This window comes from Streptomyces sp. NPDC057428 (assembly GCF_042803195.1).
GTDB lineage: Bacteria > Actinomycetota > Actinomycetes > Streptomycetales > Streptomycetaceae > Streptomyces.
In genome coordinates this window covers 1-57,671 of record NZ_JBHVCT010000037.1, presented here as the reverse complement: position 1 = coordinate 57,671, position 57,671 = coordinate 1, and the positions used below count along the sequence as shown (strand labels likewise).

The 57,671-nt window shown below is 69.3% G+C and carries 42 protein-coding genes and 1 tRNA gene (1 of these 43 running past the window's edge); 21 read left to right on the top strand and 22 right to left on the bottom strand.

Annotated features, from left to right (window positions below; all coding sequences use genetic code 11):
• The 4 genes from ACFU5K_RS16900 to ACFU5K_RS16885 form a co-directional block, all read right to left on the bottom strand.
• Positions 1-869, bottom strand: partial view of an OFA family MFS transporter gene (locus ACFU5K_RS16900; protein ID WP_384061855.1) — the 5' portion only. It extends 526 nt beyond the left edge of the window; only the first 869 of its 1,395 coding nucleotides appear in the window; it begins with the start codon at positions 867-869; its stop codon lies beyond the left edge, outside the window.
• A 123-nt stretch (positions 870-992) separates the two neighbouring features.
• Positions 993-3,149, bottom strand: a complete 2,157-nt coding sequence (locus tag ACFU5K_RS16895; protein ID WP_384061853.1) for an acetate--CoA ligase family protein — start codon at positions 3,147-3,149, stop codon at positions 993-995.
• A 2-nt stretch (positions 3,150-3,151) separates the two neighbouring features.
• Complete coding sequence (frc, locus tag ACFU5K_RS16890) at positions 3,152-4,390, bottom strand: formyl-CoA transferase (RefSeq protein ID WP_384061851.1); 1,239 nt, start codon at positions 4,388-4,390, stop codon at positions 3,152-3,154.
• A gap of 13 nt (positions 4,391-4,403) precedes the next feature.
• Positions 4,404-6,095 carry a thiamine pyrophosphate-binding protein gene (locus ACFU5K_RS16885; RefSeq protein ID WP_384061848.1) on the bottom strand — a complete coding sequence of 564 codons (1,692 nt, stop codon included), beginning with the start codon at positions 6,093-6,095 and terminating at the stop codon, positions 4,404-4,406.
• 165 nt (positions 6,096-6,260) lie between these two features.
• On the opposite strand from ACFU5K_RS16885, the gene sucC reads away from it, so the two are divergent.
• The 3 genes from sucC (at position 6,261) to ACFU5K_RS16870 (ending at position 9,947) form a co-directional block, all read left to right on the top strand.
• The gene (sucC, locus tag ACFU5K_RS16880; protein ID WP_384061846.1) at positions 6,261-7,397 is read left to right on the top strand and encodes an ADP-forming succinate--CoA ligase subunit beta; all 1,137 of its coding nucleotides are present in this window, start codon (positions 6,261-6,263) and stop codon (positions 7,395-7,397) included.
• A 2-nt stretch (positions 7,398-7,399) separates the two neighbouring features.
• On the top strand, positions 7,400-8,299 hold the full coding sequence (gene sucD / locus ACFU5K_RS16875) for a succinate--CoA ligase subunit alpha (RefSeq protein WP_384061843.1): 900 nt from the start codon (positions 7,400-7,402) through the stop codon (positions 8,297-8,299).
• 94 nt (positions 8,300-8,393) lie between these two features.
• Entirely contained in the window at positions 8,394-9,947 is a 1,554-nt protein-coding gene (locus tag ACFU5K_RS16870; RefSeq protein WP_384061840.1) for an aldehyde dehydrogenase family protein, read from the top strand.
• A 10-nt stretch (positions 9,948-9,957) separates the two neighbouring features.
• On the opposite strand, the gene ACFU5K_RS16865 is transcribed toward ACFU5K_RS16870, so the two are convergent.
• Positions 9,958-11,292 (bottom strand): DUF2254 domain-containing protein, encoded by a 1,335-nt coding sequence (locus ACFU5K_RS16865; protein WP_384061837.1) that lies wholly within the window; start codon positions 11,290-11,292, stop codon positions 9,958-9,960.
• A 192-nt stretch (positions 11,293-11,484) separates the two neighbouring features.
• On the opposite strand from ACFU5K_RS16865, the gene ACFU5K_RS16860 reads away from it, so the two are divergent.
• The 7 genes from ACFU5K_RS16860 to ACFU5K_RS16830 all read left to right on the top strand — a co-directional run bounded on the left by ACFU5K_RS16860 (position 11,485) and on the right by ACFU5K_RS16830 (position 18,689).
• Positions 11,485-11,572 (top strand) — tRNA-Leu (locus ACFU5K_RS16860).
• Positions 11,573-11,783: 211 nt separating this feature from the next.
• A complete protein-coding gene (locus ACFU5K_RS16855) occupies positions 11,784-12,800 on the top strand; it encodes a LacI family DNA-binding transcriptional regulator (protein ID WP_384061834.1) in 1,017 nt (338 codons plus the stop codon).
• The gene (locus ACFU5K_RS16850) at positions 12,797-14,335 is read left to right on the top strand and encodes a sugar ABC transporter ATP-binding protein (RefSeq protein WP_384061831.1); all 1,539 of its coding nucleotides are present in this window, start codon (positions 12,797-12,799) and stop codon (positions 14,333-14,335) included. Before ACFU5K_RS16855 ends, ACFU5K_RS16850 begins: the two co-directional genes overlap by 4 nt.
• Complete coding sequence (locus ACFU5K_RS16845) at positions 14,325-16,289, top strand: substrate-binding domain-containing protein (RefSeq protein ID WP_384061828.1); 1,965 nt, start codon at positions 14,325-14,327, stop codon at positions 16,287-16,289. Before ACFU5K_RS16850 ends, ACFU5K_RS16845 begins: the two co-directional genes overlap by 11 nt.
• Before the next feature lie 20 nt (positions 16,290-16,309).
• Positions 16,310-17,239, top strand: a complete 930-nt coding sequence (locus ACFU5K_RS16840; protein WP_384061826.1) for a ribokinase — start codon at positions 16,310-16,312, stop codon at positions 17,237-17,239.
• Positions 17,236-17,625, top strand: a complete 390-nt coding sequence (rbsD, locus tag ACFU5K_RS16835) for a D-ribose pyranase (protein WP_384061823.1) — start codon at positions 17,236-17,238, stop codon at positions 17,623-17,625. Before ACFU5K_RS16840 ends, rbsD begins: the two co-directional genes overlap by 4 nt.
• Positions 17,626-18,260: 635 nt before the next feature.
• Complete coding sequence (locus tag ACFU5K_RS16830) at positions 18,261-18,689, top strand: VOC family protein (protein ID WP_384061820.1); 429 nt, start codon at positions 18,261-18,263, stop codon at positions 18,687-18,689.
• Here the strand turns inward: ACFU5K_RS16830 and ACFU5K_RS16825 are convergent.
• On the bottom strand, positions 18,671-19,465 hold the full coding sequence (locus tag ACFU5K_RS16825; RefSeq protein ID WP_384061860.1) for an N-formylglutamate amidohydrolase: 795 nt from the start codon (positions 19,463-19,465) through the stop codon (positions 18,671-18,673). The genes ACFU5K_RS16830 and ACFU5K_RS16825 overlap by 19 nt on opposite strands.
• A gap of 213 nt (positions 19,466-19,678) precedes the next feature.
• Positions 19,679-20,050 carry a DoxX family protein gene (locus tag ACFU5K_RS16820; protein ID WP_384061817.1) on the bottom strand — a complete coding sequence of 124 codons (372 nt, stop codon included), beginning with the start codon at positions 20,048-20,050 and terminating at the stop codon, positions 19,679-19,681.
• A gap of 846 nt (positions 20,051-20,896) precedes the next feature.
• On the opposite strand from ACFU5K_RS16820, the gene ACFU5K_RS16815 reads away from it, so the two are divergent.
• Positions 20,897-21,763, top strand: a complete 867-nt coding sequence (locus ACFU5K_RS16815; protein ID WP_384061815.1) for a phosphatase PAP2 family protein — start codon at positions 20,897-20,899, stop codon at positions 21,761-21,763.
• Positions 21,764-21,917: 154 nt separating this feature from the next.
• Here the strand turns inward: ACFU5K_RS16815 and ACFU5K_RS16810 are convergent, their stop codons facing one another.
• Complete coding sequence (locus ACFU5K_RS16810; protein ID WP_384061812.1) at positions 21,918-22,796, bottom strand: septum formation family protein; 879 nt, start codon at positions 22,794-22,796, stop codon at positions 21,918-21,920.
• 339 nt (positions 22,797-23,135) lie between these two features.
• Here ACFU5K_RS16810 and ACFU5K_RS16805 point away from each other — a divergent pair, with 339 nt between their 5' ends.
• Complete coding sequence (locus ACFU5K_RS16805; protein ID WP_384061809.1) at positions 23,136-23,648, top strand: DUF1772 domain-containing protein; 513 nt, start codon at positions 23,136-23,138, stop codon at positions 23,646-23,648.
• A gap of 46 nt (positions 23,649-23,694) precedes the next feature.
• On the opposite strand, the gene ACFU5K_RS16800 is transcribed toward ACFU5K_RS16805, so the two are convergent.
• Positions 23,695-24,171 (bottom strand): hypothetical protein, encoded by a 477-nt coding sequence (locus tag ACFU5K_RS16800; RefSeq protein ID WP_384061806.1) that lies wholly within the window; start codon positions 24,169-24,171, stop codon positions 23,695-23,697.
• A 379-nt stretch (positions 24,172-24,550) separates the two neighbouring features.
• On the opposite strand from ACFU5K_RS16800, the gene ACFU5K_RS16795 reads away from it, so the two are divergent.
• Positions 24,551-26,080, top strand: a complete 1,530-nt coding sequence (locus ACFU5K_RS16795; protein ID WP_384061803.1) for a hypothetical protein — start codon at positions 24,551-24,553, stop codon at positions 26,078-26,080.
• A 396-nt stretch (positions 26,081-26,476) separates the two neighbouring features.
• Entirely contained in the window at positions 26,477-27,496 is a 1,020-nt protein-coding gene (locus tag ACFU5K_RS16790) for an alpha/beta fold hydrolase (protein WP_384061800.1), read from the top strand.
• A gap of 143 nt (positions 27,497-27,639) precedes the next feature.
• On the opposite strand, the gene ACFU5K_RS16785 is transcribed toward ACFU5K_RS16790, so the two are convergent.
• On the bottom strand, positions 27,640-28,914 hold the full coding sequence (locus ACFU5K_RS16785; protein WP_384061797.1) for an MFS transporter: 1,275 nt from the start codon (positions 28,912-28,914) through the stop codon (positions 27,640-27,642).
• Between the two features lie 47 nt (positions 28,915-28,961).
• On the opposite strand from ACFU5K_RS16785, the gene ACFU5K_RS16780 reads away from it, so the two are divergent.
• Positions 28,962-30,281, top strand: a complete 1,320-nt coding sequence (locus ACFU5K_RS16780) for a GntR family transcriptional regulator (protein ID WP_384061793.1) — start codon at positions 28,962-28,964, stop codon at positions 30,279-30,281.
• Positions 30,282-30,382: 101 nt separating this feature from the next.
• On the opposite strand, the gene ACFU5K_RS16775 is transcribed toward ACFU5K_RS16780, so the two are convergent.
• The 7 genes from ACFU5K_RS16775 to ACFU5K_RS16745 all read right to left on the bottom strand — a co-directional run bounded on the left by ACFU5K_RS16775 (position 30,383) and on the right by ACFU5K_RS16745 (position 37,837).
• Positions 30,383-30,907: a YceI family protein gene (locus tag ACFU5K_RS16775; RefSeq protein WP_384061791.1), complete on the bottom strand. Its 525-nt coding sequence runs from the start codon at positions 30,905-30,907 to the stop codon at positions 30,383-30,385.
• A 191-nt stretch (positions 30,908-31,098) separates the two neighbouring features.
• On the bottom strand, positions 31,099-33,234 hold the full coding sequence (locus ACFU5K_RS16770; RefSeq protein WP_384061789.1) for a UvrD-helicase domain-containing protein: 2,136 nt from the start codon (positions 33,232-33,234) through the stop codon (positions 31,099-31,101).
• Positions 33,235-33,279: 45 nt separating this feature from the next.
• Entirely contained in the window at positions 33,280-34,869 is a 1,590-nt protein-coding gene (locus ACFU5K_RS16765; RefSeq protein ID WP_384061786.1) for a serine/threonine-protein kinase, read from the bottom strand.
• A 184-nt stretch (positions 34,870-35,053) separates the two neighbouring features.
• Positions 35,054-35,521: an ATP-binding protein gene (locus ACFU5K_RS16760; RefSeq protein ID WP_384061783.1), complete on the bottom strand. Its 468-nt coding sequence runs from the start codon at positions 35,519-35,521 to the stop codon at positions 35,054-35,056.
• A gap of 183 nt (positions 35,522-35,704) precedes the next feature.
• A complete protein-coding gene (locus tag ACFU5K_RS16755) occupies positions 35,705-36,115 on the bottom strand; it encodes a VOC family protein (protein ID WP_384061780.1) in 411 nt (136 codons plus the stop codon).
• Positions 36,116-36,205: 90 nt separating this feature from the next.
• The gene (locus ACFU5K_RS16750; protein ID WP_384061777.1) at positions 36,206-36,598 is read right to left on the bottom strand and encodes a helix-turn-helix domain-containing protein; all 393 of its coding nucleotides are present in this window, start codon (positions 36,596-36,598) and stop codon (positions 36,206-36,208) included.
• Between the two features lie 132 nt (positions 36,599-36,730).
• The gene (locus ACFU5K_RS16745) at positions 36,731-37,837 is read right to left on the bottom strand and encodes a MarR family transcriptional regulator (protein ID WP_384061774.1); all 1,107 of its coding nucleotides are present in this window, start codon (positions 37,835-37,837) and stop codon (positions 36,731-36,733) included.
• A 515-nt stretch (positions 37,838-38,352) separates the two neighbouring features.
• On the opposite strand from ACFU5K_RS16745, the gene ACFU5K_RS16740 reads away from it, so the two are divergent.
• Entirely contained in the window at positions 38,353-41,901 is a 3,549-nt protein-coding gene (locus tag ACFU5K_RS16740; RefSeq protein ID WP_384061772.1) for an AAA family ATPase, read from the top strand.
• Between the two features lie 13 nt (positions 41,902-41,914).
• Here ACFU5K_RS16740 and ACFU5K_RS16735 read toward each other — a convergent pair whose 3' ends face one another.
• Complete coding sequence (locus ACFU5K_RS16735; RefSeq protein WP_384061770.1) at positions 41,915-42,214, bottom strand: NIPSNAP family protein; 300 nt, start codon at positions 42,212-42,214, stop codon at positions 41,915-41,917.
• A 208-nt stretch (positions 42,215-42,422) separates the two neighbouring features.
• On the opposite strand from ACFU5K_RS16735, the gene ACFU5K_RS16730 reads away from it, so the two are divergent.
• The 3 genes from ACFU5K_RS16730 (at position 42,423) to ACFU5K_RS16720 (ending at position 45,847) form a co-directional block, all read left to right on the top strand.
• On the top strand, positions 42,423-44,561 hold the full coding sequence (locus ACFU5K_RS16730) for an AIPR family protein (RefSeq protein ID WP_384061768.1): 2,139 nt from the start codon (positions 42,423-42,425) through the stop codon (positions 44,559-44,561).
• Between the two features lie 201 nt (positions 44,562-44,762).
• Positions 44,763-45,647: a DUF5753 domain-containing protein gene (locus ACFU5K_RS16725; RefSeq protein ID WP_384061858.1), complete on the top strand. Its 885-nt coding sequence runs from the start codon at positions 44,763-44,765 to the stop codon at positions 45,645-45,647.
• Positions 45,644-45,847: a DUF397 domain-containing protein gene (locus tag ACFU5K_RS16720; protein WP_384061765.1), complete on the top strand. Its 204-nt coding sequence runs from the start codon at positions 45,644-45,646 to the stop codon at positions 45,845-45,847. The genes ACFU5K_RS16725 and ACFU5K_RS16720 overlap by 4 nt, the downstream gene beginning before the upstream one ends.
• 64 nt (positions 45,848-45,911) lie before the next feature.
• Here ACFU5K_RS16720 and ACFU5K_RS16715 read toward each other — a convergent pair whose 3' ends face one another.
• The 4 genes from ACFU5K_RS16715 to ACFU5K_RS16700 form a co-directional block, all read right to left on the bottom strand.
• Entirely contained in the window at positions 45,912-49,091 is a 3,180-nt protein-coding gene (locus ACFU5K_RS16715; protein WP_384061762.1) for a type I restriction endonuclease subunit R, read from the bottom strand.
• A complete protein-coding gene (locus tag ACFU5K_RS16710; RefSeq protein WP_384061760.1) occupies positions 49,088-50,371 on the bottom strand; it encodes a restriction endonuclease subunit S in 1,284 nt (427 codons plus the stop codon). The genes ACFU5K_RS16715 and ACFU5K_RS16710 overlap by 4 nt, the downstream gene beginning before the upstream one ends.
• Positions 50,368-52,485, bottom strand: coding sequence for an N-6 DNA methylase (locus tag ACFU5K_RS16705; RefSeq protein WP_384061757.1), 2,118 nt, complete (start codon positions 52,483-52,485; stop codon positions 50,368-50,370). The genes ACFU5K_RS16710 and ACFU5K_RS16705 overlap by 4 nt, the downstream gene beginning before the upstream one ends.
• A 93-nt stretch (positions 52,486-52,578) precedes the next feature.
• Positions 52,579-54,753, bottom strand: a complete 2,175-nt coding sequence (locus ACFU5K_RS16700; RefSeq protein WP_384061754.1) for an N-6 DNA methylase — start codon at positions 54,751-54,753, stop codon at positions 52,579-52,581.
• 176 nt (positions 54,754-54,929) lie between these two features.
• On the opposite strand from ACFU5K_RS16700, the gene ACFU5K_RS16695 reads away from it, so the two are divergent.
• Both ACFU5K_RS16695 and ACFU5K_RS16690 read left to right on the top strand, forming a co-directional pair.
• Positions 54,930-56,156: a DNA sulfur modification protein DndB gene (locus ACFU5K_RS16695; protein WP_384061752.1), complete on the top strand. Its 1,227-nt coding sequence runs from the start codon at positions 54,930-54,932 to the stop codon at positions 56,154-56,156.
• Between the two features lie 81 nt (positions 56,157-56,237).
• On the top strand, positions 56,238-56,864 hold the full coding sequence (locus tag ACFU5K_RS16690) for a hypothetical protein (RefSeq protein WP_384061750.1): 627 nt from the start codon (positions 56,238-56,240) through the stop codon (positions 56,862-56,864).
• Positions 56,865-57,671 lie beyond the last annotated feature (807 nt).

The window sequence follows — 57,671 nt, the reverse complement described above, 5'->3', positions numbered from 1 at the left end:
TGGCCGATGTCGACCTGGAAGGCGATGCCGAAGATGTTCACGCCGGAGGTACAGGCGAGACAGACCCACATCAGTGCCACGCGGCCGGTCCTCCACGCCTCGCCCGGGGAGTACTGCTTGATGGCCGGCGGGTTCTTCTCCAGCGAACGGCGGGCCCGCGGGTCCTCGGGCGGGTTGAGCGGGTCGATCTCTGAGGGCCACCAGTTGTTCGGCGGGTCCCGGAAGAAGAAGCCGGCGCACGCCACCATCACGGCGAGGAAGACACCCACCGAGACCAGGACCCACCTGAAGTTGGTGATGTCCATGAAGCCGGTGAAGATGAAGACGAACGGCACCGAGCCGTAGGCGAACCCGCCGTTGACGAAACCCGTCTTGCCGCCCCTGCGCTCCGGGTACCACTTGCCGACCATGTTGACGCAGGTGGCGTACACCATGCCCGCGCCCATGCCGGAGAACACGCTGAAGCCGATGTACGCGAAGATCACGTGCGGCGCGTACGCCAGCGACAGGTACCCGAGGAGCGTGCCCACCGCCCCGAGCATCATCGCCCAGCGGGCCGGCAGCCTGCCGGTCTCCCGCAGCCTGCCCGCGGGCATCGCGACCGCGGCCTGGAAGAACACCCAGACGGTCATCATCCAGTAGATGTGACCGCTGTCCCAGTTGTGCGCGTGGTGCAGTGTGTCCTCCGCCGACGCGAAGGCGTACTCGGCCGAGCTGATGCCCATCATGCCGACCCACGGCAGGATGACCATCCACTTGCGCTTGCGGCCCATGATGTCGATGTCGCTCTCGCCGAGCCGGTACGTCCGGCCGTTGGCGTCCGTCACCTCCCTGAAGGGGACGGATGTGGAGAGGTTTGCAGTAGTCATTGTCGATCGAACCCCTTGCGTGGAAGAAGTCTGGCCAGCGCCCCCTGCCCGTTCCCACTTCGCGCCGGGGTCCGCGGCCCAGCCGTGCGCCGCAGACCCCGTGGTTCGAGCCGTGTCATCAGGTCATCGGCCACCGCCCAGGAGTCCGGCGGCCCTGGCCCACCTGTACTTCGCGCCCAGCACGGCGACGGGCCGCTCCGTGGTGTACGGATAGGCGACGACACCCCGCTCGAACAGGTACGCGCAGGCCTCCTCGACCTCGGTGTCACCGGCCAGCGAGGCCACCACGGGCTTCTCGATGCCACGCGCCCGGAACTCCGCCACCACCCGGGCCGTCAGCTCCGCGAAGACCATCGGCGGAGTGACGATCGTGTGCCAGTAGCCGAGGACCAGCGCGTGGATCCGCGGATCCTCCATCCCCAGCCGGATCGTCGCCTCGTAGGTCGAGGGCGGCTCACCGCCCGTGATGTCGATCGGGTTGCCGGCCGCGCCGAACGGCGGGATGAACGCCTTGAACGCCGTGTCGAGATCCGGCGGGATCTCCATCAGGGACAGCCCGTTGTCCACGATCGCGTCCGAGAGGAGCACCCCCGATCCGCCCGCCCCCGTGATGATCACGACGTTGTCGCCCTTGGGCGCCGGGAGCACGGGCAGCGCACGCGCGTACTCCAGCATGTCGTTCAGGCCCGGCGCCCGGATGACGCCCGCCTGCCGCAGGATGTCGTCGTACACGGCGTCGTCCCCGGCCAGCGCGCCGGTGTGGGATCCCGCCGCTTTGGCACCCGCGCTCGTACGCCCCGCCTTGAGGACCACGACCGGCTTCTTCGGCACGGTCGCCCGCGCCGCCTCCACGAACGCGCGCCCGTCCTTGAGGTCCTCCAGGTGCATCGCGATGCACTCGGTGTTGGGGTCCTCCCCGAACCAGGTCAGCAGGTCGTCCTCGTCGATGTCCGACTTGTTGCCGAGCCCGACGATCGCCGACACACCCGTCTTCGTCGACCGCGCGAAGCCCAGGATGGCCATGCCGATACCACCGGACTGGGAGGTCAGCGCCACCGACCCCTTGACGTCGTACGGGGTGCAGAAGGTGGCGCAGAGGTCCTGCCAGGTCGAGTAGTAGCCGTAGATGTTCGGTCCGAGCAGCCGTACCCCGTACTGCTCACCGATCGCCACGATCTCGTCCTGCAGCCCCTGTTCGCCGGTCTCGGCGAATCCGGACGGAATCAGCACCGCGTTCGGGATCCCCTTGCGGCCCACCTCCTGGAGCGCCGATGCAACGAACTTGGCGGGGATCGCGAAGACCGCCACATCCACCTCACCGGGAACGTCGGTGACACTCTTGTACGCCTTGCGGCCCAGAATGTCATCGGCCTTGGGGTTCACCGGGTGGATCTCGCCCGCGAAACCTCCGTCGATGAGGTTCCGCATCACCGAATTGCCTATCTTGCCCTGTTCGTTGGAGGCGCCGATGACCGCGACCGAACGAGGCTCCATCAGCCGGCGCATAGAGACTAGGATCTCCTCCCGGCTGTAGCGGCGACGCGGCTTCACCTCCTCTGTCGTCAGCAGGATCCGGATGTCGGCGGCGACCGCACCGTCCGGCGAGGCGATGACCGGGTTGAGGTCCACCTCCGCGATCTCGGGGAAGTCCGTCACCAGTTGGGACACCCGCCGGATCTGCTCGGCCAGCGCCCACCGGTCCACGGCCGGCGCGCCGCGCACACCCTTGAGGATCTCCGCGGCACCGATCGAGTCGAGCATTGACCGCGCCTCGTCCGCGGTCACCGGTGCCAGCCGGAACGTGATGTCCTTGAGTACCTCCACCAGGACCCCGCCGAGCCCGAACGCCACCACCTTGCCGAAGGTGGGATCGGTGACCGCACCGACGATGACCTCCTGCCCGGGCGGCACCAGCTGCTGTACCTGCACGCCGTCGATCCGGGCATCGGCCGAGTACGCCCGGGCGTTCTTCACGATCCGGCAGAAGGCCTCGCGCACCTCCCGCGAACCCGACACCCCCACCACGACGCCGCCCGCATCCGTCTTGTGCAGGATGTCCGGGGAGACGATCTTGAGGACGACGGGGCCGCCGAGCCGATCGGCCAGTGCCACCGCCTCGTCGACGTCGGTGGCCAGCCCCTCGCCCGGCACGGTGATCCCGTACGCGTCGGCGACGACCTTCCCCTCCGGAGCGGTGAGCGCGCTGCGCCCCTCGCTCCGGACACGGTCGAGCAGCGCCCTGACGCGCTCATGCTCCTGTGTCTCGACTGTTCCGGTCATGCTCAGATGACTCCGTTCGTCTTCAGCAGCCGCAGTTCCTCGTCGCCCAGACCGAGTTCGCCGACGTACACCTCCGCGTTGTGCTCGCCGAGGAGCGGGGAGGTCACGATGTCGACGGGGGAGTCGGACAGCTTCAGCGGGCTGCCGACCGTGGTGAAGGTCCCGCGCTCGGGGTGTTCGACCTGGACGACCATCTCGTTGGCCGCGAGGGACTCGTCCTCGACGATCTCCTTGGTCGAGAGGATCGGACCGCAGGGGATGTTGTGCGCGTTCAGCTGCTCCAGGACGTCCCACTTGGGGAGCGCGGACGACCACTCCTCGATGAGCTGGAACATCTTGCCGAGCTTCGGCAGCCGCGACTCGGGCGTCGCCCACTCGGGGTCCTCGGCCAGCTCCGGCCGTCCGATCAGCGCGGACAGGGGTTTCCACCCGACCGGCTGGACGATGACGTACACGTAGTCGTTGGGACCGCCTGGCGCGCACTTCACCGCCCAGCCCGGCTGACCGCCGCCGCTCGCGTTGCCGCTGCGCGGCACCTCGTCGGCTCCGGCTGTGTCCTGCGCGTTCGGGTACTCCGCGAGCGGACCGTGCGCCAGTCGCTGCTGGTCGCGCAGCTTGACCCGGCAGAGGTTGAGCACGGCGTGCTGCATCGCCACGTTCACCCGCTGACCGCGTCCGGTGCTCTCGCGCTGGAACAGGGCGGCGAGGATGCCGGCCACCGCGTGGATCCCCGTGCCCGAGTCGCCGATCTGCGCGCCGGTCGCGAGCGGCGGGCCGTCCTCGAAGCCGGTGGTGGACATCGACCCGCCCATGGCCTGTGCCACGACCTCGTACGCCTTGAAGTTGGTGTACGGGCCCTCGCCGAAGCCCTTGATGGAGGCGTAGACGATCCGTGGGTTGATCTCCTGGATGCGTTCCCAGGTGAACCCCATGCGGTCCACCGCACCCGGTCCGAAGTTCTCCACCATGACGTCGCTGCGGCGGATCAGCTCGGTGAGGATCTCCTTGCCGCGTTCGCTCTTGGTGTTCAGGGTGATGCTCCGCTTGTTGCAGTTGAGCATCGTGAAGTAGAGGGAGTCGACGTCCGGCAGATCGCGCAACTGCTTGCGGGTGATGTCCCCGCTCGGCGCCTCCAGCTTGACGACGTCCGCACCGAGCCAGCCGAGCAGCTGGGTGGCGGAGGGACCGGACTGTACGTGTGTCATGTCGAGGACGCGTACGCCCTCAAGAGCTTTGGTCATGCCGACGGCTCCTCTACTTGTACATGGTCTGGTTCATCGTTCCGGGGGCGTACGCGTCCGGGTCGACCCAGACGTTGATCAGTGAGGGCAGCCCGGACTCACGGGCCCGCTGCAGCGCGGGGGCGATGTCCGCCGGGTCGCGCACCTCTTCGCCGTAACCGCCGAGCATCTGGGCGAACTTGTCGTAGTGGACGTCGCCCAGGGTGTTGCCGATCCGCTCGCGCTCGTCCCCGTACTTGGCCTTCTGGCCGTAACGGATCTGGTTCATCGAGGAGTTGTTGCCGACGATGCCGACGAAGGGGAGGTTGTAGCGGACCAGCGTCTCGAAGTCCCAGCCGGTCAGGGAGAACGCGCCGTCGCCGAAGAGGGCCACGACCTCCTTGTCCGGCCTGGCCTGCTTGGCGGCCAGTACGAACGGCACCCCGACGCCGAGCGTGCCGAGCGGCCCCGGGTCCATCCAGTGGCCGGGGGTACGGGGCTGGACGACCTGGCCGGAGAAGGTGACGATGTCGCCGCCGTCCCCGATGTAGATGGAGTCCTCGGTGAGGAAGTCGTTGATCTCGCTCACCAGCCGGTACGGGTGGATGGGGGAGGCGTCCGACTTCAGCTGCGGCAGACGCTTCTCGATCGCGGTCTGCTCGGCGGCCCGCAGCTCGTCCAGCCATGCCTTGCGCGAGGCCGCACCGCCGTTGATCCGGCCGCTGGCGGCCTCCGTCGCCGCCTTCAGCACGAGCGAGGCGTCGCCGACGATGCCGAGGTCGACGTCGCGGTTCTTGCCCACGGTGCGGTAGTCCAGGTCGATCTGGACGACGGTGGCGGACGGTGAGAGCCGCTTGCCGTAGCCCATCCGGAAGTCGAACGGTGTCCCCACGATGACGATGAGGTCGGCGTTGGAGAACGCGTAGCGCCGCGAGAGCTGGAAGTGGTGAGGGTCGCCCGGCGGCAGGGTGCCGCGGCCCGCGCCGTTCATGTACGCGGGGATGTTGAGAGTACGGACGAGTTCGGTGGCCGAGTCCGTCGCCCGTGTCGTCCAGACCTGGCTGCCGAGCAGGATCGCCGGCTTCTCGGCGTGGACGAGCAGATCGGCGAGCTTCTCGATGTCGGCCGGGTCACCCGCGGCCCGGGTGGACGCGCGGTAGCGGCCCTCCTCGGGTACGCGCGCCTTGCTCACCGGCACCTTCGCGTCGAGCACGTCGCGCGGGATCTCCAGGAACGATGGCCCCGGCGCGCCGTGGTAGCACTCCCGGAAGGCCATCGACACCATGTCCGCCGCTCGCGCGGTGTCCGGCACGGTGGCCGCGAACTTCGTGATGGGCGTCATCATGTCGACGTGCGGCAGATCCTGCAGCGAGCCCATCTTGTGCTGCGTGTGTGCGCCCTGACCACCGATCAGCAGCATCGGGGACTCGGCACGGTAGGCGTTGGCGACACCGGTGACGGCGTCGGTGGTTCCGGGGCCCGCGGTGACGACGGCACACCCCGGCTTGCCGGTGATGCGGGCGTATCCGTCGGCGGCGTGGGCGGCGACCTGCTCGTGGCGTACGTCGACAACCTCGATGCCCTCGTCGACACAGCCGTCGTAGATGTCGATGATGTGGCCGCCGCAGAGGGTGTAGATGCGTTCCACCCCCTCCGCCTTGAGTGCCTTGGCGACCAAGTGCCCACCGGAGATGAGGTTCTGGCTGTCCTGGCTGTCCTCGGGCATGGCGATGTCCTGTCCCTTCGTAGGGGATGGCGGAGCCGTTCCGCCGCTCTCGCGGTACATTGCATACAGTCGACGAATACTGTATGAAGATTGTTATCCCGCATCCGGTGGGTGGTGTCCAGGGGGCGTGCGGCACTTTCACAATCGGCACGATCGGGAGTGGCTATGGATCTGTACGAGCACCAGGCAAGGCAACTCTTCGCGGACCACGGCATCGCCGTGCCGGAGGCCGAGGTCGTGGACCAGGCGCGCGCGGCCCACGGCGCTGCCGAACGGCTCGGTGGCCGAGTCGTCGTCAAGGCGCAGGTGAAGACCGGCGGCCGGGGCAAGGCCGGCGGGGTGAAGATGGCGGCGGACCCGGGGGCCGCCGTCGTCACCGCCCGGCAGATACTCGGCATGGACATCAAAGGTCACCTCGTACGAGAGGTGATGCTCGCCCAGCCCGTGGACATCGAGGCGGAGTTCTACGTGAGCTTCGTGCTGGACCGGGCCGCCGGGACCTTCCTCGCCATCGCCTCCGCGGAGGGCGGCATGGACATCGAGGAGGTCGCCTCCACCCGCCCTGAGGCCGTGGCCCGGATCCAGGTCGACCCGGCGGAGGGCGTGACGGCGGCCAAGGCGGCACACATCGCCGAAGCGGCCTCACTGCCACCGGAGACCGGCCCCGTGATCCAGGCGCTGTGGCAGGTCCTCACCCAGGAGGACGCCCTGCTCGTCGAGGTCAACCCCCTTGTGCGGACGACGGACGGCCGGATACTCGCACTCGACGGCAAGGTCACCCTCGACGACAACGCGGCCTTCCGGCAGTCCCGTTGGGGCACCGACTCCGCGGACCCGCACGGTGACCCGCTGGAGGCGGCGGCTGCCGCCAAGGGGCTCAACTACGTCAAGCTCGACGGCGAGGTCGGCATCATCGGCAACGGCGCGGGGCTCGTCATGTCCACCCTCGACGTCGTCGCCGGCTGCGGTGCCCGCCCCGCCAACTTCCTCGACATCGGGGGAGGCGCCTCGGCCCGCGTCATGGCCGACGGGCTCACGGTCATCCTCTCCGACCCGTCCGTGAAGTCCGTCTTCGTCAACGTCTTCGGCGGCATCACCGCCTGTGACGCCGTCGCCGACGGCATCGTCCAGGCGCTGGACTCCGTCCACCTCACCAAACCCCTGGTGGTCCGGCTCGACGGCAACAGCGCGGCGCGGGGCCGCGCGATCCTGGACGAACGTGCGCACCCGATGGTCCAGCAGGTCACCACCATGGACGGCGCCGCGGACCGGGCGGCCCGACTGGCCCTGGGAGGGCACTGATCATGGCAATCTTCCTCAGCAAGGAGAGCAAGGTCCTCGTCCAGGGCATGACCGGTGCCGAGGGCATGAAGCACACGCGCAGGATGCTCGCCGCGGGCACCCAGATCGTCGGTGGCGTCAACCCGCGCAAGGCGGGCCGGACCGTTGACCTCGACGACCGTACCGTTGCGGTCTTCGGCTCCGTACGCGAGGGCATGGAGGCCACCGGCGCCGACGTCACGGTCGTCTTCGTCCCGCCGCCCTTCGCCAGGGCCGCCGTCGTCGAAGCGGCGGACGCCGGAATCGGCCTGGCCGTCGTCATCACCGAGGGCATCCCCGTCCACGACGCGGTGGCCTTCCACGCCTACGCGAAAGAGCGCGGCACCCGCATCCTCGGACCCAACTGTCCCGGGGTGATCAGCCCGGGACAGTCCAACGCGGGCATCATCCCGGCGGACATCGCGACGAAGCCCGGCCGTATCGGACTCGTCTCCAAGTCCGGCACGCTCACCTACCAGTTGATGCACGAACTCCGCGACACGGGGTTCTCCACGGCGGTGGGGATCGGCGGGGACCCCGTGATCGGCACGACGCACATCGACTGCCTGGCGGCGTTCGAACAGGACCCGGACACGGAACTGATCGTCCTCATCGGCGAGATCGGCGGCGACGCGGAGGAGCGGGCCGCGGCCTACATCGCCCAGCACGTCACCAAACCGGTGGTCGGCTACATCGCGGGCTTCACGGCCCCGGAAGGCAAGACGATGGGGCACGCGGGAGCGATCGTCTCGGGCTCGTCGGGCACGGCGGAGGCCAAGAAGAAGGCGCTTGAGGCCGCGGGGGTCGCGGTGGGATCCACCCCCACGGAAACAGCACGCCTGGCGGAGGACCGCCTCCGGGCCACGAACCGGCGGGGAGCCTGAGTACCGCGTCCGCGCGGGCGCCCGGCAGTACGGGCGCCCGCGCCGTCCGCCCCCGTCCCGTCGCCCGTCACCCGCACCTCAGAGCGGAGAGACCATGACACCCTCAGCGACCACCACCCTCACCCTCAAGCCGGGAACGGCCTGGCAGGACGCCTGGCGCCGCTGCCTGACCGCAGCCCCCGAAGCCTTCCAGCACGACCGCGTCAGCAACCTCTGGGGCGCTGCCTGGCACGCCGACGGGCGTACGCTGACCGCGACCAGCCCCGTCGACGGCACCCCGATCGCCGGGCCGCCCCGTCTCGACGCCCCGGCCGCACAGCGAGCGGTACGGGCGGCACTCGACGCCCACCGCGCCTGGCGCCACGTCCCGCTCGCCGAACGCCGCGCCCGCGTGGCGGCCACACTCGACGCCCTGACCGAGCACCGCGAGCTCCTCTCCCTGCTCCTGGTGTGGGAGATCGGCAAGCCGTGGCGACTGGCGCAGGCCGATGTGGACCGTGCCATCGACGGTGTCCGCTGGTACGTCGACCACAGTGACCGTCTCCTGGCCGGCCGGACGCCGCTCGCCGGTCCCGTATCGAACATCGCGAGCTGGAACTACCCGATGTCCGTGCTGGTCCACGCGATGCTCGTACAGGCCCTCGCCGGTAATGCGGTGATCGCCAAGACCCCCACGGACGGCGGGGTCGCCTGTCTGACCCTGGCCTGCGCGCTCGCCGCCCGCGAGGGCGTCCCGCTGACCCTGCTCAGCGGCAGCGGGAGCGAACTCTCCGAGCCCCTGGTCCGGTCGCCCGAGATCGGCTGCGTCTCGTTCGTCGGCGGCCGGGACACCGGTGCCCGCATCGCCACCGCCGTCACGGACCTCGGCAAGCGGCACATTCTCGAACAGGAGGGGCTCAACACCTGGGGGATCTGGAACTACAGCGACTGGGACGCCCTGACCGCGGTCATTCCGAAGCTCTTCGACTACGGTAAGCAACGCTGCACCGCCTACCCCCGGTTCGTCGTCCAGCGGACCCACTTCGCGGACTTCCTCGCCGCGTACCTCCCCGCCGTACGGTCCCTGCGCACAGGACATCCCCTGGCCGTGGAACACCCCTCCGACCCGCTCCCCACCCTGGACTTCGGCCCCCTGATCAACGCGACCAAGGCCAAGGAACTGCACGACCAGGTCACCGAGGCGATCGACCGCGGTGCGGTGCCCCTCCATCAGGGATCGGCCGCCGACGCCCTGTTCCTCCCGGGCCAGGACACCAGCGCCTACCTCCACCCGGTCACGCTGCTCAACCCTCCGCCCTCCTCCCCGCTCCACCACGCCGAGCCCTTCGGGCCCGTCGACACCATCGTCCTGGTCGACACCGAGGCAGAACTCCTCGCGGCCATGAACGCGTCGAACGGTGCACTGGTCGCCACGCTGTCCACCGACGACCCGGCGACGTACGAGCGGCTCGCCCCCCACATCCGGGCGTTCAAGACCGGTCACGGCACGCCCCGTTCGCGGGGTGACCGGGAGGAGCTCTTCGGGGGCTTCGGGGCTTCCTGGCGCGGCGCGTTCGTGGGCGGTGAGCTGCTCGTGCGTGCCGTGACCGACGGTCCGGGGGAGGAGAGGCCGCCGGGCAACTTCCCGGACTACCACCTCATGCCGTAGCCCGGGCGCTTCAGCGGATGCCCTGCCGGTCGGGGCGCAGCGCGAAAGCCCGGTCGGCGGCCTCCGGCACCGTGCGCTCCACGGCCTCCACCAGGAGCGCGCGGTGCCTGCGGAGTGCGGCCTTCCGCTCCTCCGGTGCGAGCAGCAGCAGATCGTCGAAGGCCGCCAGCAACCGCCGCGTGACCTGCGGGTACCCGGCCGCGCACCAGCGGATCTCCTCGAAGGCGAGATCCACGAGATCGGTCCACCCCGGCACGTCCTGGACGAGCCGCACCTCGCCCCGCCGGTCCAGGTGGAGCAGCGGGCCCAGTGGGAGGTCCACGGCCGCCGAGAGGAACTGCACGATCCGGTCCAGGCACTGGACGGCGGTCGTCGGATCGTTGACCGCCGACGACAGGGCGCGCAGCGCGATGTCCGACAACTGCCGGAGGCCGAAGGCCGGGTCCTGGTAAAGGGCCCGGTCGACACCGACGAACAGGGTGCGCCCCAGGGCCCGCGCGGGCGGCGCGGGCCCGCCGTGCACGGACAGGACCGGAGTGCCGGGCACCACGAAATCCCCGGTACGGGGCAGCACCCGCAGCACGGTCCCGTGCCGCTGCGCGGTCCGCACGAGCCGGGCGACCTGGACTTCGCGGAGTACGCCGGCCCGTCCCCGGTACACCACCTGTGCGCCGGCCGGCCCGATCGGCGGCTCTCCGACGGGCCCGCCGGAGTGTCTCGCCAGCGCGCGGAGCGACTCGCGGGCGATGTGGTCCAGGACCGGACCGACCTGCATCAGCCGCAGGGTCGCGGAGACGTAGGCCACGAACAGGATCAGGCTCAGACCCACCAGACCCAGGGTCAGCAGGCTCTGGAGGAGGGGCACCGACGTGACCCGCCGTGGGTCGGGGTCGGTCCCGCCCTCGTACGAGGTCAGGACGAGCAGCGAGAAGGCGAAGGTCGCCAGGAACACCGTCAGTGTGAGCTTGCTGATCCTGCTCCGCACGAAGATCCGCACCAGGCGAGGGGTCATCTGCCCGCTCGCCATCTGCACGGCCACCAGCGAGATGCTGAAGACGACGCCGATGAAGGTCATCATCGCCGCGCTGACGGTGGTCACGATGGTCCGCGCGTCCACGGCGAAGGAGAGCAGGTCCCCCAGCTCCTCGTACGCCCTCTCCTGCTTCAGATGCGCGACGATCGCGTTGTCCAGTTCGGCCAGACCCCACCACAGGCCGAACGCCGCGACCAGCCCCGCCGTCGGCGCGAACCAGAAGCTGTCCCGTAGCCGCTCGCGCAGGGAGGTCAGTGCACGCGGCGGCCGGTGGACGTGATCGCTCCTGCCGCTTCTGCTCTTGCCGTTCATGCTCGCGAAGGTAGCCCGCGGCGACGTTGTGCACACGACGCGCCACGGAGTGTGCGCACGGGTGGCGTCGCGCTCGTCCGGCCGCCCCTCACACCGCACTGACCACCTAAAACGCAGGTGAGAGGCGCCCCGAACCCCTGGTATTGTTTCCTTTGTCGCCACGGGGAACACCCCGTGAACGGCAGACACCTTGTCCGGGTGGCGGAATGGCAGACGCGCTAGCTTGAGGTGCTAGTGCCCTTTATCGGGCGTGGGGGTTCAAGTCCCCCCTCGGACACCAGTGAGGACCCCAGTTGATCTGGGGTCCTTTCGCGTTCCCGGGGGAGTGGGGGCCGGAGCGCGGTTCTCCCCGAATGTCGTTTGGGTCACATCTGAGCTTCAGGTACTTGTTTTCGGTCATGTAATCGATTCCAATCAACTTTGTAATCGATTCCACGGCTTGGTTCCGTTGGTCTCGAGGCTCACGGAAACCACAAGGAGGTGGTCCGGAAATGGCGAGCATCAAGGATGTCGCGGCGCAGGCGGGAGTGTCTGTCGCCACGGTCTCCCGCGTCCTCAACAGCCATCCCTCCGTCAGCCCGGACGCCCGCAGACGCGTCCTCGCAGCCGTCGACGCGCTCGGCTACCGGCCCAATGCCGTGGCCCGCTCGCTGCGGACCGATCAGACACGCACGCTCGGCCTCGTCATCAGTGACGTACTCAACCCGTACTTCACCGCCCTGGCCCGCTCCGTGGAGGAGGAGGCCCGCGCGCTCGGGTACAGCGTGATCATCGGCAACGCCGACGAGCGGCCCGCACAGCAGGACCACCACGTCCGCACGCTCCTGGACCGCAGGATCGACGGACTCCTGGTCTCGCCGGCGGACGGTGAGTCCCCGCTGCTGCTGGACGTCGCGCGCACCGGTACCCCGATGGTCTTCGTGGACCGCTGGATGCCGGGGGTGGAGGTTCCGGTCGTCCGTGCGGACGGTCACCTCGCCATCCAGGACCTGGTGGCCCATCTCCACGCGCTCGGCCACCGCAGGCTCGCCATCATCGCGGGTCCCGCGGCCACGACCACGGGCAACGAACGTGTCGAGGCGTTCCGGGAGGCCATGCGCGCCCACGGACTCGCTCTGCCCGACGCCTACATCGGACAGGGCGACTTCCAGGCCGACAGCGGCCGGCGCGCCACCGAGCAGTTCCTGTCGCTGCCCGAACCGCCCGAGATCGTCTTCGCCGCCGACAACCTCATGGCGCTCGGCGCCCTGGATGCCATCCGCGCCCGCGGTCTGCGCGTCCCGGAGGACATCGGGATCGCGGCCTTCGACGACATCCCGTGGTTCGTCCACACCGGTCCGCCGATCACCGCGATCGCCCAGCCGACGGGCGACCTCGGCCGCGCCGCCGTCCGCGCGCTCGTCGACATCGTCGAGGGCCGCCCCCCGCAGTCCGTCACCCTGCCCGCCCGCCTCGTCGTACGCAGCTCCTGCGGCGAGCGCACCCCGAGTCCCGGGAGCAACGAGTGAGTGAATCGGTCGAGTTGCTGCGCATCGAAGGCGTACGCAAGACCTTCCCCGGTGTAGTCGCCCTGGACCGTGTCGATTTCGACCTCCGGAGCGGCGAAGTACACGTCCTGCTCGGTGAGAACGGCGCCGGCAAGAGCACCCTCATCAAGATGCTCTCCGGCGCCTACCGCCCGGACAGCGGCCGGATCTTCGCCGGCGGTAAAGAGGTGCGCATCCACGGCGCCCAGGACGCCGAGAAGCTCGGAATCGCCACGATCTACCAGGAGTTCAACCTGGTTCCCGATCTCACGGTCGCCGAGAACATCTTCCTGGGCCGCCAGCCGCGCCGCCTCGGCATGATCGACCGCGCGCGTATGGAGGCCGACGCCGAGGTGCTCCTGCGCCGCGTGGGCCTGCACGTGTCCCCTCGGGTCAAGGTCCGTGAACTGGGCATCGCCCGGCTCCAGATGGTCGAGATCGCCAAGGCGCTCAGCCTGGACGCGCGCGTCCTGATCATGGACGAGCCGACCGCCGTGCTGACCTCCGAGGAGGTCGACAAGCTCTTCAAGATCGTGCGGCAGCTGCGGGCGGACGGCGTCGGCGTCGTCTTCATCACCCACCACCTGGACGAGATCGCCGCCCTCGGTGACCGTGTCACCGTCCTGCGCGACGGCCGCAGCATCGACCAGGTGCCCGCATCCACACCCGAGGCGGAACTCGTCCAGCTGATGGTCGGCCGCAGCATCGACCAGCAGTACCCGCGCGAACGGCCCGAAACGGGCGAGGCCCTGCTCTCCGTCCGGGGGCTCACCCGCAACGGCGTGTTCCACGACATCACCTTCGACGTCCGGGCCGGTGAGGTCGTCGGCCTCGCCGGACTGGTCGGAGCAGGCCGCACCGAGGTCGCGCGCGCCGTGTTCGGCGCCGACACCTACGACTCCGGCACGGTCGACGTTGCCGGAGAGCGGCTCGGCAAGCACGACGTGACCGCGGCCATGGGAGCCGGTATCGGGCTCGTCCCCGAGGACCGCAAGGGCCAGGGACTCGTGCTCGACGCCTCGGTGCAGGAGAACCTCGGTCTGGTCACCCTGCGCTCGGCGACCCGTTCCGGACTCGTCGACATCAAGGGACAGCGTGCCGCCGCCGCCCGGATCGCCGAACAGCTCGGTGTACGGATGGCCGGTCTCGGCCAGCACGTCCGCACCCTGTCCGGCGGCAACCAGCAGAAGGTCGTCATCGGGAAATGGCTCCTGGCCGACACCCGGGTCCTGATCCTCGACGAGCCCACCCGGGGCATCGACGTCGGGGCCAAGGTCGAGATCTACCAGCTCGTCAACGAGCTCACGGCCTCCGGACACGCCGTCCTGATGATCTCCAGCGACCTCCCCGAGGTCCTCGGAATGAGCGACCGGGTCATCGTCATGGCCCAGGGACGCATCGCAGGTGAACTCCCTGCCCAAGAAGCCACCCAGGACGCTGTGATGGCACTCGCCGTCAGCGCCGCCCCCACAACCGCACCCACCGAGAAGGCAGAGGAGAGCCCCCGTGGCCACTGACACGCATCCGAGCACCAAGGGCGCCGGCGGCGCCGGGAGCACCCTCCGCCGCCTCCTGCTCGAGAACGGCGCCCTCAGCGCCCTGATCGTCCTCGTGGTGGCGCTGTCGCTGCTGTCCGGCGACTTCCTCACCACCCAGAACCTGCTGAACGTCGGTGTGCAGGCCGCCGTGACCGCGATCCTCGCGTTCGGCGTCACCTTCGTCATCGTCTCCGCCGGCATCGACCTCTCCGTCGGATCGGTCGCCGCACTGTCCGCGACCGTGCTCGCCTGGTCGGCCACATCGGCAGGCGTTCCCGTCTGGCTCGCGGTCATATTCGCCATCGCCACCGGTCTGGTCTGCGGGCTCATCAGCGGCGCCCTCGTCGCGTACGGCAAACTGCCCTCGTTCATCGCGACGCTGGCCATGCTCTCGGTCGCCCGCGGTCTCTCCCTGGTCATCTCCCAGGGCAGCCCCATCGCCTTCCCCAGCTCCATCTCACACCTGGGCGACACCCTCGGCGGGTGGCTGCCCGTCCCGGTCCTCGTGATGATCGCGGCAGGCCTGATCACCGCACTCATCCTGGGCCGCACCTACATCGGCCGCTCCATGTACGCGATCGGCGGCAACGAGGAGGCGGCACGCCTCTCCGGACTGCGGGTCAAGAAGCAGAAGCTGGCGATCTACGCCCTGGCCGGCCTCTTCGCCGCCGTCGCGGGTATCGTCCTCGCCTCCCGTCTGACCTCCGCGCAGCCCCAGGCGGCGCAGGGTTACGAACTCGACGCGATCGCGGCGGTCGTCATCGGCGGCGCCAGCCTCGCCGGCGGCGTCGGCAAGGCGTCCGGCACCCTCATCGGTGCGCTGATCCTCGCCGTCCTGCGCAACGGCCTCAACCTCCTCTCGGTGTCCGCCTTCTGGCAGCAGGTCGTCATCGGTGTCGTCATCGCCCTCGCGGTGCTGCTGGACACCCTGCGCCGCAAGGCCGGCTCAGGTGCCCCGTCCGCCGCCGGTTCGTCCGCCGCGGCCGGGTCGCCGGGGTCGAAACGCAAGAAGTCGATGGAGCTGGGCATCGCGGTGGTCGTCGTGGCCGTCGTCGTCGCGGGGGTGTCGTTCTTCCACTCCGGTTCCTCCGGAGACACCAAGAAGATCGGCGTCTCGCTCTCCACCCTGAACAACCCCTTCTTCGTCCAGATGAAGCAGGGCGCGCAGCAGGAGGCCAAGAAGGTCGGCGTCGACCTGACCGTCACCGACGCCCAGAACGACGCCTCGCAGCAGGCCAACCAGCTGGAGAACTTCACCAGCTCCGGCCTGGACTCCATCATCGTCAACCCGGTGGACTCCGACGCGGTGGGTCCCAGCGTCCGCACCGCCAACAAGGACGGCATCCCGGTGGTCGCCGCCGACCGCGGTGTCAACAATGCCAAGACCGCGGCGCTCGTCGCCTCCGACAACGTGGCGGGCGGCAAGCTCGCGGCGAAGACGCTCGCCGAGCGGCTCGGCGGCAAGGGCAGCATCGTCGTCCTGCAGGGCACGGCCGGCACCTCCGCCAGCCGTGAGCGCGGCGCCGGCTTCGCCGCGGGCATCAAGGCCTACCCGGGCATCAAGATCGTGGCCAAGCAGCCCGCGGACTTCGACCGCACCAAGGGGCTGGACGTCATGACCAACGTGCTCCAGGCCCACCCCGGGATCAAGGGAGTCTTCGCCGAGAACGACGAGATGGCACTCGGTGCGGCCAAGGCGCTCGGCAGCAAGGCCGGGAAGTCCGTCTCGGTCGTCGGCTTCGACGGGACCCCGGACGGCCTCAAGGCGGTCAACACGGGCACCCTGTACGCCTCCGTGGCCCAGCAGCCCAAGGAACTCGGGAAGATCGCCGTGCAGAACGCGGTCCGCGCGGCCGACGGCAAGAAGCTCGACAGCACGGTGATGGTGCCGGTCAAGGTCGTCACCCGGCAGAACGTCGCCGACTTCTCCTGATCAAGGAAGGCACGATCCAGATGTACGTCAACGAGGACCCCGCACCCTCCCGGTACGACCTCCTGGTCGTCGGCTCGGCCAACGCCGACCTGGTCGTCGGCGTCGACCGCCGGCCAGGCCCGGGGGAGACGGTGCTCGGCTCCGACCTCGTCGTCCACCCCGGCGGCAAGGGCGCCAACCAGGCGGTGGCCGCCGCCCGCCTCGGGGCCGGTACGGCTCTGCTGGCCCGGGTGGGCGATGACGCCCACGGGCGGCTGCTGCTCGCTTCGCAGCAGGAGGCGGGCGTCGACACCGGCGGGGTCTTCGTCGGCGGCGCGCCCACCGGGGTCGCCCTCATCACCGTCGACCCCTCGGGCGACAACAGCATCGTCGTCTCGCCAGGGGCCAACGCCCGGCTGACACCCGAGGACATCAGGGCGTCGGGCGCCCTGTTCGCGGCGGCCCGTGTCGTCTCCGTACAGCTGGAGATCCCGCTGGACACGGTCGCCGAGACGGCCCGCGCCCTGGGGCCGGACACGCGCCTGGTGCTCAACCCGTCCCCGCCCGCGCCCCTGCCCGACGAGGTGCTCGCCGCCTGCGATCCGCTGGTGGTCAACGAGCACGAGGCGCGGTTCATCCTCGGGGAGGGCGCCGGCGACAGCCCGGAGTCCTGGGCACGAGGTCTCACCGCACTCGGCCCGCGCTCCGTCGTCATCACGCTGGGCGCGGGGGGCGCGCTGGTCTCCGACACCCGCACCGGTGACGCCGTACGCGTACCGAGTCCGAAGGTCGCAGCGGTGGACACCACCGGTGCGGGCGACGCCTTCACGGCGGCCCTGGCCTGGCGCCTGGGGCTGGGCGAGGAACTCACCCGGGCCGCCGCCTTCGCCGTGCGGGTCGGCGCGGCGGCCGTCACCAAGGAGGGCGCACAGGCGTCCTTCCCCACCTCGGAAGAAGTATCGGCACTGTGAAGAAGACAGGCATCCTCAACCGCCATCTCGCGGGAGCCGTGGCCGAACTCGGCCACGGCGACAGCGTCCTGATCTGCGACGTGGGCATGCCCATCCCGGCCGGTCCCCGCGTCGTCGACCTGGCTTTCATAGCGGGCGTCCCGACGTTCGCCGAGGTCCTGGACGGACTGCTGGCGGAACTGGTCGTGGACAGCGCGACCGCGGCCCAGGAGACGGCCGAGGCCAATCCGGAGGCGGCCGGCCTCCTGGCCGCCCGGCTCCCCAGAGTCACCCACGTCTCGCACGAGCGGCTGAAGGAACTCACCCGATCCGCCCGGCTGGTGGTACGGACGGGGGAGGCGAGCCCCTACGCCAACGTGCTGCTGAAGTGCGGCGTCTTCTTCTGACCGCCTGACCGCCTGACCGCCTGACCGCCTGACCGCACGCCCGCCGCGGGGCGCATCCGCTCATCCGCGGCGGACGGGCGCGGGCTCGCGCGCGTCGTGGCCCGTCCTCGGCAGGCCGGCTCCGGACCGGACTGCACCGCCTGCCGTGTGGTGCGCATCGCCCTACGGCTTCAGCACCTCCCGGAAGGTGTACACACCCGACGGCTCCATCTGTACCAATGCCATCGGTTTGCGGTGGGGATTGCCGACCGGGCGAAGGAGATGGGACCGCTCAGTCCCGACACCGAGGCGTGTCCACTGAGCTGGAGCAGCATCTGCAGCGTGGCGCCCGTGTTGACCTGGCCCTTGCCGTCCGGGCCCGCCGCGTTCCGTATCGCGATGCCCAGGGTCCAGACCGCGTCGCGCCCCATGATCACCTGCCCGTCCTGGAGCACCTGCATACCATCTCCGGCCGCGGCCCCCGCTAGGATCGGGGCCGTGACTGCCGGGTCGGCCATGGGCCACGTACGAGTGAAGCGCCCGGCCCCTGCGTGAGCGCGTGGCGGGCCCGCGCCCCGCCGTCCCGCCGTGCATTCCAGGCGCCGTCCACGGCGCCCCTGTCCCAGTGGAATCCATGACACGGAGACGTATCCGACATGACCCCCGCACCGCACCAACACGCGCCCGATCAGGGCGCCACCGTCGTCCAGCTGAACCACACGGCCGTGTACGCCACGGACCGCAGCCTGTCGGCCGAGTTCATCGCCGCCGTGCTGGGCCTTGAGGTCGGCGCGCCGATCGGCCCCTTCCTGCCGGTCGACCTCGGGAACGGCGTGACCCTCGACTACTACGAACTGAAGGACGCTCCGGTGCAGTCGCAGCACTACGCGTTCCTCGTGCCCGACGCACAGTTCGACGGCATGATCACGCGACTGGAAGTACTCGGAGTCACCCATTACGCCGATCCCGGGCACACCGAACCCGGGCGGATAAACCGCCTCTTCGGCGGGCGCGGGGCATACTTCGAGGACCCGGACGGGCACAACATGGAGATCATGACCAGGCCTTACGCCCGGCCCCGCTGACCCCTCCCCGGGACATCCAGCGCGTCCACCAGTTCCGTCAGAGACGTGGCCAGTGCCGCGAGCCCGGGTCCCGCGGGGCCGCCGGGCTCGGACATGTACAGGTCGCGGCGGATCTCGATCATCAGTGCGTCGACCCGGCGGTCCGTCCCGTAGTGCCTCAGGGGCACGTACGTACCGGGGAACGGACTGTTGAGCCCCGTACCGCCGAATCCCGCGAACGCCGCCTCCGCCCGGGCCAGGAGCTCGGGCGGAGTGTGGAAGCGGTCGGTGCCCAGACAGACGGGTGGGCGAGGCCCGGTGCCGTGCAGTTCGTAGGGGAGCGGGGTCGTCGGGTACGAGTGGACGTCGATGACGACCGCGCGTCCCGTGGCGGCGAGACGTCCGTCCACGGCGGCCGTCATGGCCTGCGCGTACGGGTGGAAGAAGCGGTCGAGCAGCGGTTGCGTGCTCGTGCCCGGAGGGCGCAGGCGCTCGCGGTGGCTGGTGTGCGTGTACACCGCGCCCATGCCGACGGCCAGCATCTCCTCCCGTTCGTCCGGGAAGCGCTCGGGGTCGACGACCAGTCGCGAGAGATCGTTGACGAAGCGCCACGGGGGCACCGCGCAGGACGCGACCGCCAGGGCGGCCAGCTCGGCGGTGTGGGAGTCGGTGATGTGGTCCAGCTCCGCCTCCAGCGCCTCGTCGTCCAGCGAGATGCCCTCGCGTACGTCCGCAGGGACGGCCCGGGAGGAGTGCGGGACGTGCAGGAGCACCGGCGAGTCGGGTGCACCCGCCATCAGCTGGAACGACTGGGGCTCCGAGTTCAAGGAGCGGCCCTTCGGCAGGGGATGGGTGGGGAATTCGGCTCACTCCCCAGTGTGCCTTCGAGAGCGACCACGAAACACAGTGAGGGCGCGCTCAGCTCCTGACGGGCCCCCGGTCAGGAGGAGTGGCGCGCCGTCGCACTTCCGCCGACGGTGACCCCGATCGACCGCTCACCCGTCGGCGAATCACATAGCCAGCGCCAGTGTCACGGCGGTGGCCACCGAGGCCGGTGCGAGGACAACGGCCGCCATGGCGTTTCCACGGGTCTCACGGTTCCCGTAGTCGCCCACCTGAATGTGGTAGCCGATGGCGCCGAGCATGATGAGGGCGAAGCCGATGGCGGCAGCGATGCCCAGGGGCTGCCAGAAGAGTCCGATGATCAGACCCACCGTGGCCGCGACCTCGGCCAGCCCGATGAAGCGGACCAGCCCTGCGCTCAGGCCCATGTGTGACTGCAGGCCGGCGGAAACCTCGCCCTTGAGTACGCACTTGGGTGCTCCCGCGGCCAAGGCTATGACTGCGAGGAGCGAGCTGAGAACGGCGGCGGTGATGTACATGGGTGTCCCTGAATGAGTCGGTCCGGGCGGACCGGGTGTGGTTGATGGGGGTGTTGCGCCTGTCTGACGGGCAGGAACGTCGGCCGGGTCCCCGGGCACGCTCCGGACACCGGTCGGGACTGCCGGCCTCGCCGGTCGAGCTGCCGTCGGAGAATCCCGCGGGGCGGGAAACGAGGCCAGGCTTTTTCGCGGAGAAACGGTGGAATTAACATGCGAATCTATTGCGCTGCTACCGGGGTGCGCGGATCGAATTCTCGGTACACCGAAAGGCAGTGCATGGTAGGTGCATGAAACATCTCCAATAATCGAGCTTCTTGCGTGCGCGGCCGTCGAGTTCCTCGATTCCCTGAAGCTGCCCGTGCGACCCTCGAGAATTTGCTTGCGGTAGCAAGTAAATCCTCTCGTGGGTCCCCTGTCAAGATCGCACGAGGGATGGATGCTGTATATGCAGGTCAGTGGGGTTGCGTGGCCTCGGAGGCTGGGTGTGCGTCCCTGGGATCGCGCGTCCGCCCTGCGTCCGAGGGTCGTCGGCGACAGTGTGGCGTAGTGGCGGAAGCGTGCTTACATTTACGACGCCGATTTGGTCGAGGCGGTAACTCTGTGATCTGCGTCATCGCCATTCCGGGGAATATCAGGAACCGATGACGCGGTTTCTGAGATTCGTTCGACTTCAACTCGTACGGAGGTAGGAATGAATCAGCATCGCCCGTCGGGAGACGGGGAAACGTATCGCATTCCGGCATTGCGGACTCTGTCGTGGACCGTGCCGGCCGGGCGCGGTGTTCTCGTCGCATCGGGCCCGGTCTCCGAGCAGGATCATCGCCACGTCGCCGGTCAGGAGTCGCAGTGAGCACGGTAGTCACATGGTCGCACCGGGCCCGGCACACAGCTCACGACGTGGTGACGTGCGGGTCATCTCCAGCCGTGCGGGGCACCGGATCCGCGGCGCGGGTGTCGCGGCGCGGGCTTGTCGTCGTGACGGCGGTCATCGCCTACTTCGGAGTCCGTGGACTGACCGACAGTTCCCGCACCAGGGCCCTGCACGATGCCGGCTCGATACAGTCCGCGGAGCGGCACCTTCATCTGGACTGGGAGTCGTCGCTGCAGAGCCTCGTCGTCGACCACCATGCCGTCACGCGGGTGCTCAACTGGATATACATCTTCGGCCACTGGCCGGTCATCACCGTGACCCTGCTGTGGCTGCTGTACCGGAGCCCCGGCCTCTACGCTCGCGTGGCCGGAGCCATGCTGCTGTCCGGAGCGGTCGGACTCGTCACCTTCGCCGCGTTCCCCGTCGCCCCGCCACGGCTTGCGGGGCTGGGCCTGACCGATACCGTCACCCAGCAGTCCCACGCCTACCGATTGCTCCAGCCCCCGGCCTTCACCGACCAGTACGCCGCCATGCCGAGCCTGCACGTCGGCTGGAACCTGCTCATGACGCTGGCTGTTCTGGCCGCCACGCGGAAGGTCTGGCTTCGCGTCCTGGCCGTCGCCCTCACCGTGGCCATGGACGCCACGGTCGTCCTGACGGCCAATCACTACGTCGTGGACGCAGTGGCCGGTGCGGCGCTGGCGCACCTGAGCTGGTACGCGGCGGGACGTCTGCAGGAGCGCCGTCGAAGCCGGCTGGAGCCTTCCCGGCTGCGCGCCGAGGCCGGGTACGCATCGAAGCGGGGCGGGGGCGGCGCGCCCGTAGCTGCTGGTCGGCCGTAGCGGGACTCGGCGACGGATCGCTTCGAGGACGACAGGTGCCTGACCGCTCCGGGACCGGAAGGCGTGGCGCACGGTGAAGGCCCTGGACAACGCCCGGCACGCGGGGGCGTGAGTGGCCGGGCTGCACGGTCCACCGCGCCGCGGTCCGCGAACGTCAGCCGGACCAGACCTCCGCGTCATCGGCCGGCACCGTGGTGGCGAGCTTGAGTTCCTTGCGGGCGGCGATCGACTTGCTCGGGTCGATGCCGGTGAAGGCCAGGTCGTATGCGACGTAGAAGGCGTCGGTATCGGCGGCGGTGGCAGCGTCGTGCCAGGCTTCGGCCGCATCCTCCAACTGCGAGCGGAGCTTGACGGTCTTGGGCTGCTGGATGGCCTTCAGGGTCTTGAGGTGGCTGTCCAGCGCGGTGGCGACGGCTTTCGCCTGCTTCTTGTAGCCGGCCAGGTCGTCCTCGATCTGCTCGGCCTCGGGCTGGTTCGCCCACAGTGCCGCGTAGACGCCGTTCGCGCCCTTCAGGTACGAGAGCTGCTCGGTGGTCAGGGACTTGTCGTTGAGCGAGCCGGTGAAGTTGCCCGTGTCCTTGGCGTAGGTACAGCTCACGGCCCGGTCGCCGGTAGCCCAGCTCTGCTTCGTCGGGTAGTAGTAGAAGAGGTCGACCCCCGCGGGCACCGCCCAGGTGTCGGAGATGAACTCCTGGGACTCCACCGGGCATCGCTCGTCGGCGATCTTCGACGCGCCGTCGTCACCCGGGTACTCCGGCTTGTCGGCCATCGCGAACTCCCCGACCACCTGGCCCTTGTGCGGTTCCTCGCACGGGACGATCTCGACGCTGAACTCCTTGCTCGCGGTCGCCTCGCTGTTCGGGTTGTAGCAGTCACCCGTGTCGAGGGAGAAGACGGACCGCTGGCGCAGCGCGGTCTTGGCACCGGCCTTAGCGTTGTCGATGGCGCCGGAGCAGCCCACGGCCCCGATCGCGAGTAGTGCGACAGCAGTGGATATACCGCGTACGGACCGGGACGTGACACCGAGAAACATGACGTGAGCATCCTCAGACGAAAGGGATGTGAACAGGTGTGCGCATCGTATGGCATAAGTGTGACGGCTCTGTCCGCGGACGATTCACGTGCCGATGGCTCCGCATCGAGTCACCCTGTGGAAGGGGGCCGGACAGGAACCCACGCGCAGAGGGCTCCCTCCCCGGCCTCGGCACCGCACCTCGCCACGAACTGACGAGAAGTGGCAGCGTGCGGAGACCTCCGAGATTACGATGCGCTGCGCCAAGGCCCCTGATTCGAGAACCTGTTCCGGCTCACCGGACACTATGGGGCCGCCATCGTTCGCCCAGCGGGCGGCCGCCCCGGAACCGGAGCAACTGTGAGAGCACTGCAGACCGCGACACTCCTGGCGTCGACCGTCGGGGCCGCGCTCATGGCGGGCCTGTTCTGCGCCTTCGCGTACGCCGTCATGCCCGGCCTGTCCCGTACGGATGACCGTGCCTTCGTCCGGACCATGCAGCAGATCAACCGCGCCATCATCAACGGGTGGTTCCTGCTGCCCTTCCTGCTGCCCCTGCCCCTGCTCGTGCTGGCGACGGTTCTCGCGGCGAAGGGGCACAGCCCGGGCACCCTGCCCTGGATCACCGCCGCGCTCGCGCTGTATCTGGCCGCCTTCGTGGTCACCGGCACGCAGAACGTGCCGCTCAACGACGCGCTCGACAAGATCCCCGCGGATACCGGGCCCGACGGCCTCCGGGCCGCCCGGGCGGCGTTCGAGGCCGGCTGGGTCAGGTGGAACACGGTGCGCGCCGTTCTGCACACCGCCTCCCTCGGTGCCCTGCTCTGGGCGGTCCACCTCCACGGCGCCGCCGCACGGGAGTTGGGTGCCTAGGGGCGCGGCCCGCGCCCTGGCAGGTCCCCGCCGGTCCGGTCGACGATCAAGCGGCCATGACCAGGGCCGACTTGGCGGGGGCCGTATCCATCGTGGTGCCCGGGCGGGCGAAGACCACCACCCGCAGAAGTGCGAACCGCCCCACCCCGGCCACCGCGGAGGCCGAGAGATACACGGTCTGCTCAGCCAGTGCCGACGGGTCCGACCGTCCGGAGTGCAGTACGAGCAGCGCCGCGGTGGTGAAGGCGTAGCTCACGGCCACCGTGAGCCCCGACTGCAGGTGGATCCGCCATCCCCTCCGCTCGCTCCGGAAAGAGATCCGGCTGTGGAGTTCCGTCGCCAGCACCGTGGACACGACGGTGATCACGGCATTCGCGAGGAGCAGGGGCGCCCGGTCGCCGACCAGCACCAACGCACCGCTCGACGCCAGGCCGACCCCACCCCCGCAGACGACGAAGCGGACGAAGGCCATGACGAGCGGCCAGGTGGTGCGCTGATTCGGCCGGTGCGCTGGGGCGGTCACGGGTGAGCCTCCGGAAGGGGTGCTGGACGGTGATCTGATTCCACCCCACAAGCTAGGGACGGCGCGTCACCCGAGCGATGCGGTCAGGCCCCTACTTCCTCTGGGGGTATCCCCCAACCGGGACTGGGGGATACCCCTGCCCCGGCGGTGTGCGGGACCCGGGGCGCGGGGGCGCCGAGTCCGGTACATGGCAGCGGAGTTCGTGTTCTGCGCGCCCGAGGCGTTCCGCCGTCCGTGTCCCGGCGCGATCCTCCTCGTTGACCAGTGACGGGCGGTGCCGGGACAGGACGGTGCGGATGAGGGCCGGCCCCGCGCGCGGGCGGACGGGCGGGTGAATCGGCCGTCACCTACTCAGTTCTTCGGCCCGGCGAGGAGAGCCATGCATGAGACCCGGGTGCGGACAACGGCACCGGAGCCGTTCGTCACCGCGCCGCCAGGCCGGCCCGGCGGCCCGCTTCCGTGGCTCACGGCCCTGGGCCTGGCCTTCCTCATCCTCCAACTGGTCCTCGTCGTACCGGGTTCGGGCCTGGGCTGGGACGAGACCGTCTATGTGAGCCAGGCCGGGGGCAACGCCCCACCCGCGTACTTCAGTGCGCCGCGCGCCCGGGGGATCTCCTACCTCGTCGCTCCGGTCGCAGCCCTGACCGCGTCCACCGCCGTACTGCGGATCTATCTCGCGCTGCTGTCCGCAGGTGTGCTGGTCGGCGCCCTTTACGTATGGCGCAAGGTACTGCCCACGCCGGTCCTCGTCTGCGCGGGGGCGTTCTTCGCCGGGCTGTGGCCGACCCTGTTCTACGGCTCGGCCGCCATGCCCAACCCCTGGTGCGCGCTCGGAGCCCTCGCCGCAGCGGGGTGGGCCGCCAGAGCGGTACGCGACGGCACCGGCCGCTGGCAGGCGTCCGGCGCTGGGGCCGCGGTGGCCCTCGTCGCCCTGATGCGGCCCGCCGACGGCTTCTGGCTGGCCCTGCCGCTGGCTCTCGCCGTCGTCGTGGTTCCCGGCAGGCGTCGCCCCGGTGCGTGCGCCGCGCTCGTGGCCGGGCTGATCGCAGGCTGCGCCCCGTGGACCGCTGAGGCGTACTCCCGTTACGGCGGTCTCGGTGCGCGGCTCCACCGGGCCGGTGAGATCCAGGGTGGTCTCGGCTGGAACATGGCCGTGGACGACCACCTGAAGGCGCTGGCCGGACGGACCCTGTGCCGCCCGTGCGACATCGGATGGGAGAGCCCGGGCACCGCGCTCTGGCTGACGGTACTGCCCGCACTCGTCGTCGGTGGAGTCGTGGTGGCCCGACGGGCCGGTCGCGGCACCGTGGCACTGCTCGCCGCGGTGACGGGGCTGTCCATGGCTGTGCCGTACCTCTTCCTCGTCGGATACGCCGCTCCCCGCTTCCTGCTCCCCGCGTACGCCTTGCTGTCCGTGCCGGTGGCCGAGTGTCTGGTTCATCTCTTCACGCGCGCGTGGCAGGCCCGTCGGCCGGGCGGGGGCGCCCTGCTCGCGCTGGTCCTGGCGGCCCACCTCACCGCGCAGCTCCTCGTCGTGAGCCACGTGGTCCGCGTCAGTCATGCCACGACCGCGCGGTTCACCGCCATCGCCGGGGCGCTGAACCGCGCGGGGGTGAGACCGCCGTGCGTGGTCAGCGGGGACGACGCAGTGCCGATCGCCTACTACGCGGGCTGCGCGTCGCGGCAGACCGCGGGTCATGACGCGAGCACCACCCCGGCCGCTCTCCGGATCGCCGCGCGCCGCGTACCGACGGCGGTGCTGGTGGCCCCCGGCGAGGCGCCCCCGCCGTGGGCCGGCGACCGGCGGACCGTTCCCCTGCCCCCGGGCAGCAGCGGAGCCGGCTACCAGGGGTACCTGCTGCCGGTGCTCGCGACGGACGCGGCGGACCGGGCCCGGCGATCACGCTGACCGGCCGGACCGGCCTGCCGGATCCGTCGTCAGAGCGGTGCAACGAGGAGGTTCTCCCCGTACGTGCGGTGGAGCCGGATACGTACGGGAGAGCACATTCGGCCCGCTTTCCGGGGTCGTGGGCGGGGCAGCGCGGTGCCACGCCCGGGCAAGGGGGAGAGTGCTGGACGAAACCACGGCGGACAAAGGGAAGTTGCACGTGGCGGGTGTGTTGCGGGCGTTCATAGGGCGCGTCGGCACCGGTGACTCCTACGCGCGTGTTACGAATGCCGGGACGGTGGATGGCCGCCCGGAGTCCCGGCTGGGTGCCGCCTGAAACGTCCCGGTAATCCGCTCGGCGCGGGAGCTTCCTACTCTCGCTCGGGAATCGTCGCAACAGCGGACGGAGGCGGTGCCGTGGCCGGCGCACCAGAGCGCGGACGACAGGCCGACCACAGCGTGGGGCTGTCCCACCGCGTCATCCACGGCTACCGCCGTGCGTACCGGATCGCGGGGGAGGGCCCCGTCATCCTGCTCATCCACGGTATCGGTGACTCCTCCGCGACGTGGGCCGACGTGATCCCCGAACTGGCCCGTCGGCACACCGTGATCGCCCCGGACCTCCTCGGGCACGGGGCCTCCGACAAACCGCGCGCGGACTACTCGGTGGCCGCCTACGCCAACGGCATCAGGGACCTGCTGGGCGTCCTCGGCGTCGAACGGGCGACCCTCGTCGGCCACTCCCTCGGCGGTGGTGTGGCGATGCAGTTCGCCTACCAGTACCCCGAGCGGACCGACCGCCTGATCCTGGTGAGCGCGGGCGGCGTGGGACGCGAGGTGAACCCAGCCCTGCGGGCCGTGTCGCTCCCCGGGGCGGATCTGCTGCTGTCCGCACTGCGCCTGCCCGGCATGCGATGCCAGGTCAGGCTCTTCACCCGGTTCATCAAGCTCCTCGACACCGACCTCGGCCAGGACGCCGGCGAACTGATCGATCTTGTCGACGCCCTCCCTGACGGGACCGCGCGCAGCGCGTTCATCAGCACCCTGCGCGCGGTGGTCGACTGGCGGGGGCAGGCGGTCACGATGCTGGACCGCTGCTACCTCACCCAGGGCATGCCCACACTGCTCCTGTGGGGCTCCCGCGACAGCGTCGTACCCGTGCACCATGCCCGTGGTGCCCACGCGGCGATGCCCGGAAGCCGCCTCGAGATCTTCGAGGGCGCGGGCCACTTCCCCTTCCACAGCGACCCCGTCCGCTTCCGCACCGTGGTCGAGGACTTCATGATGACCACCGCACCGGCCGACTGGAGTCCGGAGCGCTGGCGCGAACTCCTCCGCGCCGGCCGCCCCGGGACGGAGGTCGGCGCACCGGATCCCGCCTTCGAGCGCGCGGTGGACCAGAACCTCAAGGAAGCGAGCGAGCGGAGCGCCACCTGATGCGGCCGGCCGGTGCCCCCGCCGCCCGCCGCGCACGAGGGTGGGGCCGGGAGGCGGGCCTGACCTGGTCCGATCCGCTCAGTCCTGCCCGCCGACCACCCTGGCCACGTGAGCGGCGAGATCCGACCTCATCCGGTCCTTTGTCATGTGCTGCTCGCCGCCGTGGCCTCGGTCCGCACCGACGGCACGCGCGGCCGGACCAGGCGTCGCTGCACCAGGCAGGCCACCACCAGCGTGGCGCCCAGTACCGGCCACGCGAGAGCCCCGGTACTCACCGCGACCCCGACGACGACGGGGCCCAGGCTGCGCTGCGCGGACTGGGCCAAACCGTGCACCCCGAGGTAGGCGCCCTGGGACTCCCCGGGCGCGAGTGCGACCGAGAGTTCCCAGGACGCGAGCGCGTGCAGGATCTCCGCCAGGGAGAAGGCGGCCGCGGCGACGAGAACGGCCGTCGTCGCGAACCACGGCCCGCCGGTTGCGGACGCCGCCAGCGCCACCCCGCCGGTCAGGAAGGCCGCCCCGATGGGGAGGAGCAGACGGCGGGCGGCCGCGCGGTTCTCGCCGAAGCGGGACAGGGGCACCTGGAGCGCGATCACCAGCACGCTGTTGAGGACGAGCACCAGCGGCGCCAGCCCGACCGGGGCCTCGGTGGCATGGACGATCCACAGGGGGAATCCGACCTGGAGGATGCTGTCGTCCAGGAACAGCCAGACCTCGGTGGCGGTGAACGAGAGGTAGCGGCGGTCCCGCCAGGGGGTCGCCGTCCTGGCCGGCGTCGCGGGAACGCCGGACCCGGCGACGACACGACTGGGCGCCGGTGGTTCCGCGCACCGGAGGGTCAGTACGCCGATGACGAGGTAGGACGCGACGTTGGCGAGCAGAAGCGCCTGATAGGCGGCGGTTGTACCCACCGTGAGGGCGGCACCGGCACCGGCGGCGCCGACGGCCCAGCCGATGTTCACCGCCGTGCGCTGGATCGCCTGGTACCGGATGCGCTGCGGCCCGGCGACACGTGCCGCGAACAGCTTGGTCAGCACACTCGACGCACGGTCGGGAAGCGCGCCCAGCGCCGAGAACAGCACCAGCAGCACGAAGTCGTCCGTCGTCAAGAGGGCCAGCAGGGCCGCACCCCGGGCCAGTTGGGCGACGACCAGGATGCGGGTGACGGGGAAGCGGTCCGCGAGCCGTCCCGCAAGGGGAGGTCCGGCGATGCCGAGGACCCCGGACAGCCCCATGAGCAGGCCGATCTGAGAGACCGACAGATGAGTGACGTAGAGGAAGTAGAGCGTCGACGCGCCGCTCCACAGGCCGGTACCCACCTTGTCGATGACGGCGACCACGAGCATCCGCCGTCCGTCGCGACCGCCCGGCACGGAGAAGCGCCGGACCATCGGGACGCGGCTCGGCGTCGGTTCCATCTGGATCCCCCTTGACAGGTGCTTTGTATCGGTACAAACTGTCATCTGTGGCAGAACAATATGGGATCGTGGGTGGAACGGCCAGAGAGATTTCCGCCTCCGTCGAGAGCCGGGTCTCCGACGGCACGCTCGGGCCGGGTGCCTCGCTGCCTCCGGTGCGGCGGCTCGCCGAGGAGCTGGGTGTCGGCGCCGGCACGGTCGCAGCGGCGTACAAGGAACTTCGCGGGCGGGGTGTCGTGGTGACCCTCGGCCGTGGCGGCACGGTGGTCGCCTCCACCCCCGCCGTCACCTCGCGGCGGCCGCCCCGAGTGCCGTCGGGCCTGCGCGACCTGGCCGGCGGCCACCCCGACCCCGCCTGCCTCCCGGTACTGACCCCGCCGCAGCGCGTCGAACCCGTCCCCGGATCGCACCGCGCCTCTCCGAGGCTGTCCGCTCTGGAGGATGCTGCCCGCGCCTGGTTCGCGCGGGACGGGGTGCCCGCCGGGGCGGTGACCTTCGCGCACGGGGCCCTGGACTGCATCGCCCGGCTGCTCACCACCGAACTCAGGCCCGGTGACGCTGTGGCCGTCGAGGATCCCGGCTTCCATCACCTCCTGGACCTGGTCCCCGCCCTCGGGCTGCGCATGCTGCCGGTCGCGGTCGACGACGACGGCATCCGCCCGGACGCCCTGCGCGGCGCCCTGCGCGCGGGCGCGCGTGCCGTGGTGTGCAGCCCTCGCGGGCAGAGCCCGCTCGGCGCCCGCCTCACACCGGAACGCAGGGACGAACTCCTGGCAGAACTCGGGGACTTCCCGGACGTGCTGGTGGTCGAGGACGACCACAACGCAGAGATCTCGGGCGCCGGGGCCGTGACGCTCGCGTCCGGCGACCTGCCCCGCTGGGCGCAGGTGCGCACCGTCTCCAAGCACCTCGGCATCGACCTGCGCTGGGCCGCCCTGGCCTGCGACCCCGCGACTCTCGCGCGTCACGACGGACGGATGCTGCTCACCTCGGGCTGGGTCAGCCACATCCTCCAGGTGACCGTCGCCGACCTGCTGACCGACCCGGCCGTGGCCCGCCTGGTGGCCGGCGCGTCGCGCACGTACACCATCCGTCGCGAAGCGCTCCGTGCCGCCCTGGGGGAGCACGGCATCGCGTCCCACGGGGAGAGCGGACTGAACGTGTGGGTACCTGTCAGGGACGAGTCCGCCGTCGTCAACGGCCTTCGCAGCAGAGGCTGGTGGATCGCGGCCGGCACCCGCTTCCGCATCGCGTCCCCGCCCGGGGTGCGCGTCACGACGGCGACTCTGACACCTGCCGAGGCCGACGTGTTCGCGCGTGACTTCGTGGACACGCTCACGGAGTCACAGGCGGTCTACGGCGGATAGGCCGGGCTCCACGGCGCGAGCGCGACGAGGCGGACCGGAGGGACCTGGAGAGGCGCCGCGCCGGACCAGCAGTGACAGCGGGCTGCTGCCGCCCCGGTTCGTCAGGATGCCACCGGCATGCGGATGGCGGCGATGTCGAACTGTAGCCGGAGCCTCTCGCTGACCATCGCGCCGCCCTCCGCGAGCCTGGCGTTGTACGTCAGGCCCCAGTCGGAACGGTTGATGGTGGTGGTCCCGTCGAAGCCGACGCGCTCGTAGCCGAACGGATCGGTGACGTATCCGATGTAGGTGAGGTCCAGGACCACCGGGCGGGTCACCCCCTTGATCGTCAGGTCGCCGGTCATCCGGTAGACGTCCTTGCCGACGAGGCGCACGGCGCTGCTGGTGAAGGTCATCCGTGGATGCCGGCCGGCATCCAGGAAGTCGCGCCCCACCAGATGCGCGTCGCGCTGCTCCACGCCCGTGTCGACACTCGCCGTGGACAGCGATATCTCGGCGCGGGAGCGCGCGGGGTCACGCCCGTCGAAGTAGAGCCGGCTCTCGTACTCCGGGAAGGCTCCGCGGACCGTGGTCACCATGGCGTGCCGCACGGAGAAACCGATCCGGCTGTGCGCGGGGTCGATCATCCACTCTCCGGTCAGCGCCGCCAGGGCGGGATCCGGCAGAGCGGCGGCACCGGCGGCCGCGTGACCTGCGGACTGCTCCTCGGCGGTGGGCTCCGGACATCACAAGATGGTGCCTGTGCGACGCGATGGCGGTGAACGGTGGGCCTGGGCCGGTCCCGGGGGCCGGTTGCGTAGTGGCGGTAACCGCACTTTCAGACGCCTGCCTCCACCAGGAACTCGCTCGGCTCGCCCCACCACGACACGTACAACCCGTCCCGGGCGCGGGTGCACGCGACGAACAGCAGACAGCGCTCCGCCAGGAGGTCCGCGTCGTGCTGGAGCCGATCCACCTCGGCCGCGGTGACCGCCTTCGGGAACGGCAGAGCTCCCTCACTCACACCGATGACCGCGACGCACCGGAACTCCAACCCCTTGAAGGCGTGCATGGTGCCGATCTGCACGCTGTTCGGGTCGGTGGGTGCGTCGCCCCGGAGCCGCACGGCAGCGACACCTGCCGCCCCGAGACGTTCCACCGCCCTGTCGCAGGTCTTGTTGAACCGAGCACTGATTCCGATCTCACCCGGCGTGATACCGCTGTCGAGCCACCCGCACACCCGCGTGACCAGTGCGTCGAGCTCGGCGTCCTCCGAATCCCCGCCGAACGTCTCGGGCCCGCTGCCGTGCAGGGCCGAACGGTAACCGAGCAGGGTTTCGTTACGGGCGTCGTCCGCCAGTTGCTCGAAGGGCCTGCCGACCAGCAGCGCGGTGGACCAGCTGAGGATCTCGTGGGTGGAGCGGTAGTTCTTGCGCATCTTCGTGGACCGCCCGGTCACCCGGACGCCCACCGCCTTCAAAGAGACCTTCGTGTCGTAGATGCGCTGGTGGGGGTCGCCCGCGATGAACAGGTCGTCCGGCCGGGCAGGAGCCGCGGCCCGCAGCAGCCGCCATTGGGCCGGATGCAGGTCCTGGGCCTCGTCGACGACCACGTGCCGGTAGCGCGGCCCGGACGCCTCCAGCAGGTCTGCGGCCTCCACACAGGTGCCGAGGTAGGTGCGCAGTCCATCGGCGGTGAGGCGGTCGGTGAACTCCTCGACCGTCCGCCACACGGGACCGCGCGCGGAAGCGGGCAGCGCGTTGCCGCGCCCCCGGCGCTCGCAGGCCTCGTACTGCTCCAGCGTCCGCAGATTCTGGGCGAGTACGACATGCTTGTACTCCTGCGCGAGGAACTGTGGGGTGCCTGTGAAGCCGGTGGTGCGAGCCGCCTGTTCCCACCGGGTCTCCTCCTCGCCGCTGCGCAGCGGCCGCCGTGATGTCGACACGACACGGCCCGCGAACGCGTCGACGGTCATGACGTCGACACGGTCGCGCAGCACCTCGTCCTCGACCAGGGCGGCGAGACCGGCGCGCAGCGCAGCGACCAGGGCATTGGTGTACGTCGTCAGCAACACCCGGTCACCGTCGCGCAGATGGCCCAGGAGATGGCGCACGCGGTGCAGCGCGACGACCGTCTTGCCGGTCCCGGGACCGCCGGTGACCTGGGCCGGACCCGAGTACGAGGGCCGGTAGGCGACCTTGTGCTGCGAGGGGTGCAGGAAGACCCGCCAGGCCGCGAACGGCTTGTCCAGGATGTCGCGCAGCTCCTCCGACGCGGTGACGAGAGCGATACGCGCACGGGTGCGCTGAATCGCCGTGGCGAAGTCCTGCGTGTCCACGGGCGGATCACCGGCGGTCACGGTGGACATGGCCACGGACACCACGTCACGCCAGACGTCCTCGACGCTGAAACCGGCCGCGAGGTACTCCAGGACCTCACGCTGGTCCTGGGGGAAGTGCGGCGCGAACACCTCCAGCTGCTCGGCGTCGGTGAGCACGCGGGCCTGCCGAAGGGTGGTCTCGTCGATGCCGAGCGCAGCCATGTCACCGTCGGACACCTTGGCGAACAGCCGCTGGTCGGGGGCAGGGGCGATCTGCTCGTACGCCGGAGTGAGCTCGTCGAGCACGGCGATGTCCCGGATCTCCACGGCTCGGGTGACCGTGTTGATGCTGGCCTTCTGCTTGACGGCCCATGCGATCGCCTTGTCGTGCGGCATCACGCGCAGCAGCACGTTCGTGTCACCGCTGTCCGGCGCGAGGACGACACCACGCGTGCCCTGGTCGATGCGGATGGTCCTGATGTGCGGATCACGGGCCCGCTTCAGGGTTTCCAGCTTCAGCCCCTGGTCCTTGAACAACTGGTCGAGGGTGAGACGTTCGAACTTCTCCCAGGCATCGAACACTCCCTGTTTGACGCTGCCCTGGAGCTTGCTGAGCTGTGCGCAGAACTCGATGTCGAACGCGAGGTGGGGCATGTGCGGACTCTCCGGGGGAGCGGCGGGCGCGAGGGTGTTGGCGGTTCAGGCTGCCGGGCCGTCGAGATCGAGCTGGATCAGGCCCAGTACCTCGGCGACTTCTGCGGACATGTCGTCCGTCGGACCGTAGACCAGGCACAGATCGTCGTGAAGGGGCGCGAGGATCAGCTGCGCCTCAGGCCCCTGTCCCTGGGCCAGCAAGAGCATGCCGATGTCCCGGCGAAGCTCGACCGCCTCATCGCTCACGTCGCCGTCGACCGCGCGGACGACATCCAGAACGCCCCGCAGCGCAGCCAGCGCGTCGGTCGCCTGGCCCAGCTCGGCGCGGCACCGGGCAGCCTGGGCGCGGCACGCACGGGCCTGCCTGCTGCTCGGGCCGCCGGTGCGCGCGTACGCGTCGGCCAGCGCGTCGAACTCGGGCAGGGCCGCCCGGTAGTCCCCGCCGAGCAGCCGGATCGCGGCGCGCTGTGTCCGGAGCTCCAGGACCTTCCTGTTCTCGGCGCCGAGTGCGCGCGCGGCCGGCTCGATGATCTCGCTCAGCACCTCGGCGGCCTGGGCGAACCGCTCCTCGTCCAGCAGCGCGTCGGAGTGCGCGTACGCCTCCTCGATCTCCTCCCGCAGCTGTGAGGGCACGGCGACGGGGACCGGCGGTGCGGCGGCCGGGTCGACGGTCGTAGGCCCGGGCCGTCCGGCGCCGGCACGGGCGCGCGGTGCGTACGGCTGACGGAAGATCGCGGTCGGATCCGGCACGCCCTGGGGCCCCGCCTCCCCGGGCACGGGGACCGCGCCGGGCGACGGCAGGAAGTGCCGAAGCCGCTCGTACACCTCCTGGACATCGACGGGCCGCGCCTCGGGCGACTTGAGCAGCAGGTGCAGGACGAGCTCTTCCAGGGCTTCCGGCACATCCGGTCGCAGCAGGCGCAACGGGGTCGGCGCGGCGTTCACGTGCCGGTACATCAACAGGTACTCGCTGTCGGCGGTGAACAGGTGCCGCCCACTGAGAAGTTCGTGCAACACGCAGCCGAGCGCGTACAGATCGGTCTGCGGGCTGGTCCGCCCGCCACGGACCTGCTCCGGTGCCATGTACTGATACGTGCCGATGGGGGTGCCGGTCGCGGTCAGCTTGGTGACGTCCGTGCGCAGGATCGCCGCGATCCCGAAGTCGAGGACCTTCACCGTCCCGTCGCGGGCGACCAGGATGTTGGACGGCTTGAGGTCACGGTGGATCACGGGCACGTCGTGGGCGTGCGACAGCACGGTGGCGACCTGCGCTGCGACGGCCACGGCCCAGCTCACGGGCAGCGGGCGGTCGGGGTGGATGTACGCGGACAGCGGGATCCCGTCGACCAGCTCCATGACGAGGAACAGCCGCTCAAAGGTGTCATCGAGCACCGCGTCGAACACCTGCGGGACGCCGGGGTGCTGGATGCGCGCGGTGATGCGGGCCTCGCGCTTGAACCGCTTGGCGAACTCCTCGGCCAGCTGCGGTGAGCCCGCAACGGCCTGCCGCCGGACCACCTTCACGGCGACTGGCCGGTCCAGCACGGCGTCATACCCACGCCACACATCGCCCATGCCACCGCTGTTGAGCTCGTCCACGAGCTCGTACCGTCCGGCGATCGGCTGTTCTGGCACCTTGCCCCCGTGTGTGCGTGCGCGTGCTGACCGGTCCGCGCGGCCGACGCCCGCTCGGCGCCGATCGGGCAAGTCTCTCCGGTGGGGCCACGTCCGGTCCAGCGGTGACAGGGCTGTGTGTGCGGCGCCGAACGTTTCCGGTCAGGAGGGTGAGGGACGGGCAGTCGGCGGTCGACCGCACCAGCTACGGCGCGAGCTCCAGGACCGCCCACACCGTCTTGCCCGGCCCGTTCGCGCAGGGGTACCAGCCCCAGCGGTCGGCGAGGGCGGCGACCAGGAGCAGGCCTCGGCCGCCGTCATGATCGTCCGGTGGCGTCTCGGCCAGGGCGGGGAGGCGTTCGCCCCGGGTGTCGGTGACTTCGATCCGGATCGCCGCGCCCTCGGCGGAGAGGCGTAGGCGGAAGTCGCGTCCGGATACGTGGCCGTGGCGCACGGCGTTGCTGCTCAGCTCGGCCACAGTCAGCGTCAGTGTGTCGTGCGTCTCGCTCCCGTACGGGATGCCCCAGGCGTCGAAACGCTCGCCGGCCAGGTGACGGGCGAGGCGGGCACCGCGCGGCGTCGAGCTGAAACGCATCGTGAAGTGGTGCCAAGGAAAGCGGGGTTGTGTGGTGCGTACGGAACGTAGGGGGAGGGGTGGCTGCTTGCTGGTCATGCCTCAACGCTGATGCATCATGGCCGAGCGTGACCAGAGGTGACGCACTGTCGCCAGGCGGCTGTACGTAGTGTGTGTCGGCTTGTACGCGGGAGGGGCAGCGGACGGCGGCCTGTCCGGGCGGGGGCGGCCGGAGTCGGTGGCGGACCGCAACTGCCGACCGGGTGCCCCCGCCCTCGGTTCTCAGCCCTTCAGCTGGGTGAAGCGGAGGTGGTTGCCGAAGGGGTCCCGCAGGCCGCAGTCGATCCCGTAGGGGCGCTCCGTCGGCACGTCGGTGAACTCCACGCCCCTGGCCAGCAGCGTCTCGTACGTCTTGCGACAGTCGTCAGTGGTGAGGATGAGCGCGCTGCCCAGTGCGCCCTTGGTCAGCAAGTCGCGGACCTGCTCGGCCGTTTCCTCGGACATCGCCGGGGGACCGGGCTTCTCCAGCAGGACCTGGCGGTCGGGATGGCCGGGGACGCTGACCGTCAGCCAGCGCATGAAGCCCATGTCGACGTCGGCGTTGACCTCCAGGCCGAGCTTGCCGACGTAGAAGTCGAGGGCCTCGTCCTGGTCGAGGACGTAGATCTGTGAGTGTGTGATCGCGTTGAACATGTGGACCACGCTAATCGGCCGGCCCGGCGAAAACTTATCCGAAACTGCTCAGTCGGCCGTCCGTGCGGAGGGAGCGGGGCGCGGAGGCGCTCAGGCGGTCGGCCGCGTCCACGCCTTCGTGAAGCATGTGGGTACGTTCGCGGCCGCCGTCTCCTTCCGGTACGTCCTCGGCGACCGGCCGACGATGTCGCGGAACGTGCGGCTGAAGGTGCCGGTGCTGCCGAATCCGACCTCGTAACAGATGTCCGTGACACTGCGATCGCTCTCCCGCAGCAGGAACATCGCCCGCTCGACCCGGCGGCGCTGCAGATAGCGGTGAGGCGTCTCCCCGAAGATGGCGCGGAAGGTGCGGGCGAAGTGTGCTGGGGAGACATGGGCGATCCGCGCCAGGGCCGGCACGTCCAGCGGCTGGGCGTACGCGCGGTCCATCGCGTCCCTGGCCCGGAGCATGCGGCGGTTTGTCTCTTCGGCGGTGCGGCTCACGGCACCATCCCACCACAGGACACCCGGTGTGGGACGGTTCAGAGGACCGGGGGCCTGTACCTCTACGTCACCGATACCGGTCCCTGAGTTTCCGGTCTACCGGCGGCGGCGGCGGTGGTGGTGGTGCGTCGGTCAGGGCAGTCGCGTCAGGTCGCGGAGCCGGCTGACCAGCGCGTGGACGTCGCGCTCGGCGGGTGTCTCCACGGGCGCCGGTGGGGTGGCGTCCGGAGCGGCGGTGCGGCAGGCCCGGCACAGGCCGTCGGGCAGCGCTTCGGGCGCGCCGGGACGGCCGCATTCGGTGCACTCCGCCAGGAGGCGGCGCCCCGGGGCCACGGCCGTCGCAGGCGCGGGGCTCGTGGTCAGCTGCGGCGGCAGTTTGTCGGTGAGGCGGCGGCGTACGAAGCCGACGGGGGAGTCGACCTGCGCGGGGAGGCCCGCTGTGAGGGCCTGGGTGAGGTAGTCGGCCCCTACGCCGCGTGCGAACCAGGCCGCGGCCAAGGGCTCGAGGACGTGGCAGTCGGCCGCGGAGAGGGCCAGGCGGTTGTCCAGGCGACCGAGTTGGGCCAAGGCGAGGTACGCGGGGGAGGCGGCGACCGGGGGTGGTGCCGTCGTGGTGCGCTGCTCGGGCACGGCGGGCACGGCGGGCACGGCGGGCACGGCGGGGACCGTGGGCTCGGCGGGGACCGAGGGCTCGGGGTGCGCCAGGCTGGCGGGGGCAGCCGCGGTCGGCTGGGGGCTGGGCTCGGGCGAGGCAGCCGGTGATGCGGCTGCGGTCAGGGCCTGCGGGCCGGGATCGGTGCACGGGGGAGCGGGCATTGCTTCCGGCGTGGGCTGCCCGGCCTCGGTGGTCAGGAACGCGTCCCACCACTCGTTGTCGCGGGCGGTGCGCGACCAGTAGGTGCGGGAGACCCAGCGGACCTGGTCCCGCTCTCCGGCCAGGCAGCGTACGCGCCGAAGATGCCCGGCCACTCCGAGGGCCCTCAGTGCGCTGGCGACGGCCATCTGGCCGTACAGGGGCAGGTGTTTGGCCAGCGACTTGATGTCCATCGCCGCGCCGTCGGGGAGCCGGTCGACGTATCCGGCGATGTACCGCTCGCGCTCCGGCATCAGGGCGAAGTCATGCGGCATAGACGTGCGTTGGTCTGGCGCGGTTCGTTTACCGTAGCCGGGGCGGGCCTTTGCGTACGGGCGCGAGGATGCGGGTGCGAGGAGGGCAGGGCTAGGGTGCTCGGTAGCCACGAGATCGTCTTCCGTTCGATCTTGGGGTGAGACCCCGGCCCGGTGTTTGCTGCACCGAGTCGGGGTCGTTTCGTTGGTGGCACCGTAAGCAGTTATGACGGCGCGCTGCAAGCCGATCACATTTAGTCATACCGGCTGGCCGTGACGGGGTAGGGAGGGTGGGAGGTTTCCCCAAAACCCTTCTTCTACCTACCGGGTGAACAACATCGCTCGAATCCCGGAGCTCGCGTCCCGGGCCTCGTATCCCGAAGCTCAAGCGTCGGGTTCGGGGCCCGATGTTGTCGCCCAGACGAGTGAACGCCCCGATCCCGGTGCTCGAAGCTCGGCGCCTGAGTCCCCAGCTCCGGGGCCCTTGCCCACGCACTGCTCGCCGCGTCACCTCGATGGCTTGTTCTGTCACACGCTGTTGAGATCGACCGGCGCGGGCCTGAAGATGGCTGGGGCAACAGGGAACGGGGGCACGCTGTGCTGCGGAGTGAAGCCGGTTTGACCGTCGGTGCGCCATGAGGCAGCGCATGCAGCTTGCGCTTCAGGTGATGCTGGTCCTGGTCGCGAGCCTGTTCGGCATCGTCACCAACTACGCCACCGGAGCCGACGAAGCCCCCTGGTTGTTACAGGTCATCCAGAAGGCATCCGTCCCCGCCATCGGCGTGCTGGTCATCGCTATGGTGGTCGGCCAGGTCGTGGTGTACCGGCTGGAGAATCCGGCGCCGCCGCAGGTCGACTGGCCACGGGACCGGGTCCCATACCCCGGCCTGGACGCCTTCGCGGAGGACGAAGCGGCTGTGTACTTCGGCCGGGAGGCCTTGGCCGCCGAGTTGACCCGCAGGCTGCACACGTCGCCGGACAGACCGACCGACCGCTTCCTCGTCCTCGTCGGTGCATCCGGGAGTGGAAAGTCTTCCCTGGTCAGAGCTGGTGTCATGCCTCGCCTGCGAGAACGCCGTTGGACGCTGATCCCCGCCTTCACTCCAGGAACGAACCCGCTGAGCGCGATGGCCACGGCCATCGCATCCGCAGGTGGAGAGCAGGAATCCGCGAGTGCCGTCCTCCGGCGCCTCCGGCAGGGCCCGGCTGCGCTGAGGGCCGAACTGACCCGCCTGCGCGGCGGCCGATTTCGGCGCGTGCTCCTGGTGGTGGACCAACTCGAAGAGGTCGTCACCCTCGCCGGCGAACGGGAACGCGCCCAGTTCCTCGACGCACTTCGCCTGTGCGTGGAGCAGGACGCGAGCGTCCGCGTTCTGGCCACCCTCCGGGTGGACTTCCTCGGCCGGCTGCTGACTACGGGACACGCCGAGCTCTGCCAGCACCCCATTACCGTCGGCGCCCTCGGAAGGAACCAGTTCGCCCAGGTCGTGGAGCGCCCGGCCGCATTGGTGGATCTCTCCTTTGCCCCGGGCGTCGTCGACACCATCGTCGACGACGCCGGCACGGATGACGCCCTGCCGCTTCTTGCCTACCTTCTCCAGGAGCTCTACTTCGCCTCCGGCCCGGGCGGAACGGTCACCGAGGAGCTGTACCGCGATCTGGGCGGCGTGGCAGGCGCCCTCGCCCGGCAGGCGGACCACACGGTGTCCGAGCTCGACCACGGCGATGGGATCGCCTTCGTCCTGCGCGTCCTCCTTCGGTTCGTGACGGTCCAAGGCCAGGAAGTGGCCCGAAAGCGCGTCCCGCTGTCCGAGCTGACCGACCGGGAACGGCGCGTCGTGGATGCCTTCATCGACGCGCGTCTACTGGTGTCCGACGCGGCCGGCGATGGGACCCCAGGTCAGGAGGAGCCCTACGCACAGGTGACGCATGAAGCGCTGTTCCGCCAGTGGGCCCCGCTGCGCCAGGAGGTCGAGTCACGCGTGGACCAACTGCGTGAGCGGGCTGAACTGGAGCGGTGGGCCGAGGACTGGGAACGCGCCGGCCGCAGTGACGACTACCTCCTCACCGGGGAGCGGCTGATCCTGGCCCAGCGCAGGCTCACAGCGCTGGAGGAGTCAGGCATCGCGTCCGAGCCGGTCCGTGTGCTGGTGCATTCGTCACAGCGGCGCGACCTGGCCTTCCTCCGTCGCGTGTCGGACAGCATCGGCCAGTACGCGCTCGGTAGCGCGGAGACGCACCCGGAGCGGGCCGTGCTCCTGTCACTGGCGGCCCTCGGTGAATGCACGCCCACACCGTCGGCCCGCCGCGGCCTCATGGCGGCATTGGCGGCCAGTCACCTCCGCACGCGAGTGGATGCGCACACGGACACCGTCCGGCACATCGCCTGGTCGCCGGACGGCCGACGGCTGGCCACCGCCTCGCGTGACGGCAGCGCCCGCGTCCTGGACGCTCGATCGGGACAGTCGCTGTTCGTCCTGCCGTCCGACGGGGCGATGGTCGAGTCGGTCGCATGGTCGCCGGACTCCGCGTACGTCGCGACTGCGGGACGAGAGCGTGTCGTACGGATCTGGGGCGCTGCCTCGGGCGAGCCTGTCCGGTTGCTGACCGGAGCCACGGACATCGTGAGGCAGGTGTCCTGGTCACCCGACGGACGGTATGTCGCCGCCAGCTCGAAGGACTGTGTCGTGCGTGTGTGGGAGGCCGGGACGGGGAGCCTCGCACGGGTCTTGGACGGGCACCGGAACGACGTCTGGGGCGTCACCTGGTCGCCGGACAGCACCCGCCTCGCGTCGGCCTCACATGACCAGACGGCCCGCGTGTGGGACCTTGCCACCGGTACCACCGATGTCGTTCTGGAAGGTCACACGGACTTCGTCGAAGGCATTGCCTGGTCGCCGGACGGCCTCTCCATCGCCACGGGCAGCGGTGACCACACCGCCCGCATCTGGGACGCTCGGACCGGTGCACTGCGGCTGCTGGTGCGCGGTCACACCGACTACGTGTGGAACCTGGCCTGGTCCCCGGACAGTCAGGCCCTCGCCTCGGCGTCCTCCGACCACTCCGTGCGTCTCGTCAGCGCCCAGGACGCGAAGGTGCTGGCCGTGCTGCGGGGCCACAGCGACACGGTCTGGGGCGTGACCTGGTCACCTTCCGGCACTCAGCTTGCAACGAGTTCGACCGACGGTTCGGCGATCGTGTGGGACCTACGGCCACGTGGAGCGGAGGTCGTCGCGGCCGACGGCCACCGCGGCCCGGTGAACCAGGCATCCTGGTCCGCCGACGAGCAGCGGATCGCCACCGCCTGCGACGACGCGACTGTACGCCGCTGGTCCTCCGGCGACGGGACCCCTGTGGGGGAGCCGCTGAGGCTCGAAGACCGGGTCTGGAGTGTGGCGTGGTGCCCGCTGCTCCAGGACGGCAGGCTCGCTCTCAGCACGAACGACGGTCTGTTCCGCATCCTGGACGACACCGGCGCTGTGCTGGTCGAGCAACGGGGAGAGGTCGTTGAGTCGTGCACCTGGTCACCTGACGGCCGCCGCATCGCCACCGGCGGACACGACGGCATCGTGCGCGTACGGGAGGCGGAGACCGGCACTGAACTCACCGTCCTGGCCGGCCACCAGGACTGGGTGGGCCGCATCGCGTGGTCGCCCAGCGGGGGAGTCCTCGCCAGCGCCTCGGACGACCGCACCTGCCGACTCTGGGACGTCGCCGAGAGCCGACAGCTCACCGTCCTGCGCGGCCACGACAACTACGTCGACGACGTCGCCTGGTCCCCGGACGAACAGAGGATCGCCACGGCCTCTGGCGACTGGACGGTGGCGGTGTGGGAGGTGCCGACGGGCCGCCGTATCGATGTGCTCAAGGGCCACGAGGGGCGCGTCCGCTGCGTGGCCTGGTCTCCCGACGGCCGCTTCATCGCCAGCGGCTCGGACGACCGGACAGTGCGTGTCTGGCGTGCTGACACGGTCGAGGAAGTTGCCGTCGTAGGAGTCCATCAGGACAAGGTGTCGTCGGTCGCATGGTCCCGCGACAGCACCCGCCTGCTCACTGCCTCCTTTGACGGAACAGCCCGCATCTGGGCCGCCGAACCTGACTACGACCGGCTTGAAGCCCATGCGCGGGGGCGTGTCTTCCGGACCCTCGACGAGGACGAGAGGCGGCGGCACCTGCTGCCCCTGGCAGGGGTGTAGACGGCGCGTCGGCTCAGTACCACTCCTCCACCGTCTGCTCGTCGGTGCTGACGAGGTAGTCGTCCGGATCGAGATCCATCGATTTACGGGCGGGCGAGTCCCAGTACATCGCGTTACGCTCCGCGAACGTCTCCGGGCCTTCGTAGGAAATCAGCCAGACGAACTGATTGTGCTCCCGGTCGACCCAGGCGCCGCCGATCGCGAATCCCAACTCAATTCGCAGCGGCAGGATTTCGTCCTTCCACCGCTGCGCCCACTCGTCCAGCAGGCCGTCACGGACGGTGTAGGTGCGGAGCTGGGTGGTCTTGGCCATGAAGGGTGCTCCTGGGGTGGCTGGTCGGGATTGCCCATCCCTGATGCGACAAGGCCCTGCAGGCTCACAGTCGAGCTTACCGGGAGGTAACACAGGGCGCTGTGGCTCCAAGCGTACGCGCCCCCGTTGCTCGGAATGCTTCTCGATTTGGAGAACGAAGTCACTACCATGTGTCAACACGACGGCTGAGCAGTTGCGGGGGCATGACATGGACGATGCAGAGCGCAGGCACGCAACGACTCCGATCCGTTTGCACCAGATCCGGACCGCGTTGCTCGAGCAGTACGCCGGGCTCATCTATGACGACGACCTGAAATCGTATGACGAGCGTGGCTACGAGCAACGCTTCCTCTCCCGAGCGCTCACTGCTGCGGCCGTTCGGCTCGTCACCGGGTACGACCGCAAGACTGCCGGCCAGTCAGTCATCGACGGCGAACTCGACCAGGGCATCGACGGCGTGGCAGTGACCGAGGGCACGCAGGAGGTCTGGCTCGCCCAGGCAAAGTGGAGCGACGAGGGGAAGGGCAAGTTCAACACTGACGCCGCCCACAAGTTCATACACGGTCTTCGCCTTATCGAGCAGCGCAGTTTCGACCGCTTCAACGACCGCCTCGAGCCGATCGCGGCCCGAGTCAACTCCGCTATGCACGACGCTCGATTGAAGGTCACCCTGGTGATTGCGGTCATGGGAGCGGGAACGCTGAGCGACGAGGTCACAACGGTGCTCGAAGACGCCCAGAAGGAGTTCAACGGGCTCGGCCCGGTACTGGAGTACCGGGTGGTCAACGCGGCGGACGTACTACGGCAGGTCCGCGAGGACCTTGCTCCTGAGCCGGTGCGCGTCACCGTGCGCATGACGAACTGGCTGAAACGAAACACACCTCTCATCGCCTACCAGGGCACCGTCCCGGCCAGCAACATCGCCGAGTGGTACGGGCAGTACGAAGATCGCCTCTACGCACAGAACTTGCGGCAGTCTCTGGGCACCACTCGGGTGAATTCAGGCATGCTTACCACGCTTGCGGAGGAGCCAGAAAATTTCTGGCTCTTCAACAACGGCGTGACCGTGCTGTGTGACGGTTTGGAAGAGGACTGGCCCGGCCGACGCAGGCCGGACGAGCCGGTGCACCTACGACTCAGCGGCGTCAGCGTAGTCAACGGCGCGCAAACAGTGAGCGCCGCGCATCGCGCGATGCAGTCCTCCGCCGAAGCCGTCGACGATGCCGAAGTCACGGTGAAGGTCATCGTTGTCGGTGACAACATGCCGGACTTTGCACGACGGATCACCGAGACAACCAACACCCAGAACCACGTGGAGCAACGGGACTTCATTGCCCTGGACGAAGTGCAGGCGATGATTCGGGAGGATTTTGCACTGTCGCTCCAGAGGTCCTATGTGTACAAGCGTGGCGAGCCGGACCCTGCGCCGGAAGAGGGGTGCTCAGTGGTTCACGCAGCCATCGCCCTGGCCTGTGCCCATCACGGAACCGAACTCACCGTACGTGCCAAGCGAGACACCGACTTGCTCTGGGAGCGGGGAGCCGGAGGGGCGTACCCGCGGCTGTTCGCGGAGCGACCGAGCGCCTTCCAGATCTGGCGGTCGGTGCTGGTTCACAGGGTGGTCGGTGCATCCCTCAATGAGGAGCGTAAGAAGTTCCAGAAGCGCGCGGCAGATGTTGCCCAGCGGGGGGATCTGCTGATCACGCATCTGGTCTTCCAGCTCATCGAACAGGATCAGATCGACGATCCTGACTACGACTGGGACACGGTGCTTGCAGAGGTACCCGACCTGACCAGCCGGGTGCTGTCCTGGCTGATCCATCACATCGACCGTGAGTTCGGCCCGACGTCATTCCTCAGCGGGACCCTTACAGACGTGGCTCGCTGCAAGCAACTCACGGCACTGGTGCTCCGCGACGCGCAGCGTGCAGGTGTCATCCCCGATCTACCCGCTGAATACCGTCCCGCCAAAGCGGTGAAGCGTAAGAGTCGGCGGCCTAACGCCGTACCGACTCTCGTCGATCACGGAAAGATCGCGGACGGTGCTCCGCTGGGTCTTCGCCTTTGGAACAAGCCAGAAATCAAGGCCCTTGATGAATGGCTTGCCCAAGACCCACGACGGAGTCAAGCGACCTGGGTGAATGACCGCTCCAAGTGCCTTCTGTGGGCAGTGGATAATCGTGCCTACTCGCCCACGCGTCTGGTCCTGCACATCTACGAACTCGCAGGCTGGGAGGAGGCTCCAGTCGCCGTCCAGGGCCCTGCTCGGTGGGCAGTGGGCGGACAGGGTCTGACCCTCTCTGACATGGCACGAAGACTGCTTGATGAACAGGGTGAGCAGGAGTGAGTGAACTCTCTACAGGTGCGGGCCAGTGCAGTCGATAGCCGAGCATTTCGCGCATGTCCTCCTGGTCAGGGTGACATCACCAGCATGTCGCCCCTGCAACCATCTTGTGTCGTAGCGTAACCGTGTCGTGGCGGGTCGCGAGGTGGTCGGATGGATGTGGTGCGCGTCCGTGCTTTGCGCGTGTGGGACAGGCGGTGGCGGATGATGCAGGACGAGCCGGATACGGGCGTGCGTACGGGGGAGGACGGGGCAACCTCGTCGGGTGCCTCCGCCCAGCCAGAGGGCAAGGCCGAGAACGGGGTAGCGGTCGCGTTCGGGCGACAGTTGAAGCTGCTGCGGTTGCGGGCGCGGCTGGAACGGGTCGAGTTCGGCAAGCGGGTGGGGTACGCAGCGCAGTCCGTCGCGTCGTTCGAGCAGGGGCGGCGGATTCCGCAGCCGGAGTTCATCGACAAGGCGGACCGGGTGCTGGAGGCCGGGGGACTGCTGGTGGCGTTGAAGGAGGAGTTGGCGCGGTCGCAGTACCCGGCGTTCTTCCGGGATGCTGCGCGGTTGGAGGCGAAGGCGGTGGCTCTCTGCGTGTACGGCCTCTACGCGGTGCCGGGCCTGTTGCAAACGGCAGACTATGCACGGGCAGGATTCCAGCAAGAACGTCCGCTGCTTGACGACGAGGTCATTGAGCAGGGGGTGTCTGCTCGACTGGCCAGGCAAGAGATCTACGACCGTCGCCCTCCACCGCTGTTGAGCTTTATCGTGGATGAGGCTGTGCTCCGCAGGCCGATCGGTGGTTGGTCATTGCTGTACAGCCAGTTGGAACACATGCTGCGCCTTGGCGAGAAGCGCAACGTTGAAGTGCAGGTGATGCCCCTGGACCGTGAGGACCACGCGGCACTCGGCGGACCTTTCACGCTGATCGACACGGCGCAGGGGCAGCGCATCGCCTATGCCGAAGTGCAGGGTGACAGCCGCCTCTACACAGGCCGTGCAGCGGTCCGCGAGCTCGAAGCCCGCTATGGCATCATCCGGTCACAGGCTCTCACTCCTCGTGAGTCCTCGGAGTTCATCGAGAAGCTTCTGGGAGAGAAATGACTATTCACCACACCAGGCTGGCGACCCTCGATTTGGCGTGGTCCAAGAGCAGTTACAGCACCGGCAACGGCGGCGAGTGCGTCGAGTTTGCGGCCGCTGCTAACCACGTGCACATCCGGGACTCGAAGCAGGCCAACGGCCCCGTGCTGACCGTAGGACCCGGCGCGTGGGCTGGGTTCGTCGGGCTCATCGCTAGCTGAGCAACGTATGCGGGAGGGCCCCGCCGCGCACCGGATCGCGGTGGTTCCCTCCCGCGTAAGGGGACTACTCGTCCACGTTCTCCTCGCGGCGGATCATCCGCCACGCGGCCCGGCGTGCGCTGCGGTCCAGGTTGGACCGGAAGCTCTTGTCGGGGCCGAAATACTGGCGCCCTATGCCGGCGGTCGTCTCGATGTGGTCGGCCATGTTGTCGGCGAAGGCCCTGTCCCAGACCTTGCCGAAGTTGGCCTCGTCGTTGACGACGGCCGCTGCTCGGACCTTCGGGTCTTCCTTGGTCTTGTTGAACGGCTTGCGGACGTCTTCTTCGGTGAAGTCCGTGCCGAACTTGGCGTTGAACGCCTCGATCAGCTCCGACAGCAGCGACTTCTCTGCCTCCGCCGCGCCGCCCGACCCGTCACCGAAGCCCGGGAGCTCGGTCGAACCCTCGGGGGTCAGGGAGACGTCGTGCTCGCCCGTCTTCTCCACGCGCAGGTGACTGAGGTCGATCTCGCCTATGTCGACGCCACCGTCCGCACGGCGGGGAAGCCGGTTGAGCAGGTAGCGGCCGTAGAGGTGGAGCCGTTCCAGCTCGGCGTCGCGGTACGGGACGATCTGGGCCAGGAAGCCGTACTTGCGTACGTAGTCGTTCAAGTCCGCGCGGAAGTCCTCCGCCGTCTCCACGTCGTCGTCCTCCTCGCTCTCCAGGAGCGGCGTGAAGCGGGCGACAGCGGGGGACAGCAGCCGGTAGAGCTCCGCGTGCAGCTTCTCCCACTTGGCCTGCGAGCCGGCCGCCTTCTCCTTCGCCGCGAAGTACGCCTCGGCGAACTGGTCCATCTCCGATTCCGAGATGATCGGCGCGGACATCACCCGGCTCTGCGCGGTGTAGAGCAGGTTCGGGTCGGACGGGAGGGTGTTGGCCTCTTCGAAGTACGGCCTGAACGCGTCGCGGATGTCCTCGGCGTCGTTCGTGAAGTCCAGGACAGCCAGGTCGGCCTGCGTCTTGCGGTCGGCGGTGCGGTTCAGTCGGGAGAGCGTCTGGACGGCGGAGATGCCGGTCAGCGTCTTGTTGACGTACATGGTCGTCAGCAGCGGCTGGTCGAAGCCCGTCTGGTACTTCTCCGCCACGACCAGGATCTTGTACTCCTGCTGGCCACGGCCGCCCGCGCCGACCGCCTTGTCGTCGGCACGGGTGTACGCGAACGCCTTCGGCAGCGCGCTCTCCGCGATCCCGCCGTTCTCCTTCGGCTCGGTCGTCTCCTCGTCGTCGATCGTGAGCGAACCGGAGAACGCGACCAGGACACCCAGGTCCGGGTACTTGGTGTCGTAGTCCCGGTCCTTGATGTAGCTCTTGATCGCCCGCGCCATCTCCGCGGCGGACTGTCGCGAGGAGGTGACCACCATGGACTTGGCGCGCCCGCCCAGCCGGCCGCGGGAGTGCGCCAGGAAGTGCTCGACGATCACCTGGGCGTGCTGGGAGACGGTGTAGTCATGGGTGAGTGCGTACCGGGCGAGCAGGCTGTTGGCCCGAGAGGGGTCCACCTCGCGCTCGTCCGCGTTCTGGTTCACCAGCTTCCAGTACGTGTTGTACGTGACGTAGTTCCGCAGCGGGTCGAGGATGAACCCTTCCTCGATGGCCTGGCGCATGGAGTACGTGTGGAAGGGGCGGTAGGCCGCCTTGCCGTCCACGGTGTCTTCCGTACCGAAGAGTTCGAGGGTCTTGGCCTTCGGAGTGGCCGTGAACGCGAAGTAGGAGAGGTTCGCGGCCTTGGAGCGTTCCGCGGCCTTCTTCTTCAGCTTCTCGTAGACGGTGACGGTGCTCGCGCCCTGGTCCTCTGAGTCGGCGTCCAGGCCGAGGTCACGCAGCGCGGCCTTGACGGCGGTGGAGGCGTCGCCGGACTGGGAGGAGTGCGCCTCGTCGATGACGATGGCGAAGCTCGTGCCCTTGATCTCCGTCGGGTTGCGCTCGATGTAGTCGATGAGCGCGGGGAACGAGTGGAGAGTGACGGTCACGATCTTGCCGGTGTCCCGGGAGAGTGCGCGGGCGAGCTGCTCGCTCTTCGAACCGTGCTTCTCGTCCACCTTCACGACCAGGCCCTCGGTCTGCGAGAAACTGCCGACCGTTTCGCGGAGTTGGGCGTCGAGGTTGCGGCGGTCCGTGATGACGATGACCTTGTCGAAGACCGGGGCGCCAGACTTGATCCGGCCGGTCGACAGCGCATCCGGGTCGAGCGTGCGGGGGTCGGTGTCGGCGTGGAGGTCGCTCAGGCGGTGGGCGAGCCAGCCGATGGTGTTCGACTTGCCGGAGCCGGCGGATGCCATGACGAGGTAGTTCTGGCCCACGCCGAAGGTTGCGGCGTGGGTGGTGAGCTTCTTGACCACGTCCCACTGGTGGAAGCGCGGGAAGATCGTCGACTTGGTGGTCCCGCCACCGGGCGTCTTGGTCTTCTGCTGGTGCACGTAACGCTGGAGCAGGTCCAGCCAGTTGTCCCGAGCCCAGACCTGCTCCCACAGGTAGGAGGTGGCGTACGTGCCGTAGGCGGTCGGTGCCGGGTTTCCGGCACCACCGGGCAAGCCGGCGCCGTTGGAACCGGTGTTGAACGGCAGGAAGCGGGTGTTCTTGCCCCGGAGCTGGGTGGCGACGAAGACGAGGTCCGGGTCGACGGCGAAGTTGGCGATGACCCGGCGGGTGAAGATCAGCTCGGTGGGGTCGCGGTCGGTGCGGTACTGCTCCTTGGCGTGCTCGACTCCCTGCCTGGTGAGCGGGTTCTTCAGCTCGGCTGTGGCGACGGGGATGCCGTTGAGGAACAGGGTCAGGTCGAGCTTGTTGCCCCAGTCGGCCTGCTTGGTGGCGTAGGCGAGTTCGCGTACGACGGTGAGGCGGTTGGCTCGGTAGCCGTCGAGGACGGAGTCGTCGGCGACCAAGTTCGGCTTGAAGTAGGCCACTCGGAGGCGGACGCCTCGGTCCTTGACGCCGTTGCGGAGGACCTTGAGGAGACCGTCGTCGCTGATGGCCTTGTCGAGGCGCTGGGCGAAGCCTCGCTGAGCGGCGTTAGGGTCGTTGCCGTAGACGGCGAGCAGTTCGTCCCACTCGCGGGGCTGGCTCTCACCGAGGAAGGTGAACAGCTCGTTGGTGTCCAGGCCGAGGTCGGCCTGATAGTCCTCGGGGCGTGCCTCGCGCCAGCCGCGCTCGGTCATGGCGGCGACGATGGCATCGCCGAAGGCGGACTCGTCGTGGATGGGGCTCATGTCGGCACTCCGTCCGTTACGTTGCGGCCGCTGGCGGTGGAGACGTCGAACTGGCCGGTGACGGCGGCGGTGATGAGGGCTTGGCGGCGTTCGGCGAGCAGGGTCTGAGCCTGCTTGAGATGAGTTCGTGCGTCTCCCATTGCAGTGAGTGCTCGGAGTGTCTTTGCGACCCGAGCCCGAGCATCGTTGGGGATCGGGATCCTATATTCCCGTAGCTGTTCTCCCGTGAGGTGAGGGATAGTCGCAATGTTGCCATCAGCCTCAAAGACGCCACATGATTTGGCGAACCTGAGCCAGAACATCAACCACTCGACAGGGAGGGGGCCGTCTTGCCGCACCCGGTGAAGTGATTTCTGGAAGTAGCAGTCACCGATCCGCCCATCCCATACCGCGGCTTCCGCGACTCCGGCCCCACCTTCGCACACCAGCAGGTCGCCAGCTTTGACGGAATAGCGCTGAGCCTCGGCTGGGCCAAAATGCATTGTGGCCATATCGCTGGAGTCGATCTCGTACCAATGCACGTTGGCATTGCGCAAGTACGGCAGCTGTCGATCGCCTGACGCGCGATCGGAATTTAGCATCTTCCCGAGTTCGGTCAGGTAGTACGCGTAGAGAGGTCCGATTCTCCAGTCAGTTGGGATGTGTGGGAGCCATGGCCACCCGGTGGGCTGACCGTTATCTTGGGTGGCTCCGCCGGACAGCATCTCGGCGATCACTGCCAACTCTCGCTCGTTGAGTGCTGAGATCTGTTGGCGACGGGATGCCGACAACTGGTCGATGCGTGTGGTCTCGGCGTCGAGATATTCGGCAATGCGGCGCTGTTCTACCAACGGCGGCAAGCGTACTGGGAGGTCTCGCAAAAAACTATCTGGAACTCGCTGTTGTCCCGCAACGCCGTACATTTCCGCTGCGCCGAGTTTTAGGAAGTTGTGTGTGTTGACGGTGTAGAGCAGGTATTTGGGGTCGATTTCTGGACCGGGGCGCACGATATGGAGCTCTGTCGTGCCGGCGCCCACTCCCCCAAGCAGGCCGTCGATGAGTACTGCGCGACCAGCCTCGAAGGTCGGCGTAATTTTTGGTACCAGTACGTCTCCGTTTTGGAACCGCGTGTACCCGGTCGCGACTGTCGACTTCGTGCGGCGACGAGAAATGTTCAGTCGGTTACCTGGCCAGACGGCCTCCATAGGGATGAACGTCAATTCATCTTCATCTGCCAGACGGTCAAAAGCGGGCGTGAGAGGGTTAATCTGTGCCAGGTGTCGTAGCCGTACGGTGCTCATTCCGTCACCTCCCCCAGAAGCGCCTGAATCTCCGCCTCAAGAGCCTTCAACTCGGCGTCGATCTCCGCCAACGGCCGTGGCGGCTCGTACACGTAGAAGTGCCGCGTGAACGGAATCTCGTACCCCACCTTCGTCTTCGTGTGGTCGATCCACGCCTCCGGCACGTGCGGGTGCACCTCCCGCTTCAGATATGCCTCCACGTCCTCGCCCAGCGGCACGTTCTCGTAGTCCCGCAGCTCACTGTCCGGCTCCGACTCGCCGCCCTTGAGTAGCTGTACCTCGCCCTCCGGGTCCCGCACTCCCACCGTGTCCCGCAGCGCCTTCGTGAACGTCGCACCCGCCGGAGCCTGCACGCCGGCCTCCGCCATGGCGTTCCGTACCGCCACCTGAGCCTCGGACTTGGTCGCCCACTCCGTACCCAGCAGCGGGCGCAGCGCGTCCCCCAGCACCTGCGCCTCGGCGTCGGCCAGCTTCTGGAACTGCGCCTGCTCCTCGTCGGTCAGCTTCCGGCGGGCCTTCGCCTTCCCCGCGAGCTCCGGCTCGCGCGGCAGGAAGCGCTCCTCCGCCCACTTCTGCACCGGCTTTGATGCCAGCAGCGCAGCCAGCGTTTCCTCCGTTAGCTCGAAGCGCAGCTTCAGCGGCCGTTCCACCGTGATCCGCTGGTAGCCGAAGGCTGTGTTGTCGAAGACCTTCACCTTGGCGTGCATCGCGTGTTCCGGGTTCGCCGCGGCTGTCACAGCCTCCCCGTACAGGCGGGTGATGTCGCCGATGTGGTTCGGCTTGCCGCCCTTCCCGTCGCCCAGCTCCTTGCGCTTGTCGCCCAGCGACTTCCGCATCTTCACCCACTGGTCGCGCGCGTCCAGCAGCACGACCTTGCCCTTGTGCTGGGCGTCCTTGCGGTTCGTCAGGATCCAGAAGTACGTGGAGATGCCCGTGTTGTAGAAGAGCTGGTCCGGCAGGGCGACGATCGCCTCGAGCCAGTCGTTCTCCAGGATCCAGCGACGGATCTCCGACTCACCCGAGCCCGCCGCGCCCGTGAAGAGCGGGGAGCCGTTGAAGACGATCGCGATGCGCGAGCCGCCCCCGCCCTTCACGTCCACCGGCTTCATCTTCGAGATCATGTGCTGGAGGAACAGCAGCGAGCCGTCGTTGATGCGGGGCAGGCCCGCGCCGAACCGTCCGGAGTCGCCGAGGTTCCTGTGCTCGTACTCGACTTCCTCCTTGACCTTCTTCCACTCCACGCCGAACGGCGGGTTGGCCAGCAGGTAGTCGAATGTCTCCCGCTTGTGACCGTCGTCCGAGAAGGAGTTGCCGAACGCGATGTTCTCCGGCTCCTGCCCCTTGATCATCAGGTCGGACCGGCAGATCGCCCAGGACTCCGGGTTGAGTTCCTGGCCGCTCACCTCGACCGTGGCGCCGTCGTTGTAGGCCTTGATGTGATCCTCGGCCGCGCTGAGCATGCCGCCCGTGCCGCAGGCGGGGTCCATGACCGTGCGTACGACTCCCGGCAGGCTCAGCGCGTCGCCGTCCGGGGCGATCAGCAGGCTGACCATCAGCTTGATGACTTCGCGCGGGGTGAAGTGCTCACCCGCGGTCTCGTTCGACTGCTCGGAGAAGCGGCGGATCAGCTCCTCGAAGATGTAACCCATGTTGTGGTTGGACACGGCCTCGGGGCGCAGGTCCAGGTCCGTGAACTTGCCGATGACCTGATAGAGCAGGTTCGCGCTGTCCAGCTTCCGGATCTGCTGGGCGAACTCGTACTTCTCCAGCACCTCGCGGGCGTTCGGCGAGAAGGCGCCGATGTAGATCTGGAGGTTCGTGGCCGCGTTGTCCGGGTCACCGGCGATCGACTTCAGCGTCAGGCTGCTCGTGTTGTAGAACGAGTGGCCCGCAGCCCGCGGAAGGAAGTAGTCCGGGTCGAGGTCCTTTTCCTTGCACCGGGTGACCTCCTCCGCGACCTTGTCGCGCGTTGGCTCCAACACGCATTCCAGGCGGCGCAGCACTGTGAACGGAAGGATGACCTTTCCGTAGTCGGACTGCTTGTAGTCGCCGCGCAGAAGGTCGGCGACGGACCAGGCGTGGTTCGCCAACTCCGTGTGCTTGCTGCTGTTCAAGGGATTCCCCGGTTTCCTTTCGGACCCCCCGCTCCGGTCTACGGGAGCGGGTACTGACAAGTGTGGTGGTTACGTGAAGGCCGTGGTGCCGGTTCAGGCCGATTCCGTGGATGCCCCGCTGCCCGCCGCCGCCGGAGCTGACGGCACCAGCCCGCCCCCCGTCAGCCCGCCGACCAGCAGCCGGGCCGTCTCCTCGGCCAGCTCCGTGGCGCGCGCGGCCTCGGTTCTCAGTGCGTGCACGCGGCGGAAGGCCTCGCCGTACCGTCTCTGCTCCTCCAGCGGCAGCAGCGGTACGCGCAGCCGGCCCGGACTGACGTGAAGCACCGTGCTGCCCGTCGACGCGCTCGCGATGTTCTCCTCCGAGCCCAGGAAGCCCCCCAGGAACCACGGATCGAGCCTTGCCGGATCCGGCCGGAACAGGTGGACCTGGTGGCCGAGCAGTGCCCCGGCGTCCGCGTCGTCCGCCACCCGGGCCATCGCGCCGCTGCCGCCCGCGACCGCCCGAACGAGTACGTCGCCCGCCGCGATCACCGGCGCCGAGTCCGCCCGCAGCCCGCTCGGGTCACCGGATGGCGCCGTGCCGCGCGCAATGTCCATGCCGGTGAGTACGGCAGTCACCGATGCTCCGTCACCAGAGACCTTGGAGTCCGGTGCCGTACGCAGCAACGTGAGCGCGCCGCCCCGGGACAGGTCCGACGCCGTCGCCGTGCGCCACTCGCGCGGGGCGAGACCGGCCGGGCCCCAGTCCGTGTAACCGGCCGCCCTGCCCAGTGACTTGGCGCCGGCGACGAGCCGTCGGCGTACGTCGTCCGCCTCCCGGGCCAGCTCCGCCGGGGCGATGTCCGTGCGCGAGGCGCGCACATGGCGGGCGGGGGAGAGGTCCACGACGTCGTCCAGGAGGTCGACCACCGGGACCGCGCGGGCGGTGCCCGGTTCGTCGGCGTACGCGTCCGGGTCCTTCGCGAAGGCCGACCACTGGGTGAGAGCAGTCTCCGCGAGAGCCGTCCAGTTCAGCGGGGCGCGGCCCGCGCGTGTGCCGGAGGCGGTGCCGCCCGTCCGCGTACCTCCACCCGTCGCCGTGTCGCCGCCCGCTCCCGCCGCCTCCGACGTGTCGACGAACAGGACCGAGGCATGCGCGGGGCCGGCCGGTTCGGGGCGTCGTAGCACCCAGATCTGCAGCCCCACATGGAACGGCGCCGCCGCCCCAGGAGGCAGCGCCACCACCGCGCGCAGGGCGCCGCTGCGGACCAGCTCCATGCGCACCCGGCGGCCGGAGGCGCGGGAGGCGGTGGCCGGGGGGAGGAGCAGCACGGCGTGGCCGCCCGGTACAAGGTGGGCCAGGGCGTGCTGGACCCAGGCGAGCTCGGACTCGGCGCGCGGCGGTACTCCGTAGGCCCAGCGGGCGTCGTACGCCAGCTCGTCGTGGCCCCAGTCGCGGTCGCCGTACGGCGGGTTGCACAGGACGGCGTCGACGGTGACCCCGCCGAACGCGTCCGCCCTGAGGCTGTCGCCCGTCCGGACCGTGATGTCCGCGTCCGGCGCGGCCAGCAGCAGGCTCACTGCGCTGCGCTGCGCCTGCACGGGGACGCTGTCCTGGCCGTACAGCACCGTCGTACCCCGCCGGGCGGCGGCAGAGAGCAGTGAGCCGCTGCCGCACGCCGGGTCCAGGACCCGCTCGTACGGTCCGGGCACCAGGCGGGCGACGAGGTCGGCGAGCTGCACCGGGGTGCGGTAGGTGCCGCTCGCGGCACTGTCCTCCAGCTCCCGTTCCGCCAGCACGGCCAGCGCCGCCTCGCCGCTCGCATCGTCCTGTACGCAGCGCAGCAGCGCTCGCAGGACGTCGACGTCAGAGGCCGCGAAGTGGACGGCCTCCGTGCCGGGGACCAGCTCCGCGAGGTCGGCCACCGCCCGGTCGGCGCGGGCGACGAGCTCGGCGTCGGACAGGCCGGCCAGTGCGGTGCGCTCCCCGGGAGTGCGCCGGGCCGTGGCCAGCACCAGGGGAAGCAGGGTGTTGGTCATGCCACCACCCGCGGGGTGCAGTCGCAGTGTGGTGCGCAGCTCCTCCGCGGGGTCGGCCGTCGAGGCGTGGCCCCGGGCGCCGAGCCACTTCTGCACGTCCACCAGGTCGTACAGCGGGCTGGAATCGGTGCCCCCGGACGGTGCCGGGAAGTCGTCGTGCCGACGGCGCCAGTTGCTGACGGTGGCGCGCGTGACCCCGGCGATGCGTGAGATCTCGGCGGCGGTCACCTGGGCGGGTGGCTGGGGCATGGCGGGAGTCCTGGGCCTCTCGGTAGCTGACAGCTCACAACCTACACCGTCGGTCAAACGCGTCAAGCTGTTTGACAATGCTTTCACGGCAGTGCTTATCTGGTGCTGCTTCCAAGCGAAGGTGCTCGGCCCGAGGGGGGTCCGAGGAACTCGCCGATCCCGTGGGGGGAATCGCCATGCGCATCACCATGCCGACCGCTGTCGTCGAAGGCACCCAGCTCACCGTCATGCCGTTCCGGGCGGACGCCGTGATCGGGACCATGTCCGTCCCGACACTCGTCCAGCTCGTTCCCTCGCCCCGCCGCGAGGAGGACACGAAGACGCTCAAGGCCGCCTCCGGCGCCGTGCGGCGTCACGCCGAACTGCGGTCGCTGGTGCAGCGGGCGCTGAAGTCCACGCAGAAGGGGAAGAACGTCGGCTCGTACGCCGAGTACATCGCCGACGGCGTCAAGGGCGAGCTGGGCGCCGGCTGGTCCACGCCGCCGATCACCTTCTGGCACGCCGGGCCGCTCGCCGCGCTCAGCGACGAACTGCTGCCCGGTACCGGACTGCGCACCCTGACCATCACGCCCGGCACCTCGGTCGTCGCCATCGACGGCGAGACCCAGACGACCGCCTGGCACGAGCTGTACGACGACCCGGAGCACTTCGGGCTCACGTACGCCGAACTCGCCACGATTCGTGTGCCGTTCGAGCTGTACGTCGACCTGAGCGTCGCCGACGCGCGGCAGATCTTCTACGACCGCAACGTCCAGGGCGTGGCCGTCGCGAAGAACCTGGCCATGTCCATGGACCAGCGGGACTTCGCCACCCGCCTCGCGCACCGGGTCGCCGACGCGGTCAAGGTGGACGTCGACGGCAAGCTCGTACCGTTCACCAAGCTCGTCAACGCCAGCAAGCGGCAGGTTGGCAAGAGCGACCCCGAGGTGATCACCCTCTCCGCTCTGCGGGCGCTGGTCATCACGGCGATCTACGGCCGCAACGGTCTCTCCCGGTCCGCGGAGACAGTCCAGGAGGACGAGCTGCCCGCCGGTACCGACGCCGGGCAGGTCGAGGGATGCGTCGTGCCGTTGCTCGCCCGGCTCATCGCCGAGCACAGCGCCCACTTCGTCTCGCGCAGCGCCGTCACCGCGCCCGCCGTGCTTGCCGGGCTGGGGATCGCCGTCCACCAGACGACGCCCTGGGCCGACCCGGCGAACGCCCTGAGCACCGACGCGCTGCAGCGGCTCCTGGCAGACATCCAGTGGGAGCGCGAGGCGCGCTACTGGGACGGCGTGGCCGCGAAGGCCAACGCCAACGGGCGCCTCAACTTCGCCGGTGGCGTGCGGGACTCCGGCGGCCGTGTCGCCGACGCGATGCTCTACCCGGGCACGGAGGCGGGGCGGCGCATCCGGGGGCATTGACCGGCCCCGTCCCGACCATCGACGCGCGACCATCGACGCGCGATCACCGACGCACGCTCACGACGACCAGGAGCCCACGCGATGAATCCCGACAGCCCGAAGCAGCCCGGCCCGGCCCGCCCCGCCAACGCCCCTTCCCTCGGCGCGTATCCGACTCAGTCCGTCCCGCAGCCGTACGGGGCGTTCCCGGGAGGATTCACGCCCCCGTCCGTCGCGCCTCCGAAGCCGTCGCGGGGCAAGAAGTGGCTCACCCACGGCGCGGTCGGTTTCGTCGCCCTGTTCCTCGGCGTCGGAATCGGCGCCTCGGACGACCAGGCCCAGGCCACGGACGCCGCCGGACCCGCACCGAAGGTGACCGTCACCAAGACCGCCACCAAAGAGGTGGAGGTGCCCGGGCCGAGGGTGACCGTGACCAAGACCGCCACGGTCACGGCCCCGCCGCCGAAGCCGCCGAAGCCCAAGGGGCCGCCCACCACCGTCGAAGGGGACGGCGAGTATCTGGTGGGGGAGGACATGAAGGCGGGGACCTACAAGACGGCAGGGCCCGACGGGGGCTTCGGGTGTTACTGGGAGCGGGCGAGCAACGCCAGCGGCGAGTTCGACGCGATCATCGCCAACGGCAACCTGGACGGGAGCGGCCGGGTCACCGTCAGCAAGGGCGAGGTCTTCAAGTCGACGCGCTGTCAGGAGTGGAAGCGGACGTTGTGACTTGAGCCTGCGGGGAAGGCTGAGGTGTGCCACCCCCGGACGTCGACACTTCTCGCTTCTACCGGAAACTGATGAGGTGGCCCTCGAAGGCGGGTCTGCCCAGGCTTACTTTCAGGGCGTTCACCTGTACCCCGGCGCCGTTCTGATCTCTGGACGGACGGGCTCCCACTGTTGGGCCAGCATGCGATGAAGGACCTGATGCTGGAGGACGTCAACCGGGCATAGGGCGAGTACCTGGGGCACTTGGGGCATCTGGCCCCGCACACGGAATACCCCAGAAGACCACCTACATGTGCTCACCCCTGCCTGCATGGAGGGCTGGAGCGGACGGATCGTTCAGCGTGCCGAGACGCCATGGGCACCCACGGGCCAGGAGGAAGCAGTAGTGACGTATTGCATTGACTTCGAGACCTCGGCGCCGCGATTCAGTCTGAGGACAAGGAGCAATTGACAGAGGCGGGTCGGGTCGTTGGGGCCCGACCAAAGATACGGATGCTGCGGTTGGTGTGAGCCATGGTGGGGGTCGGGCGCCCGGCCGGGCAAGCGTGGGAGATCTGCAACTGCTTCCACGCCGGATCGCTCACCAGCACGGACGCTTCGTGGCGGCTGGAACCCTACGAACAATGGCGCTGATCGACTCGCGGAAACCTCTGACGTTTCGGTGTCGGAAAATGTTCCGAGCTCGGAGCATAGATCCTGACGTCCCACTGAACCCGGATCCACCGGCTTGGTGTCTGTGGACACTCGTTCCTGAAACGAGGAAGTGCCTTGTGACCTGCGATGATGGGAGTTCTTGAGGCTTCCAGC

Coding starts and splice junctions, on each gene's coding strand:
- ACFU5K_RS16895 (WP_384061853.1), bottom strand. CDS start 3,149: ATGACCGGAACAGTCGAGACACAGGAGCATGAGCGCGTCAGGGCGCTG.
- frc (WP_384061851.1), bottom strand. CDS start 4,390: ATGACCAAAGCTCTTGAGGGCGTACGCGTCCTCGACATGACACACGTA.
- ACFU5K_RS16885 (WP_384061848.1), bottom strand. CDS start 6,095: ATGCCCGAGGACAGCCAGGACAGCCAGAACCTCATCTCCGGTGGGCAC.
- sucC (WP_384061846.1), top strand. CDS start 6,261: ATGGATCTGTACGAGCACCAGGCAAGGCAACTCTTCGCGGACCACGGC.
- sucD (WP_384061843.1), top strand. CDS start 7,400: ATGGCAATCTTCCTCAGCAAGGAGAGCAAGGTCCTCGTCCAGGGCATG.
- ACFU5K_RS16870 (WP_384061840.1), top strand. CDS start 8,394: ATGACACCCTCAGCGACCACCACCCTCACCCTCAAGCCGGGAACGGCC.
- ACFU5K_RS16865 (WP_384061837.1), bottom strand. CDS start 11,292: ATGAACGGCAAGAGCAGAAGCGGCAGGAGCGATCACGTCCACCGGCCG.
- ACFU5K_RS16855 (WP_384061834.1), top strand. CDS start 11,784: ATGGCGAGCATCAAGGATGTCGCGGCGCAGGCGGGAGTGTCTGTCGCC.
- ACFU5K_RS16840 (WP_384061826.1), top strand. CDS start 16,310: ATGTACGTCAACGAGGACCCCGCACCCTCCCGGTACGACCTCCTGGTC.
- ACFU5K_RS16830 (WP_384061820.1), top strand. CDS start 18,261: ATGACCCCCGCACCGCACCAACACGCGCCCGATCAGGGCGCCACCGTC.
- ACFU5K_RS16825 (WP_384061860.1), bottom strand. CDS start 19,465: ATGGCGGGTGCACCCGACTCGCCGGTGCTCCTGCACGTCCCGCACTCC.
- ACFU5K_RS16820 (WP_384061817.1), bottom strand. CDS start 20,050: ATGTACATCACCGCCGCCGTTCTCAGCTCGCTCCTCGCAGTCATAGCC.
- ACFU5K_RS16810 (WP_384061812.1), bottom strand. CDS start 22,796: ATGTTTCTCGGTGTCACGTCCCGGTCCGTACGCGGTATATCCACTGCT.
- ACFU5K_RS16795 (WP_384061803.1), top strand. CDS start 24,551: ATGCATGAGACCCGGGTGCGGACAACGGCACCGGAGCCGTTCGTCACC.
- ACFU5K_RS16785 (WP_384061797.1), bottom strand. CDS start 28,914: ATGGAACCGACGCCGAGCCGCGTCCCGATGGTCCGGCGCTTCTCCGTG.
- ACFU5K_RS16775 (WP_384061791.1), bottom strand. CDS start 30,907: ATGATCGACCCCGCGCACAGCCGGATCGGTTTCTCCGTGCGGCACGCC.
- ACFU5K_RS16770 (WP_384061789.1), bottom strand. CDS start 33,234: ATGCCCCACCTCGCGTTCGACATCGAGTTCTGCGCACAGCTCAGCAAG.
- ACFU5K_RS16760 (WP_384061783.1), bottom strand. CDS start 35,521: ATGACCAGCAAGCAGCCACCCCTCCCCCTACGTTCCGTACGCACCACA.
- ACFU5K_RS16755 (WP_384061780.1), bottom strand. CDS start 36,115: ATGTTCAACGCGATCACACACTCACAGATCTACGTCCTCGACCAGGAC.
- ACFU5K_RS16740 (WP_384061772.1), top strand. CDS start 38,353: ATGCAGCTTGCGCTTCAGGTGATGCTGGTCCTGGTCGCGAGCCTGTTC.
- ACFU5K_RS16735 (WP_384061770.1), bottom strand. CDS start 42,214: ATGGCCAAGACCACCCAGCTCCGCACCTACACCGTCCGTGACGGCCTG.
- ACFU5K_RS16730 (WP_384061768.1), top strand. CDS start 42,423: ATGGACGATGCAGAGCGCAGGCACGCAACGACTCCGATCCGTTTGCAC.
- ACFU5K_RS16725 (WP_384061858.1), top strand. CDS start 44,763: ATGATGCAGGACGAGCCGGATACGGGCGTGCGTACGGGGGAGGACGGG.
- ACFU5K_RS16720 (WP_384061765.1), top strand. CDS start 45,644: ATGACTATTCACCACACCAGGCTGGCGACCCTCGATTTGGCGTGGTCC.
- ACFU5K_RS16715 (WP_384061762.1), bottom strand. CDS start 49,091: ATGAGCCCCATCCACGACGAGTCCGCCTTCGGCGATGCCATCGTCGCC.
- ACFU5K_RS16710 (WP_384061760.1), bottom strand. CDS start 50,371: ATGAGCACCGTACGGCTACGACACCTGGCACAGATTAACCCTCTCACG.
- ACFU5K_RS16700 (WP_384061754.1), bottom strand. CDS start 54,753: ATGCCCCAGCCACCCGCCCAGGTGACCGCCGCCGAGATCTCACGCATC.
- ACFU5K_RS16695 (WP_384061752.1), top strand. CDS start 54,930: ATGCGCATCACCATGCCGACCGCTGTCGTCGAAGGCACCCAGCTCACC.
- ACFU5K_RS16690 (WP_384061750.1), top strand. CDS start 56,238: ATGAATCCCGACAGCCCGAAGCAGCCCGGCCCGGCCCGCCCCGCCAAC.